Origin of the sequence: Micromonospora sp. NPDC049662 (assembly GCF_040675055.1) — a bacterium.
GTDB lineage: Bacteria > Actinomycetota > Actinomycetes > Mycobacteriales > Micromonosporaceae > Micromonospora.
In genome coordinates this window covers 1-55,556 of sequence record NZ_JBFAOC010000003.1, presented here as the reverse complement: position 1 = coordinate 55,556, position 55,556 = coordinate 1, and the positions used below count along the sequence as shown (strand labels likewise).

At 72.3% G+C, this 55,556-nt stretch carries 55 protein-coding genes and 1 pseudogene (1 of these 56 running past the window's edge); 19 read left to right on the top strand and 37 right to left on the bottom strand.

Features of this window, described 5'->3' with window-relative positions:
- Window positions 1–287 carry the 3' portion of a CGNR zinc finger domain-containing protein gene (locus AB0J36_RS03395; protein ID WP_357392369.1) on the top strand. Its footprint begins 259 nt before the window's first position, so 287 of the gene's 546 nt are visible here — the last part of the coding sequence; its start codon lies off the left edge, out of view; the stop codon is at window positions 285–287.
- On the opposite strand, the gene AB0J36_RS03390 is transcribed toward AB0J36_RS03395, so the two are convergent.
- From AB0J36_RS03390 to AB0J36_RS03380, 3 genes are all read right to left on the bottom strand, one after another.
- Window positions 254–841, bottom strand: a complete 588-nt coding sequence (locus AB0J36_RS03390; RefSeq protein WP_357392311.1) for a GNAT family N-acetyltransferase — start codon at window positions 839–841, stop codon at window positions 254–256. The two genes, AB0J36_RS03395 and AB0J36_RS03390, sit on opposite strands and share 34 nt — an antisense overlap.
- A gap of 179 nt (window positions 842–1,020) precedes the next feature.
- Complete coding sequence (locus AB0J36_RS03385) at window positions 1,021–1,203, bottom strand: DUF397 domain-containing protein (protein ID WP_278142938.1); 183 nt, start codon at window positions 1,201–1,203, stop codon at window positions 1,021–1,023.
- Window positions 1,194–2,006, bottom strand: a complete 813-nt coding sequence (locus AB0J36_RS03380; protein ID WP_357172531.1) for a helix-turn-helix transcriptional regulator — start codon at window positions 2,004–2,006, stop codon at window positions 1,194–1,196. Before AB0J36_RS03380 ends, AB0J36_RS03385 begins: the two co-directional genes overlap by 10 nt.
- A gap of 346 nt (window positions 2,007–2,352) precedes the next feature.
- Here AB0J36_RS03380 and AB0J36_RS03375 point away from each other — a divergent pair, with 346 nt between their 5' ends.
- Window positions 2,353–2,640: a hypothetical protein gene (locus AB0J36_RS03375; RefSeq protein WP_357392310.1), complete on the top strand. Its 288-nt coding sequence runs from the start codon at window positions 2,353–2,355 to the stop codon at window positions 2,638–2,640.
- Window positions 2,641–2,677: 37 nt separating this feature from the next.
- Here AB0J36_RS03375 and AB0J36_RS03370 read toward each other — a convergent pair whose 3' ends face one another.
- Complete coding sequence (locus tag AB0J36_RS03370; RefSeq protein ID WP_234583379.1) at window positions 2,678–3,100, bottom strand: MarR family transcriptional regulator; 423 nt, start codon at window positions 3,098–3,100, stop codon at window positions 2,678–2,680.
- A gap of 176 nt (window positions 3,101–3,276) precedes the next feature.
- On the opposite strand from AB0J36_RS03370, the gene eno reads away from it, so the two are divergent.
- On the top strand, window positions 3,277–4,584 hold the full coding sequence (eno, locus tag AB0J36_RS03365; protein ID WP_357128744.1) for a phosphopyruvate hydratase: 1,308 nt from the start codon (window positions 3,277–3,279) through the stop codon (window positions 4,582–4,584).
- 46 nt (window positions 4,585–4,630) lie between these two features.
- Here the strand turns inward: eno and AB0J36_RS03360 are convergent, their stop codons facing one another.
- The 5 genes from AB0J36_RS03360 to AB0J36_RS03340 all read right to left on the bottom strand — a co-directional run bounded on the left by AB0J36_RS03360 (window position 4,631) and on the right by AB0J36_RS03340 (window position 13,263).
- Window positions 4,631–6,040, bottom strand: coding sequence for a class II fumarate hydratase (locus AB0J36_RS03360; RefSeq protein ID WP_363660078.1), 1,410 nt, complete (start codon window positions 6,038–6,040; stop codon window positions 4,631–4,633).
- 297 nt (window positions 6,041–6,337) lie between these two features.
- Window positions 6,338–9,316, bottom strand: coding sequence for a BTAD domain-containing putative transcriptional regulator (locus AB0J36_RS03355; RefSeq protein WP_357128738.1), 2,979 nt, complete (start codon window positions 9,314–9,316; stop codon window positions 6,338–6,340).
- Window positions 9,317–9,425: 109 nt separating this feature from the next.
- Window positions 9,426–11,093, bottom strand: a complete 1,668-nt coding sequence (locus AB0J36_RS03350; protein WP_357128735.1) for a fumarate hydratase — start codon at window positions 11,091–11,093, stop codon at window positions 9,426–9,428.
- A gap of 114 nt (window positions 11,094–11,207) precedes the next feature.
- The gene (locus tag AB0J36_RS03345; protein ID WP_357129239.1) at window positions 11,208–12,620 is read right to left on the bottom strand and encodes a PQQ-binding-like beta-propeller repeat protein; all 1,413 of its coding nucleotides are present in this window, start codon (window positions 12,618–12,620) and stop codon (window positions 11,208–11,210) included.
- A 136-nt stretch (window positions 12,621–12,756) separates the two neighbouring features.
- Complete coding sequence (locus tag AB0J36_RS03340) at window positions 12,757–13,263, bottom strand: Lrp/AsnC family transcriptional regulator (RefSeq protein WP_357172540.1); 507 nt, start codon at window positions 13,261–13,263, stop codon at window positions 12,757–12,759.
- Between the two features lie 130 nt (window positions 13,264–13,393).
- Between AB0J36_RS03340 and hppD the strand changes: the two genes are divergently transcribed.
- The 6 genes from hppD (at window position 13,394) to AB0J36_RS03310 (ending at window position 19,284) form a co-directional block, all read left to right on the top strand.
- Window positions 13,394–14,599: a 4-hydroxyphenylpyruvate dioxygenase gene (gene hppD, locus AB0J36_RS03335; RefSeq protein WP_357172543.1), complete on the top strand. Its 1,206-nt coding sequence runs from the start codon at window positions 13,394–13,396 to the stop codon at window positions 14,597–14,599.
- A gap of 11 nt (window positions 14,600–14,610) precedes the next feature.
- Entirely contained in the window at window positions 14,611–15,336 is a 726-nt protein-coding gene (locus AB0J36_RS03330; protein ID WP_363660077.1) for an RDD family protein, read from the top strand.
- A 37-nt stretch (window positions 15,337–15,373) separates the two neighbouring features.
- Window positions 15,374–16,399: an RDD family protein gene (locus tag AB0J36_RS03325; RefSeq protein WP_357128726.1), complete on the top strand. Its 1,026-nt coding sequence runs from the start codon at window positions 15,374–15,376 to the stop codon at window positions 16,397–16,399.
- Window positions 16,396–17,499, top strand: coding sequence for a histidinol-phosphate transaminase (gene hisC, locus AB0J36_RS03320; RefSeq protein WP_357128723.1), 1,104 nt, complete (start codon window positions 16,396–16,398; stop codon window positions 17,497–17,499). Before AB0J36_RS03325 ends, hisC begins: the two co-directional genes overlap by 4 nt.
- 134 nt (window positions 17,500–17,633) lie before the next feature.
- Complete coding sequence (locus AB0J36_RS03315; RefSeq protein ID WP_357128720.1) at window positions 17,634–18,188, top strand: hypothetical protein; 555 nt, start codon at window positions 17,634–17,636, stop codon at window positions 18,186–18,188.
- 127 nt (window positions 18,189–18,315) lie between these two features.
- A complete protein-coding gene (locus AB0J36_RS03310) occupies window positions 18,316–19,284 on the top strand; it encodes a hypothetical protein (protein WP_357392306.1) in 969 nt (322 codons plus the stop codon).
- On the opposite strand, the gene AB0J36_RS03305 is transcribed toward AB0J36_RS03310, so the two are convergent.
- From AB0J36_RS03305 to AB0J36_RS03280, 6 genes are all read right to left on the bottom strand, one after another.
- Window positions 19,244–19,594 carry an LPXTG cell wall anchor domain-containing protein gene (locus AB0J36_RS03305; RefSeq protein WP_357128713.1) on the bottom strand — a complete coding sequence of 117 codons (351 nt, stop codon included), beginning with the start codon at window positions 19,592–19,594 and terminating at the stop codon, window positions 19,244–19,246. The genes AB0J36_RS03310 and AB0J36_RS03305 overlap by 41 nt on opposite strands.
- 89 nt (window positions 19,595–19,683) lie before the next feature.
- Window positions 19,684–20,940 (bottom strand): PQQ-binding-like beta-propeller repeat protein, encoded by a 1,257-nt coding sequence (locus AB0J36_RS03300; RefSeq protein ID WP_357392305.1) that lies wholly within the window; start codon window positions 20,938–20,940, stop codon window positions 19,684–19,686.
- Window positions 20,941–21,024: 84 nt separating this feature from the next.
- On the bottom strand, window positions 21,025–21,507 hold the full coding sequence (locus AB0J36_RS03295) for an SRPBCC family protein (protein WP_357392304.1): 483 nt from the start codon (window positions 21,505–21,507) through the stop codon (window positions 21,025–21,027).
- A gap of 111 nt (window positions 21,508–21,618) precedes the next feature.
- Complete coding sequence (locus AB0J36_RS03290; protein ID WP_357392303.1) at window positions 21,619–21,828, bottom strand: DUF397 domain-containing protein; 210 nt, start codon at window positions 21,826–21,828, stop codon at window positions 21,619–21,621.
- A 155-nt stretch (window positions 21,829–21,983) separates the two neighbouring features.
- Entirely contained in the window at window positions 21,984–23,180 is a 1,197-nt protein-coding gene (gene fahA / locus AB0J36_RS03285) for a fumarylacetoacetase (protein WP_357392302.1), read from the bottom strand.
- On the bottom strand, window positions 23,177–24,046 hold the full coding sequence (locus AB0J36_RS03280) for a hypothetical protein (protein WP_357392301.1): 870 nt from the start codon (window positions 24,044–24,046) through the stop codon (window positions 23,177–23,179). The genes fahA and AB0J36_RS03280 overlap by 4 nt, the downstream gene beginning before the upstream one ends.
- A gap of 94 nt (window positions 24,047–24,140) precedes the next feature.
- On the opposite strand from AB0J36_RS03280, the gene AB0J36_RS03275 reads away from it, so the two are divergent.
- A complete protein-coding gene (locus AB0J36_RS03275; RefSeq protein ID WP_357172550.1) occupies window positions 24,141–25,307 on the top strand; it encodes a homogentisate 1,2-dioxygenase domain-containing protein in 1,167 nt (388 codons plus the stop codon).
- On the opposite strand, the gene AB0J36_RS03270 is transcribed toward AB0J36_RS03275, so the two are convergent.
- Genes AB0J36_RS03270 through AB0J36_RS03255 form a run of 4 tightly spaced genes read right to left on the bottom strand, consistent with a single transcriptional unit; the run spans window position 25,304 to window position 28,118 of the window.
- On the bottom strand, window positions 25,304–26,332 hold the full coding sequence (locus tag AB0J36_RS03270; RefSeq protein ID WP_357392300.1) for a tetratricopeptide repeat protein: 1,029 nt from the start codon (window positions 26,330–26,332) through the stop codon (window positions 25,304–25,306). The two genes, AB0J36_RS03275 and AB0J36_RS03270, sit on opposite strands and share 4 nt — an antisense overlap.
- Window positions 26,333–26,342: 10 nt before the next feature.
- On the bottom strand, window positions 26,343–26,828 hold the full coding sequence (gene ispF, locus AB0J36_RS03265; RefSeq protein ID WP_357129236.1) for a 2-C-methyl-D-erythritol 2,4-cyclodiphosphate synthase: 486 nt from the start codon (window positions 26,826–26,828) through the stop codon (window positions 26,343–26,345).
- 52 nt (window positions 26,829–26,880) lie between these two features.
- Window positions 26,881–27,576 (bottom strand): 2-C-methyl-D-erythritol 4-phosphate cytidylyltransferase, encoded by a 696-nt coding sequence (ispD, locus tag AB0J36_RS03260; RefSeq protein WP_357128691.1) that lies wholly within the window; start codon window positions 27,574–27,576, stop codon window positions 26,881–26,883.
- 56 nt (window positions 27,577–27,632) lie between these two features.
- A complete protein-coding gene (locus tag AB0J36_RS03255) occupies window positions 27,633–28,118 on the bottom strand; it encodes a CarD family transcriptional regulator (protein ID WP_007073334.1) in 486 nt (161 codons plus the stop codon).
- A gap of 329 nt (window positions 28,119–28,447) precedes the next feature.
- Between AB0J36_RS03255 and AB0J36_RS03250 the strand changes: the two genes are divergently transcribed.
- Complete coding sequence (locus AB0J36_RS03250) at window positions 28,448–29,125, top strand: hypothetical protein (RefSeq protein ID WP_357128688.1); 678 nt, start codon at window positions 28,448–28,450, stop codon at window positions 29,123–29,125.
- A 5-nt stretch (window positions 29,126–29,130) separates the two neighbouring features.
- Here AB0J36_RS03250 and AB0J36_RS03245 read toward each other — a convergent pair whose 3' ends face one another.
- The 4 genes from AB0J36_RS03245 to AB0J36_RS03230 form a co-directional block, all read right to left on the bottom strand.
- Window positions 29,131–29,772, bottom strand: a complete 642-nt coding sequence (locus AB0J36_RS03245) for a hypothetical protein (protein WP_357392299.1) — start codon at window positions 29,770–29,772, stop codon at window positions 29,131–29,133.
- A 31-nt stretch (window positions 29,773–29,803) separates the two neighbouring features.
- Window positions 29,804–30,862, bottom strand: a complete 1,059-nt coding sequence (locus AB0J36_RS03240; RefSeq protein WP_357128682.1) for a type III polyketide synthase — start codon at window positions 30,860–30,862, stop codon at window positions 29,804–29,806.
- An 85-nt stretch (window positions 30,863–30,947) separates the two neighbouring features.
- Window positions 30,948–32,114 (bottom strand): acyl-CoA dehydrogenase family protein, encoded by a 1,167-nt coding sequence (locus tag AB0J36_RS03235; RefSeq protein ID WP_357128679.1) that lies wholly within the window; start codon window positions 32,112–32,114, stop codon window positions 30,948–30,950.
- Between the two features lie 41 nt (window positions 32,115–32,155).
- A complete protein-coding gene (locus tag AB0J36_RS03230; protein WP_357128676.1) occupies window positions 32,156–32,917 on the bottom strand; it encodes a methyltransferase domain-containing protein in 762 nt (253 codons plus the stop codon).
- 46 nt (window positions 32,918–32,963) lie between these two features.
- Between AB0J36_RS03230 and AB0J36_RS03225 the strand changes: the two genes are divergently transcribed.
- The 4 genes from AB0J36_RS03225 to disA all read left to right on the top strand — a co-directional run bounded on the left by AB0J36_RS03225 (window position 32,964) and on the right by disA (window position 37,592).
- Window positions 32,964–33,803 (top strand): UbiA family prenyltransferase, encoded by an 840-nt coding sequence (locus AB0J36_RS03225; RefSeq protein ID WP_357128673.1) that lies wholly within the window; start codon window positions 32,964–32,966, stop codon window positions 33,801–33,803.
- Window positions 33,804–33,941: 138 nt separating this feature from the next.
- A complete protein-coding gene (locus tag AB0J36_RS03220) occupies window positions 33,942–34,736 on the top strand; it encodes a hypothetical protein (RefSeq protein WP_357128670.1) in 795 nt (264 codons plus the stop codon).
- 85 nt (window positions 34,737–34,821) lie between these two features.
- Window positions 34,822–36,279, top strand: a complete 1,458-nt coding sequence (gene radA / locus AB0J36_RS03215) for a DNA repair protein RadA (protein ID WP_357128667.1) — start codon at window positions 34,822–34,824, stop codon at window positions 36,277–36,279.
- 131 nt (window positions 36,280–36,410) lie between these two features.
- On the top strand, window positions 36,411–37,592 hold the full coding sequence (gene disA, locus AB0J36_RS03210; RefSeq protein ID WP_355051000.1) for a DNA integrity scanning diadenylate cyclase DisA: 1,182 nt from the start codon (window positions 36,411–36,413) through the stop codon (window positions 37,590–37,592).
- Between the two features lie 33 nt (window positions 37,593–37,625).
- On the opposite strand, the gene AB0J36_RS03205 is transcribed toward disA, so the two are convergent.
- The 3 genes from AB0J36_RS03205 to AB0J36_RS03195 form a co-directional block, all read right to left on the bottom strand.
- Window positions 37,626–38,372, bottom strand: a complete 747-nt coding sequence (locus AB0J36_RS03205; protein ID WP_363660076.1) for a hypothetical protein — start codon at window positions 38,370–38,372, stop codon at window positions 37,626–37,628.
- Window positions 38,373–38,490: 118 nt separating this feature from the next.
- The gene (locus AB0J36_RS03200; RefSeq protein WP_357392368.1) at window positions 38,491–39,000 is read right to left on the bottom strand and encodes a peptide deformylase; all 510 of its coding nucleotides are present in this window, start codon (window positions 38,998–39,000) and stop codon (window positions 38,491–38,493) included.
- A 59-nt stretch (window positions 39,001–39,059) separates the two neighbouring features.
- On the bottom strand, window positions 39,060–39,572 hold the full coding sequence (locus AB0J36_RS03195) for an ACT domain-containing protein (protein ID WP_357128657.1): 513 nt from the start codon (window positions 39,570–39,572) through the stop codon (window positions 39,060–39,062).
- Window positions 39,573–39,668: 96 nt separating this feature from the next.
- On the opposite strand from AB0J36_RS03195, the gene AB0J36_RS03190 reads away from it, so the two are divergent.
- A complete protein-coding gene (locus AB0J36_RS03190; RefSeq protein WP_363660075.1) occupies window positions 39,669–40,580 on the top strand; it encodes an A/G-specific adenine glycosylase in 912 nt (303 codons plus the stop codon).
- A 162-nt stretch (window positions 40,581–40,742) separates the two neighbouring features.
- Here AB0J36_RS03190 and AB0J36_RS03185 read toward each other — a convergent pair whose 3' ends face one another.
- The 3 genes from AB0J36_RS03185 to lysS form a co-directional block, all read right to left on the bottom strand.
- A complete protein-coding gene (locus AB0J36_RS03185; protein WP_357128651.1) occupies window positions 40,743–43,292 on the bottom strand; it encodes an ATP-dependent Clp protease ATP-binding subunit in 2,550 nt (849 codons plus the stop codon).
- A 502-nt stretch (window positions 43,293–43,794) separates the two neighbouring features.
- Window positions 43,795–44,139 (bottom strand): Lsr2 family protein, encoded by a 345-nt coding sequence (locus AB0J36_RS03180; protein WP_355051005.1) that lies wholly within the window; start codon window positions 44,137–44,139, stop codon window positions 43,795–43,797.
- Window positions 44,140–44,251: 112 nt separating this feature from the next.
- Window positions 44,252–45,760, bottom strand: a complete 1,509-nt coding sequence (gene lysS, locus AB0J36_RS03175) for a lysine--tRNA ligase (protein WP_357128648.1) — start codon at window positions 45,758–45,760, stop codon at window positions 44,252–44,254.
- Between the two features lie 87 nt (window positions 45,761–45,847).
- Here lysS and AB0J36_RS03170 point away from each other — a divergent pair, with 87 nt between their 5' ends.
- Complete coding sequence (locus AB0J36_RS03170; protein ID WP_357128645.1) at window positions 45,848–46,588, top strand: class I SAM-dependent methyltransferase; 741 nt, start codon at window positions 45,848–45,850, stop codon at window positions 46,586–46,588.
- A 4-nt stretch (window positions 46,589–46,592) separates the two neighbouring features.
- Here the strand turns inward: AB0J36_RS03170 and AB0J36_RS03165 are convergent, their stop codons facing one another.
- The 8 genes from AB0J36_RS03165 to AB0J36_RS03130 all read right to left on the bottom strand — a co-directional run bounded on the left by AB0J36_RS03165 (window position 46,593) and on the right by AB0J36_RS03130 (window position 54,068).
- Window positions 46,593–47,351, bottom strand: a complete 759-nt coding sequence (locus tag AB0J36_RS03165; protein ID WP_357128642.1) for a type III pantothenate kinase — start codon at window positions 47,349–47,351, stop codon at window positions 46,593–46,595.
- A gap of 17 nt (window positions 47,352–47,368) precedes the next feature.
- Window positions 47,369–48,265, bottom strand: a complete 897-nt coding sequence (gene nadC / locus AB0J36_RS03160; RefSeq protein ID WP_357128639.1) for a carboxylating nicotinate-nucleotide diphosphorylase — start codon at window positions 48,263–48,265, stop codon at window positions 47,369–47,371.
- Window positions 48,262–49,956 carry an L-aspartate oxidase gene (locus tag AB0J36_RS03155; RefSeq protein WP_357128636.1) on the bottom strand — a complete coding sequence of 565 codons (1,695 nt, stop codon included), beginning with the start codon at window positions 49,954–49,956 and terminating at the stop codon, window positions 48,262–48,264. The genes nadC and AB0J36_RS03155 overlap by 4 nt, the downstream gene beginning before the upstream one ends.
- Before the next feature lie 94 nt (window positions 49,957–50,050).
- Window positions 50,051–50,947: a septum formation family protein gene (locus tag AB0J36_RS03150; protein WP_357128633.1), complete on the bottom strand. Its 897-nt coding sequence runs from the start codon at window positions 50,945–50,947 to the stop codon at window positions 50,051–50,053.
- A 96-nt stretch (window positions 50,948–51,043) separates the two neighbouring features.
- A complete protein-coding gene (gene panD / locus AB0J36_RS03145) occupies window positions 51,044–51,472 on the bottom strand; it encodes an aspartate 1-decarboxylase (protein ID WP_357172582.1) in 429 nt (142 codons plus the stop codon).
- 44 nt (window positions 51,473–51,516) lie between these two features.
- Window positions 51,517–52,365 carry a pantoate--beta-alanine ligase gene (panC, locus tag AB0J36_RS03140; RefSeq protein ID WP_357172585.1) on the bottom strand — a complete coding sequence of 283 codons (849 nt, stop codon included), beginning with the start codon at window positions 52,363–52,365 and terminating at the stop codon, window positions 51,517–51,519.
- The gene (locus AB0J36_RS03135; protein ID WP_357128625.1) at window positions 52,362–53,336 is read right to left on the bottom strand and encodes a Rossmann-like and DUF2520 domain-containing protein; all 975 of its coding nucleotides are present in this window, start codon (window positions 53,334–53,336) and stop codon (window positions 52,362–52,364) included. Before AB0J36_RS03135 ends, panC begins: the two co-directional genes overlap by 4 nt.
- 129 nt (window positions 53,337–53,465) lie before the next feature.
- Window positions 53,466–54,068, bottom strand: a complete 603-nt coding sequence (locus tag AB0J36_RS03130) for a TetR family transcriptional regulator (RefSeq protein WP_363660074.1) — start codon at window positions 54,066–54,068, stop codon at window positions 53,466–53,468.
- Between the two features lie 119 nt (window positions 54,069–54,187).
- Here AB0J36_RS03130 and AB0J36_RS03125 point away from each other — a divergent pair, with 119 nt between their 5' ends.
- On the top strand, window positions 54,188–55,099 hold the full coding sequence (locus AB0J36_RS03125) for an SDR family oxidoreductase (protein WP_363660073.1): 912 nt from the start codon (window positions 54,188–54,190) through the stop codon (window positions 55,097–55,099).
- Between the two features lie 94 nt (window positions 55,100–55,193).
- Window positions 55,194–55,556, top strand: a pseudogene (locus AB0J36_RS03120) (hypothetical protein); the annotation flags it as partial.

The following is a 55,556-nucleotide window of genomic DNA, read 5'->3' as shown; positions in this document are numbered from 1 at the left end:
GGGCGTTGCCGCAGCTCATCGAGCACGACGACGAGCCGTACCACCTGCACGCCGTGCCCCGCGACGCGCCGCTGGCCACCCGCATGGCGGTGGAGGCGGCCATGGCGATCGCCGACCTGGTCCGGTCGAGCGAGCTGAGCCGGCTGCGCATCTGCGAGCACCCGGACTGCGACAACGTCGTCGTCGACCTGTCCCGCAACCGGTCGCGGCGGTTCTGCGAGGCCGGCTGCGGCAACCGCGCCGCCGTGGCCGCCTACCGGGCCCGCAAGGCGGCCGGCCGGTCCTGAGCGACGTCGGCGGCCAGCAGCTCGTACTCCACCTCACCCTGCTCGGTCCCCGGGATCGGGTCGTCGAAGTCCAGGTGGAACGTCCGCACGTAACGCAGCCCCGCCTTCTCCATCACCCGGCGGGACCGCTCGTTCACCGCCATCGTCTGCGCCCACACCCGGCGTACGCCCACGACGTCGAGCGCGTACTGGACCAGCGCCCGGGACCCCTCCGTCGCCAGGCCACGCCCCCACGCCGCGCGGCGCAGCCGGTAGCCCAACTCGGCCTCCGTGCCGTCCGCCGACGGGTCGAGCGCGAACCACCCCAGGAACTCACCGGACGCCCGGTCGAGCGCCGCCCAACGCCCCAGGCCGGGATGCCGCTCGTACTGGGCGATCAGCCTCGGCAACTCCTCGTCCCGGATCGTCTCCATCGGGGTCGCGACGCCGCCGGTGAGGAACCGCATCACCTCGGGATCGCCGTCAAGCTCGACGAACGCGTCCACGTCGGCCATCGTCAACCGGCGCATCCGCAGCCGCTCGGTCGACACGCTCTCGCCATCGCCGTCCCACATGCCCGCATCATCCCGCCACTCGCGGACACCGTCGAGCCGATTACCCGCAGCCCGACGCCGGCCGCCGCAAGATCCACGCAACTTCGGGGATACTGCTGCCTCACGCCGCGCGGAAGCAGCAGTATCCCTGAAGTTGCGCAGGAAACCCCGCGACCACCGTCGCGGACCGGGCGGTCGGGTCAGCGCGGGGGCGCGACCACGAAGAGCCGCCAGGAGTACGCGTCGACCACCAACACGGGTCCGTCCGGGTCCTTACTGTCCCGCACCCCGACCACGCCCCCCAGATCCGTAGCCACCTCGACGCAGTTGCCGTCCTGGTTGCTGCGGCTGCTCTTGCGCCATCGGGCGCCAGTCAACTCCACGATTCGGCCACCTCGCTCACCAACTCGATGGAAGCCTGCGGCGGCAGGGCTTCGCCCAACGTAGCCTCCCAGACCCGTTGGAGCCGCGCCAGATCATGCTCTTGGTCCAACTCCTGGCCACGAACCTGACTGTCCAGATAGGCCAATTTCGTGCCATCTGGCAGGGCGGCAAGCGCGAACGGCCCGCCGAGTCCCGGGTACTCCTCGGCGGATCGCGGCACGACATGCAGCCGAACCCGAGGGTGCCCGGTGGCGATGCTGGCCAGGTGCAGCGCCTGATCGCGCATCACCTTCCGCTCGCCGACCCGTCGCCGCAGCACCGCTTCGTCCAACACGGCCACAATCTGCGGGGTTCGTTCGCTATGCAGCACGTCCTGGCGGTCCATCCGCTCAGTGACGCGCCGGTCGACCTCGTCGGAGTCGAGCAGGTTGCCCGCCTCGAAGACCGCTCGGGCATAGGCCTCGGTCTGGAAGAGCCCCGGCACGTAGCGCGGCTCGTACCAGCGGACCGTGCGCGCCTGCTCCAGGATTGCCTGCCAGCCGCGTAGCCAGGGCTGGGTCCGGTCCAGGCTGACCAACTCGGTGGACATGCGGCTGAAGAGGCCGCCGGTGTCCAGGGCGCGGTCGAGGAGTTCCAGGTACTTCGCGGTGGGCGGCTGCTGGCCCAACTCGACCGCGCTGACCATCGACGGCGAGTAGTTGACCGCCTTGGCCAACTCGTCCTGGCTCCAGCCTCGGCGAGCCCGCGCCCGGCGCAGCTCCGCGACCAGGAACGCCGCCGCCGTCATCTGCCCATCGGCCATGCCCGACCACTCTCCAACCCGCCGGCGATCAATTCCAGCCGGCCAACAGAGCCGGCACCGCCCGGAAACAGGGCAGCCACGACAGGTCGGCCGAACCCTTCCGACCGTAGTCGTCCGATCACCAGACTGTGAAGTGCGACGCCGCTCCCCGTCCCCCGGGCCAGCGACATCGCCCGGGACCGCCCGAACCCCCGTGCCGGGCGGTCCCACCCCGCAAGATCGTGCTCGATCGTGGAAACAGTGGCCTCCGCACGTGCCGAGGCCACTACATCCAGGATCGAGCACGATCTTGATCGGGTGCGGGGGTGATGTCGCCAGCGATTCAGCTCGAAAGGACTCCCACACCATGACCCGGACCGTCTCGGACGACCGCGCGGCCGTACCCCGTCGACCGCACCTGCCGTTGCGGCCGTTGTGGCTCTGCCGGGTCTGCGCCGCGCCGTGGCCGTGCGCGCTGGCCCGACTCACCCTCCGCCAGGAGTACGCGCACGACCGGATCGCGCTGAGCATCTACCTGTGCACGGTCCTGCACGACGCGGCGGCCGACCTGTACCGGCTCAACCCGCACGACGGCCCGGCTCCGGCGGCGCTCTACGTCCGGTTCCTCGGCTGGGCGGCACTGCCCGAACCCTGACGTTCGTCGACGGCGGCCCTGCCGTCGACGGGAGCGTCTAACGCATGGCGAGCCGTTCCAGCAGGGCGGCGCTGCGTGCCAGCAGTGCCCGCTCCTCATCCGTGAGTTCCGCCTCGATGGCCTGGGCGAGCCAACCGGCTCTGCGGCTGCGCTCCGCCTCCAGGGCGGCCCGACCCGCGTCCGACAGCTCGACGAGCGACTTGCGGCCGTCCGTGGGGTGCGCCCGTCGCGTGATCAGCTTCTGTTCCATGAGCAGCCCCACCGCCCGCGCCATCGACTGGGGGCGTACGCGCTGGTCGGCGGCGAGGTCGCTGGTGGTCATGGCACCGTCGCGGTCCAACGCGCCCAGCACGGCGATCTGACCCAGCGGAATGCGGTCCTCGTGCTTGACGCGCCGGGTGAGCTTGCCCATCGCGGTACGCAGTTCGGCGGCGATGGCGGCGGCTTCCGAGGTGGGCACAGGGCACTTTACCCCGCTCGTCAGCGCTGTTGGGCAGCTGACCTGCACAGCAATACTGTTCAGCGGGGCTGTTCAGCATAACTGGTCAGCATTGCTGTAGGGTTTGCCGCTGTCGGGCCCAGCGCCAGCGTTGTCGCAGCTGGGGCCACGGCAGGCGACAACGAAAGGGACCTCCCATGTCCGCACCGGCAGCCGGAACCGTCACCACCACCATCGAGACCGTCACCGCCCGCCGCATCATCGACAGCCGGGGCAACCCCACGGTCGAGGTCGACGTCACGCTGGCGGACGGCTCGTTCGGCCGGGCCGCCGTCCCCTCCGGCGCCTCCACCGGGGCCCGGGAGGCCGTGGAGCTGCGCGACGGAGACCCGACGCGCTGGCACGGCAAGGGCGTCGACCGCGCGGTGGCCAACGTCAACGGGGAGATCGCGGCGGCCGTGCGCGGCAGCGACGCGGCAGACCAGGCGGGTCTGGACGCCGCACTGATCGCCCTCGACGGCACCGCCACGAAGTCCCGGCTCGGCGCCAACGCGATTCTCGGCGTCTCCCTCGCCGTCGCCAAGGCCGCCGCGGCGGCCCACCGCCAGCCCCTCTACCGCTACCTGGGCGGCGCCGACGCCCACCTCCTGCCGCTGCCGATGATGAACATCGTCAACGGCGGCGCCCACGCCGACAACCCACTCGATTTCCAGGAGTTCATGATCGTGCCCGTGGGCGCGGACACCTTCGCCGAAGCCGTCCGCATGGGCAGCGAGGTCTTCCACACCCTGCGCCGCGATCTGCTGGCCGCCGGGCACTCCACGGGCGTGGGCGACGAGGGTGGCTTCGCGCCCGAGCTGCGTACCGCCGAGGAAGCGCTCGACTTCGTGCTGACTGCCGTCGAGGGCGCGGGCTACCGCCCCGGCACGGACATCGGCCTCGTCATGGACCCGGCGTCATCCGAGTTCTTCCGCGACGGCGTGTACGACTACACGGGCGAGGGAGTACGCCGCACGCCCGCCGAGCACGCCGACTACCTCGCCAGGCTCATCGACGCCTACCCGGTCGTCTCCATCGAGGACCCGATGGCCGAGAACGACCTGGACGGCTGGCGCGAGCTGACCGCCCGTGTCGGTGACCGCTGCCAGCTCACCGGTGACGACGTGTTCTGCACCAATGAGACGCTGCTGAGCGAGGGCATCCGCACCGGCGTCGGCAACTCGGTCCTGGTCAAGGTCAACCAGATCGGCACCCTGACCGAGGCGCTGGCCACGGTGGCCACGGCCCAGCGGGCGGGCTGGACCGTCGTCATGTCGCACCGCTCCGGCGAGACGGAGGACACCACCATCGCGGATCTGGCGGTCGCCACCGGCTGCGGTCAGCTCAAGACCGGGTCGCTCTCCCGCTCCGACCGGACGGCGAAGTACAACCAGCTGATCCGGATCGAAGAGGAGCTGGGCGACTCGGCGCGCTTCGCGGGCCGCGCCGCACTGCTCCGGGCGTGAGCGATCGCGCCGCGCTTCGCCGGGCGTGAGCAGAGGGCGGCGCTGGTCAGGGGTGGGTCATCCGGAGCAGGTCGAGCACCTCGTCGAGCTGGGTCTCGGTGAGCTTGCCCGAGTCGACGTGGCCTCGGGCGATCACGACCTCCCGGATGGACGCCTGCTTGGCCAGCGCCTCCTTGGCGATCGAGGCGGCCTCGTCGTACCCGAGGTAGCGGTTCAGCGGCGTGACGATCGACGGCGAGCCCTCGGCGTACGCCAGACAGACCTCGGCGTCCGCGACCAGGCCGGCCACCAGACGGTCGGCGAACAGCCGACTCGCGGCGGCCAGCAGCCGGATCGACTCCAGCAGGTTGCGGCCCATCACCGGGAGCATGACGTTCAGCTCGAAGTCGCCCTGCGAGCCGGCGAACCCGACTGTCGCGTCGTTGCCGATGACCTGGGCGCAGACCTGCCGCATCGCCTCGGCGACCACCGGGTTGACCTTGCCCGGCATGATCGACGAGCCGGGCTGAAGGTCGGGGATGCGCAGCTCCCGCAGGCCGGCCCGGGGGCCGGAGCCCATCCAGCGGATGTCGTTCGCGACCTTGTAGAGGCCCACCGCGATGGTGCGGAGCTGCCCGGAGGTCTCCACCAGGGCGTCCCGGGCGCCCTGCGCCTCGAAGTGGTTACGGGCCTCCGACAGTGGCAGCCCGGTCGACTCGCGCAGCTTGCCGATCACGGCGGCGGCGAAGCCGAGCGGCGTGTTGATCCCGGTGCCCACGGCGGTACCGCCCAACGGCAGTTCGGCCAGCCGGGGCAGCGAGCCCTGCAACCGCTCGATGCCGTAGCGGACCTGGGCGGCGTAACCGCCGAACTCCTGCCCGAGGGTGACCGGCGTGGCGTCCATCAGGTGCGTACGCCCCGCCTTCACCACCGTCTCGAACTCGGCCGCCTTGCCCTCCAACGCCTCGGCGAGGTGGGTCAGCGACGGCAGCAGGTCCTCCGCGATGAACTGGGTGGCCGCCAGGTGGATCGACGACGGGAACACGTCGTTGCTGGACTGGGACGCGTTGACGTGGTCGTTCGGGTGCACCGGTGAGCCCAGCTCCCGGCTCGCCAGGGTCGCGATCACCTCGTTGGCGTTCATGTTGGACGACGTTCCGGAGCCGGTCTGGAAGACGTCGACCGGGAACTGGTCGTCGTACCCACCGTCGGCCACGTGCGCGGCGGCGGCGGCGATCGCGGCGGCCACGTTGGCGTCGATCACGCCCAGCTCGCCGTTGACCTCGGCCGCCGCGCCCTTGATCTGGGCCAGGGCCTTGATCTGGGCGGGTTCGATGCCCCGGCCGGAGATCGGAAAGTTCCGCGCCGCGCGCTGGGTCTGCGCCCGCCACAGCGCCTCGGCGGGCACCTCCACCTCGCCCATCGAGTCGCGTTCGATCCGGTAACCGGTCGCCTCTGGAGTCGTCACGCGTACCATCCTGCCGCGCCCGTGGCCGAACCGCAGATGATCCGTCAGCCCAACTCGGCGACCGGCACCAGCCGACCGGCACGCAGCAGCAGCATCGGGAGCACGACGCGGTCCGGTGATAGTGATCTGAGAGCGGATCGAGTGTGGTGCACCGCAGACTTGTTCCAGGTTGGCGGTGACGACATCCGACGGGGGCGGTGCGACCGTCCCACCCCCCAGCGGGCGGGCGTACCGATGTCGGTGGAGGTGCTACCGACGGGCGAGGCGCCAGGCGGAAGCCTGGCGCCTCGTCGCGTCACCCACCGATCAGTGTGGGTCGATGGCGAGCAGTCGCTCCACCTCGTGCCGGTCCGGCACGTCGATCTGCTGGTACAGGGACAGCGCCCGGGTCAGGTGTGCGCGGGCCGCCGCCGGATCGGTCGTCAGCAGGCACCGGCCGATGCCCTCCAGCGCCCGGCCCTGCTCGTAGCGGGCGCCCAACCCGGTCGCGTCGGCGAGCACCCGGCGGTACAGATCGAGGGCACTGGTCACGTCCCCCTGAGCCAGGATGGCCCGGGCCAACAGGTTGCGCGAGCCGCACTGGGCGACGCGGTCACCCACCTCGGTCATCGCGACGAGCGCCGAACGGTGCAGGTCGGCGGCCCGCTCCGGACGGCCGGCCTCGCGCTCCATCATCCCGATCTCGTTCAACACCTCACCCTCACCGAACCGGGCACCCACCTGCCGCTTCAGGCGCAGCGCCGCCCGCAGCAGCCGGCCGGCCGGCCCCACGTCGCCCATCCGGTGCCGGGCCATCCCGAGGTGCCCGACGGCGTTGGCGATGCGGCGCGGCTCGCCGATCTCACGGGCGACGATCAGGTGCTTGCGGGCCGTGAACACCGCCTCGTCGAGCCGACCCCACAGCAGCAGGCTCATCGACAGGTTGTTGAGTTCGTTCGCCAGCGCGTCGTTGTCGGGCATCCGCGTCGCCATCGCCCGGGAAGCCTCGTAGGCATCCCGGGCCCGCTGGAACTCGAAGTTGGCGGCGTACGAGGTGCCCAGATTGACGAGGGTGTTGCGGACTTCGCGACGCAGACCGAGCCGGCGGAAGATGTCGAGCGACATCTCCATCACCCGGATCGACTCGGGAAAGTCACCCAGCCGGTAGTGGGCCGAGGCGAGATAGTTGAGCAGCGTCGCCTCCGCCCGCTCGTCCCCCAACTCCTCCGCGGCGCGCAGTCCGACGGAGTGCGTCTCGATCAGCTCGTCGAGACGGCCGCTCTCGAACTGGGCGTACCAGCACGCCCTGGTCAACTGCCAGCAGTAGTGCGGGAACCCCTCCGTCTCGGCCAGGCGGACCAGGGCCGGCCACAGGGACACGTTCTCGTCGACCCAGGCTCCGCCCTGCTCGGCGACGATCGCGGCCAGGTCGGCGCGGAGCGGCTCGGCCACCACGAGCTGCGGACGAGAGGCGGAGAGTTCCCGCTTGCGGGCGATCGCGAGGGCGACCTGCAGATGGTGATCGAGGAGTCGCTCGACGCCATCCCGGCGCTCCACCGCCCGGTCCGGATCGGCCATCAAGGTCCGGGCGTACTCGCGGACGAGGTCGTGCAACCGGTACCGACCCGGCTGCACCTCCTCCACCAGGTGCGCGTCGACCAGCTCGTCCAGCAGATCCTGCGCGCCGGGAAGGGACAACTCGGCGAGGACGGCGGCGACCGAGGTGTCGAACCGTACCCCCGGGTGCAGGCCCAGCAGCCGAAACGCACGCTGCGCCGACGGCGACACCTGGGCGTACGACAGAGCGAAGGCCCGGCCCACGGACCGTTCGCCCGCCTCGAGCTCGGCCAGCGGGTCGGGTCGACTCGACAGCCGCTCCGCGAGGTCGGCGATGCGCCAGCGGGGCCGATGCGCCAGGCGAGCGCCGGCCAGCCGGATCGCCAGTGGCAGGTGACCGCAGCGCCGCACCATCTCGGCTGCCGCCTCCGGCTCGGCGGCAACCCGGTCGGAGCCGACCACATGCCCGAGCAGTTCGACCGCCTCGTCCCGGTCGAGCACCGGCAACGACAGGGGCCGTCCCTCGTCCACGCCGACCAGCCGGCGACGGCTGGTGACCAGGACCAGGCAGTGCGAGCCGTTGGGCAGCAGCGGTGTCACCTGGCCAGCGGTGGCGGCGTTGTCCAGCACCAGCAGGGCCCGCCGACCGGCCAGCTCGGTGCGCCACAGCGCCAACCGGTCGTCCTGGCTCGTCGGCACCCGGTCGGCGGGAACACCGAGCTGCCGTAGCAGGGTTGCCACCGCCGCCGACGGCGTCAACGGGGTGCGCTCGCTGTGCCCGTGCAGGTCGATGTAGAGCTGAGCGTCCGGATAGCTCTCCGCGAGGACAGTCGCGACGTGCACCGCCAGCGTGGTCTTGCCGCTGCCCGCCATGCCGTCGATGAGCTGGATCCGCGCACCGGCCTCCACATCCTTCAGCAGACGCGCCAGCGTCTGCTGCCGGCCGGTGAAGTCGCCGATCGCCCGGGGCAGCGAGCGCACCGGCGCCACCGACCGGACCTCCCGGCCGGCCAGCGCGAGGTCACCGGCCAGCACCCGCTGGTGCAACTCCTGCAGAGCGACACCCGGTTCGAGGCCCAACTCGTCGGCGTAGAACCGACGGCCCTCCCGGTAGACCGCCAGCGCGTCGGCCTGCCGACCCACCGACGAGAGCGCGAGCATCAGTTGCCCCCGCAGCCGATCCCGCGACGGATACACCTCGACGCTCTCGGTCAACTCCTCAATCAGCTCGGCGGCCCCCCCGAGGCGCAGCTCGACGTCGACGCACTCCTCCAGCACCGTGAGGCGCTGCTCGTCCAGCGTCTGCGCCCGGCGACGGACACTACGGCTGGCGATGCCGGCCAGCGCCGGGCCCCGCCACAGCGCCAGCGCCGCCCGGTAGTGCGTACGGGCGTCGACCAGACGACCGGCCGCGCCCGCCGCCCGAGCCACCTCCACCCCCCGGGTGAACAGGTTCGCGTCCAGGTCGGCGGGCTCGATACGCACGCCGTAACCGGCGGGATCGGTGACGATGGTCCCCGGGGTGAATCCCAGCTCGGTGAGGCGACGCCGCAGCCGCGACACACACGTCTGCAACTGGGCACGGGCGGTAGCTGGAGGATTTTCCTCCCAGACCGCGTCGACCAGCTCGTCGACCGGCACCAGCCGGCCCGCACGCAGCAGCAGCATCGCGAGCACGACCCGGTCCCGACCTGCCGTGACGGTGGACCCACCACCGACACGCAGAGACCCCAGGATCCCGAACCGCATCTACTCCCCCGCGTCGATCACACAACCAACCAGCAGAGTAGTCCGACGATCACAGCTCGACGCAGGCCGACCGCCGACGTGAGAGGCGCCTCCTCGCGGGACGGAGCGGTCAGCGGCGGCCGATGGTGAGCACCGGCTTGGTGACCTCGGCGAAGAAGTCGTTGCCCTTGTCGTCGACCACGATGAAGGCGGGGAAGTCCTCCACCTCGATCTTCCAGACGGCCTCCATGCCCAGCTCGGGGTATTCGAGCACCTCGACGTGCTTGATGCAGTCCTGGGCGAGGCGGGCCGCCGGACCGCCGATCGAGCCGAGGTAGAAGCCGCCGTACTGCTGGCAGGCGCGGGTCACCTGACCCGACCGGTTGCCCTTGGCCAGCATCACCTGCGAGCCGCCGGCGGCCTGGAACTTCTCCACGTACGCGTCCATCCGGCCGGCCGTGGTCGGGCCGAACGAGCCCGACGCGTACCCCTCGGGCGTCTTCGCCGGGCCGGCGTAGTAGACGGCGTGGTCGCGCAGGTACTGCGGCATCGGTTCACCGGCGTCCAGCCGCTCGGCGATCTTGGCGTGGGCGATGTCCCGGGCCACGACGAGCGGGCCGGACAACGACAGGCGGGTCTTCACCGGGTACTTGGACAGCTCGGCGCGGATCTCGTCCATCGGCCGGTTGAGGTCGACCCGGACGACCATCTCGGCGTCGAGCGCATCGTCGGTGACCTCGGGCAGGAACCGCGCCGGGTCGGTTTCGAGGCGCTCCAGCCACACGCCCGACGGGGTGATCTTGGCGACCGCCTGTCGGTCCGCCGAGCAGGAGACCGCGATCGCCACCGGGCACGACGCGCCGTGCCGGGGCAGCCGCACCACCCGTACGTCGTGGCAGAAGTAGCGCCCACCGAACTGCGCGCCGATGCCGAAGTTGCGGGTCAGCTCCAGCACCTGGGCCTCCAGCTCCAGGTCGCGGAAGCCGTGGGCGCTCATCGAGCCCTGCGTCGGCAGGGCATCCAGGTACTTCGCGGAGGCGTACTTCGCGGTCTTCAACGCGTACTCGGCGGAGGTGCCGCCGATGACGATGGCCAGGTGGTACGGCGGGCAGGCGGCGGTGCCGATCAGCCGCAGCTTCTCCTCCAGGAACTGCATCATCCGCGTCGGATTGAGCAGCGCCTTCGTCTCCTGGTAGAGGTACGACTTGTTGGCCGAGCCGCCGCCCTTGGCCATGAAGAGGAACTTGTACGCGTCCGGGTGCCCGTCCGGGTCCTCGGCGTACAGCTCCACCTGGGCCGGCAGGTTGCTGCCGGTGTTCCGCTCGTCCCACATGGTCAGCGGGGCGAGCTGGGAGTAGCGCAGGTTGAGCCTCGTGTACGCCTGGTAGACGCCCCGGGAGATGGCCTCGGCGTCCGCGCCATCGGTCAGCACGTGCCGGCCACGCTTGCCCATCACGATCGCCGTGCCGGTGTCCTGGCACATCGGCAGCACCCCGCCGGCGGCGATGTTGGCGTTGCGCAGCAGGTCCAGCGCGACGAACCGGTCGTTCGACGACGCGGCCGGGTCGTCGATGATCGCCCGGAGCTGCGCCAGGTGCCCGGGGCGCAGGAAGTGCGCGATGTCGTGCATCGCCTCGGCGGTCAGCGCGGTCAGCGCGGCCGGCTCCACGGTGAGGAAACGACGACCCCCCGGGCCGTGCACGACGTCCACGCCCTCGTCGGTGACCAGGCGATATTCCGTCTGGTCGGGGCCGGTCGGCAGCAGGGGGGCGTACGAGAATGCGGCGGCACTGCTCATGAGCGGCAAGCCTAGGGCAGACCGGTCGATCATTCCCACCCGCCGGGCTGGGTCTGGGACGCCGCTCTCATCCGCCGAGGTCGGCAGCGCTCAGCGCCCCGAAATCCCACCCGCTCAGCCGTCCTTGCCGCCGTCCGGTTCGGTGCACAACTCACCCTTGGGACCGCAGTCGCCGTTGCCGTCACCCGACCCCGGGCGGGTGCCGCCCGGGCCGGGGTTGCCGCCGTCGCCGGGCTGCGGGACGGGGGCGCCGGGCGTGGCGCCGAAACGGACGTACCCGATCTCCCGACCCTCGCCGATGATCATGCCCTGCGAGCCGACGGCGAGTGCGTTCGCCGAGGTACGCAGGACGGCCAGCTCCCGCCCGGTGCGCGGGTCGAGGGCGACCAGCCGCGACGGCTTCTCGTCCGCGAGCACCGCCGCGTACGGGGTGAGCGCCGCGCCCGCCTTGGCGCTGGCCGGCCTGGTCCACCGCACCTTGTCGGCGCCGAGTTCCCGGGACACCACCGAGCGCTTGTCGGCGGAGCGGAACACCGCGTAGCGGTCGTCGACGGCGACGAGCTTGGTGCTGGCCTCGCCGACCCAGAGCAGCCGTCCGTCGTACCCGTCGATGACCGCCTCGCGGCCGTCCGGGCCGACGCCGATCAGCACGTTCCGCGCGCCCTGCGGGTCCTCGCGCTGGACGCAGCCGGCGGTGTCGGCGGTGCGCAGGTTGACCCCGGCCCGCTGCCACGCCTCCTGCCCGGTCGCCGGGTCCCGCGCGGAGATGGCGAAGTAGCAGGTGCCGTCCTGGGAGCGGGCGGCGATCCGCAGCATCCGGCCGCCCACCACCGACAGCCGCTCGTCCCGGCCGGGCTCGACGTTCTGCAGCACGCGACCGGTGGCGGTGTCGACGACGTGCACCCGGCCGTCGACCGGGAAGCCGAGCAGCGGAGGTGCCGCCTCGGCCCCGGCCACTCCGTCGTCGATGCGGGTGGCGGCGAGCCGGCGTGTGCCGCGCAGGCCGGGGTTGTCGGCGAGCAGGCCGCTGTGCACCCCGGGCAGGAAGGCCGTCCACAGTGGCTTGGTACCGCGCGGGTCCCACGCGCTCAGCGTGCAGTCGGTGGCGTCCGTGCAGCGGGCGTCCAGCAGCAGGTTCCGGTACGTCCAGACGGCCACCGCGTCGTCGTCGCGCCGTCGGACCGCCCCGGTGGTCGGGTCGAGCAGTTCGTACCCCTTGACCAGGAGCTTGCCCACGGCGACGACCGGATCGCGGTCGCCACCCGCGACCGCCGACCAGTCCGCTTTGCGTTCCCAGAGCTGGGCGCCGGTGGCCAGGCTGCGGGCCTCCACCCGGGTACGCTGCTCGACCACGACGGTGTCGCCGGCGATGGTCACGCTGCGCGGGGTGCCGCCGACCCGCTGCTGCCAGACCACGTCCGGCTCGGAGATGGGCTCGCTGCGGTCCACCCAGTCCCAGATACCGGGGAACGGGTTCCAGACGCCGGTGGCGGCGAGGGCGACGACCACGGCGAGGCCGGCCAGCAGCCCGACGCGCACGCTCCCCTTCGCCACCCGCACACCGTAGCCACGATCACGGATCTTCCGTACGCCCGCGCCGCCGTGTCGCCGCGCTTTCTGCGGCGGAAGGTGTTAACGGGGTGCCCTTCCTCTACCGCAAGCGTTAGGAAGGTGCCCTTCCTTCAGCTCGGACGGCGCTGCGGATCAACGGCAGCGTGCGGTAGGGGATCTGCTCCGCCAACGCGATGATCGTCGACGCGCGGGTGATGCCGGCGAACGAGACGATCTGGTCGATCACTCGTTGCAGGTCCGTGTTGGAGCGGGCCACGATCCGGCAGAGCAGGTCGCTGGAGCCGGTGATGGTGTGCGCCTCCAACACCTCGGGGATCGCCGCCAGGTGGGCGGTGACCGGGTCGTGGCCCTGCCGTTGGCTGATCTCCAACGTGACGAAGCTGGTCACGCCGAAGCCGATCGCGGCCGGCGAGATCTCCGGACCGAAGCCCCGGATGACACCCCGGTCGACGAGCTTGTCCAGCCGGGCCTGCACGGTGCCCCGGGCCACGCCGAGCCGCCGCGAGCACTCCAGCACCCCGATCCGCGGCTCCTCGGCGAGCAGTTCGACCAACCGGACATCGAGCGCGTCGAGCTGTACAGCCTGCCCACCATTCATGGGTTCAGACCATACCGAATGCGCAACCTGACCAGCCTTTACGTTGACAGTTGCCCACTCGATGCCCGTCCCGCGATCCTTCGGTCAAGAACCGGCCCACGAGGCCGGCCGGTACGCGAGGGAGGCCACCATGACCCAGGCGATCGACCGACCCCAGTCGACCGAGGACGTCGACATCGACCGGCTCGTCGGCGCCGTCGACCACGACATCAGCCACGACCCGTTCCCCGTCCGTGGGCTCGACCACGTGCACTTCCTGGTCGGCAACGCCAAGCAGGCCGCGCACTACTACTCCACCGCGTTCGGGATGACCTGCGTGGCGTACCGGGGCCCGGAGCAGGGTTACCGCGACCACGCCCAGTACGTGCTGACCAGCGGCTCGGCCCGGTTCGTGCTGACCGGCGCGGTGCGCCCGGACGCCGACGGCGCGGAGCACGTGGCGAAGCACAGCGACGGCATCAGCGACATCGCGCTCGAGGTGCCGAACGTCGACGCCGCGTACGCGCACGCCATCGGTCAGGGCGCCACCGGCGTCGTCGAGCCGCACGACGTGACCGACGAGAACGGCACCGTCCGGATGGCCTCCATCGCCGCGTACGGCGACACCCGGCACACGCTCGTCGACCGGTCCCGCTACCGCGGCCCGTTCCTGCCCGGCTTCGTGGCCCGCGGCCCGATCGTCGACCGGCAGCCCATGATCGACGCCGGCATCCAGCCGAAGCGGTTCTTCCAGGCCGTCGACCACGTGGTCGGCAACGTGGAGCTGGGCCGCATGGACGAGTGGGTGGAGTTCTACAAGCGGGTGATGGGCTTCTCCAACATGGCGGAGTTCGTCGGCGACGACATCGCCACCGACTACTCGGCGCTGATGAGCAAGGTCGTCGCGAACGGCACCCGCAAGGTGAAGTTCCCGCTCAACGAGCCGGCCATCGCCCGCAAGAAGTCGCAGATCGACGAGTACCTGGAGTTCTACCAGGGCCCGGGTGCCCAGCACATCGCCGTCGCCACCAACGACATCGTGGCCAGCGTCGACGCCATGCGCGCCGCCGGCGTGGAGTTCCTGGACACCCCCGACTCGTACTACGACGACCCGGAGCTGCGGGAGCGGATCGGCAACGTGCGGGTGCCGATCGAGCAGCTCAAGGAGCGCAAGATCCTGGTTGACCGGGACGAGGACGGCTACCTGCTCCAGATCTTCACCAAGCCGGTGCAGGACCGCCCGACCGTCTTCTTCGAGCTGATCGAGCGGCACGGCTCGCTGGGCTTCGGCAAGGGCAACTTCAAGGCGCTCTTCCAGGCCATCGAGCGGGAGCAGGAAGCGCGCGGGAACCTGTAACACTGTCGAACGTGACGCAGCCTCCGTCGTACCCGACGCCGCCGGCCGGTGGGCCTCCGCCCGCCGCTGGCGGCGTCGCGCCATCGCCCGGCCCACACCCCCAGGGGTACGGCGTGCCGCCGCACCAGCCCCCACCCGGGTACGGCGTGCCGCCGCAGTACGCCCCACCCGGGTACGGCGTGCCGCACTGGCCGGTCGCCCAGCCCGCGCTCAGCCCGGCCGGCCAGCCGCTGGCCAGCTTCGGTGACCGGCTGCTGGCCTGGCTCATCGACGGGGCACTGGCGAGTGTCGTGTCGATGGTGCTGTTCCTGCCGGTCTTCCTGGTCCTCTGGTGGCAGATGTTCAGCGAGATGACCCGGACCAACCCGGACGGCACTCTCGTGGAGCCCGACCCGGCCACCGTCTTCACCGACTTCTTCCTGCCGCTCCTGCTGGCGGAGCTCGGCGTCTTCGTCGTGCTGCTCGGGCTCTACTGGCTCTACCACGTGGAGTACCTCAAGCGTGGCGGCCAGACGCTCGGCAAGAAGATCATGAAGCTGCGCGTGGTGCCGCTCGATCCGAACCGCACGCTGGACCGGCGGATGGCCGGCCGCCGGTGGCTCGTGCAGTACCTGGCCTGCTCGCTGGTCCCCGGCCTGAGCTACGTCGACGGCTTCTGGCAGCTCTGGGACAAGCCCTGGCAGCAGTGCCTCCACGACAAGTTCGCCGCGACGGTCGTCGTTAAGGTTGCCTCGTGAGCGAGCGAACCAGCAGGTACGGCAGCGGAGCGTCGGCGTGAGTGTGGAGCCCGGCTGGTACGTCGACCCCGCCGACCGCGAGACCCGTCGTTACTGGGACGGCGAGGGTTGGCTCGGCGCGGCCATCCCTGTCGACGCGACCCCGCCCGACGGACCGCCCCCACCCGAGCCGCCGCCCGTACCGGTCACCCCGGCCGGCTCTCCCTCGGCGGAGACCCCGCCGGGCTGGCCGCCGCAATCCGGCCAGCCAGCCCACCCGGGGCCCGGCCCGCAGTCCGTCCCGCCTCCGGGTTGGGGTCCGCAGGGCACCCCGCCTCCCGGCTGGGGTCCGCAGGGCGGTCCGCCTCCGGGCTGGGGCCCGCAGAACGGTCCCGCCGGTTGGAGCCCGCAGAGCACCCCGCCCGGTTGGAGCCCGCAGAGCGTGCCGCCCGGCTGGGGTCCCGGCTGGCCCGGCCGTCCACCGGAGCCGCGCCCGCACGGGCTCAGGTTGGCCGGTTACGGCCGGCGGCTGGTCGCCCGTTTGATCGACTTCGCTGTCGTCTTCGCGCTGAACGTGCTCGTCAACGGCTGGTTCGTCTGGCGGTGGCTGGAAGAGCTGACGCCGTACTGGCGGGAGGCGTTCCGGCGTGGGATGGAGGGCAACACCTCCCGCGAGGGACTGCCGCCGATCAGCGAACAGGCCGGGCTCCTCCAGGTGGCGATCGTGGTGATCGCCACCGCGCTGTGGCTGGCGTACGAGGTGCCCGCCATGGCCGGCAACGGGCAGACCATCGGCAAGCGGGTGATGCGTATCCGCGCCGTCCCCATCGAGGCCGACCAGCCGTTGGGCTTCGGCCGGGCGCTGCGCCGATGGACGACGCTGGGCATGTCCACCCTGCTCTGGCCCTGCTTCGGGATCGGTCTGCTGGTCCAGCTCATCGACTCCGTGTCGCCGCTCGTCGACCACCCGCTGCGCCGCGCGCTGCACGACCGGGGCGCGCTGACGGTGGTCGTCGAGGTCCCCGCCACCACCGGTCCCCCCGCCTCCGACGATCACCCTCAGCCCTCGGGAGACACCCCATGACCGACTCCGGACGTCACCAGCCGGCGGTGCGACTGACCCGCGCCGACCTGGACGCGCTGCCCAGCTACGTCCCCGGGCGCAGCCCCGCCGACCTGGCCCGCGAACTGGGTCTGCCGGAGGCCATCAAGCTCGCCAGCAACGAGGTGCCGTACGGGCCGCTGCCGGGCGTGGTCGAGGCGGTCACCGAGGCGGTCAGCGGCTCGCACCGGTACCCGGACATGGGCGTGGTCGCGCTGCGCGACGCGTTGGCCCAGCGGTACGGCGTGGACGCCGACCGGATCGCCACGGGCTGCGGGTCGGTGGCGCTCGCCGAGCACCTGGTGCGGGCCACCTGCCTGCCGGGTGACGAGGTGCTGTACGCGTGGCGGTCGTTCGAGGCGTACCCGATCATCGCGGCGACCAGCGGCGCGACCAGCGTGCGGGTCGCCAACGACGCCGGGCACGGGCACGACCTGGCGGCCATGGCGGCGGCCGTGACCGACCGGACCCGGATGATCCTGGTCTGCAACCCGAACAACCCGACCGGCACGGCCGTCCGCCGGGCCGAGCTGGACCGGTTCCTCGACTCGGTGCCGGACGACGTGCTGGTGGTCATCGACGAGGCGTACCGGGAGTTCGTCACGGACCCCGAGGTGCCGGACGGCCTGGACTACCTCGGTCGGCCGAACGTGGCGGTGCTGCGCACCCTGTCCAAGGCGTGGGGCCTCGCCGGGCTGCGGATCGGCTGGCTGGTCGCGCAGCCAGCGGTGGCGGCGGCGGTCCGCAAGGTGGTGACGCCGTTCTCCACGAGCACTGCGGCCCAGGCCGGCGCGCTCGCGGCGCTGGCGCAGGCCGACGAGATGGAGCGCCGGTGCGCGCTGGTCGTCGCCGAGCGGGACCGGGTCACCGAGGCGCTGCGCAAGTTCGTGCCCGACGTTCCGACCAGCCAGGCGAACTTCGTCTGGCTGCCGCTGGGCGACCGGGCCGTGGCGTTCGGCAAGGCGTGCGAGTCGCGCGGGGTGATCGTGCGGCCGTTCGCCGGGGACGGCGTCCGGGTCACCATCGGCACCCCGACCGAGAACGACGCGTTCCTGGCCGCCGCGGAGGCGGCGCTGACCTGAGCGAACGCGGTATGACCAACCGGTGACATAAGAGCTGTTTGTCTGGTTTTGCACGGTATTTGCCCTATCTTCCGAAGTAGCCGGCGCGGCGCGGACCCGTGCCGGCTCACTTCGAGAAAACGGGGTAACGAACAGTGCGTACTGCCAAGATCTGCCTCGCCGGAGCAGCCGCGGTGGCGGCGGTCGGCTTCCTCGCGGCACCCGCCGCCGCGGCACCCACCGACACCACGACCACCACCTTCGAGGTGCTCGCCGGCACCCTCGACATCGACGCGCCGGCCACCGCCGACCTGGGCACCGGCGCACCCGGTGGCACCATCACCGGCCAGCTCGGCACGGTGACCGTCACCGACTCCCGGGGCTCCGCCGACGCCTCCTGGGTCGCCTCGGTGACGGCGACGGTCTTCCAGACCGGCGGCGGCTCGCCGCCCGAGACGGTCCTGCCGTCCGAGATCGACTACTGGTCCGGTCCGGCGACCGCGACCACCGGCGACGGCACCTTCACGCCGGGCCAGGCCACGGCCGGCGACGCGGCGCCACTGGACAGCACCACCCCGCTCACCGCGTTCACCCACTCCGGCGGCACCGGCGGCAACACCGCGGCCTGGAACCCCACCCTGGTGGTCAACGTCCCGCTGGACAGCATCGCGGGCGTCTACACCGGCACGGTGACACATTCGGTGGCGTGACCGCCGGGGGCGGTCGACCATCGCGGTCGCGCTCGCCCTGTTCTGCCTCGCCGGTCCGGGTCTGTCGACCCGGGCCGGCGCGGCCGAGCCGGACGCGGGGTCGGACGAGGGCAGCATCGGGATCCGGTTGCTGGAGGCCCCGACCGACCGCCGCGACGACCCGCGGGCACTGCGCTACATCGTCGACCACCTACCGCCGGGCACCACCATCAACCGGCAACTGCTGATCGTGAACCGGACCGGCGAGCCGCGCCGCGTCGACGTGTACCCCGCGGCAGCGACCCTGGAGGGTTCGGCCTTCACATTCGGGGAGGGCAGGGCGGCCAGCGAGCTGACGTCCTGGACCACGGTCGACCGCGACACCGTGGAGTTGGAGCCGTGGGGCGAGGCACGGGTCCGGGCGACCGTCACCGTGCCGACGGCCGCCCCCCGGGGCGAGCGGTACGGCGTCATCTGGGCGTCCACCACCTCAAAGCCCCGGGCGAGCGGCCAAGTCACCCAGATCCACCGGGTCGGTGTTCGGATGTACCTCGACATCGGCCCGGGTGGCGAACCGGCCTCGGACTTCACGATCGGCGACGTGCGCCCGGCCCGCGGTCCTGAGGGCGTGCCCACGGTGACGGTCCAGGTCACCAACACCGGCGGCCGGGCCATCGACCTGACCGGCACGGTCAGCCTGAGCGACGGGCCGGCCGGCAGTCGAGCCGGGCCGTTCCCGGTCGGGAAGGGCGTCACGCTGCCCCCGGGCGGCTCGGGACTGGTCGTCGCCCAGTTCCCCACCGAGCTGCCCAACGGCCGCTGGAAGGCCGAGGTGAACCTGGAGAGCGGGCTGGTGAAGCGGAGCCTGACCGCGCAGATCGAGTTCCCCGACCCCGCTGCGGCCGGCCGCAAGGGCAGCGTCGTGTCCCGCCTGCGCTCTCCCTGGGCGGTGGGAGTTGTCGTCGCGGCGCTGCTGCTGACGACCGGTCTCGCCGTGCTCGTGCGCCGCCGCTCCCGCCGGACCCCTGCCGCCGCGCACCGCGAACACGTTCCGGCCGACCGGCAGGCGGGCCACGTCAGCTCGGTCGGCGGCGACGGGCGGCCAGCCAACCGATGACCACCAGCGTCATCCCCACGGCGACGAGGAGCAGAATCGACCCGTTCGGGCCGGTGACCGGCAGGTTCCCACCGTGGCTGGGCGTCGGGGTGGGCTGCCGGGTCGGCGGGGGCGTGGTCGGGGTGATGGTCGGCGATGCCGGCACCACCTCGAAGGTGACACCGGTGTCGTCCGACGGCGCCACCCGCACCGCGGCAACCGCGCCTGCCGGCGGCCCGCCCGGCAGGAGCGCCGATGGCACCGTGCTCACGAGTCCGGTGGCAGCGGCGAGCACACCACCGACCAACCACCTGGTTGCCCTGCTGGCCATGTCGACCCCTCCCACCCCGAAACCTGAACCGTGAGAAAAGTACCTTTTCCGGACAGATGTGGTGAAAGATTCGGAACCCGGTGCCCCGATCAGGTGGCGGCCAGGATCACCGCCTCCGAGGTCAGGTAGTAGCGCTGGTCGTCGCCGTCCGGATCGACCGGCTCGCGCAGCCGCTCCATCGCGACGTAGCCGGCCTCGGCCCAGACCGCCCCGGGCGTCCAGCCCGTGCCGTCCGAGCCGACGTTGAGCGTGCTGCGGGACAGCAGACGCCCGGTCGCCGGGTCGAGCGTCACCAGGTCGTTCCCCTCGGTCAGCAGATGCACCCGGCCGGGCTGGGCGGCGAGCACCCGCGCCGGGCCCAGGCCCGCAGAACGCCACAGCTCGGCACCCGTACGCGCCGACCGACCCACCGCTACCCCGTCGACGACACCGACAGCCTGTTCGCCGACCACGACGACGCCGGCCGGGTCCAACGCGGGCGCGGCCACCGGCTCGCCACCGCCCAACGCCCAACCCCGGCCACCGGCGTCACCCGGACCCGCCGTGCGTAGGGCCAGACACCCCGACCGGCCGGTACGACATCCGAGCGGGGTGACCACCAGGTGATCCGGGTCGCCCGGGGGTCGCCAGCGCTCGCCCACCAGGCCCGTCGCGGCGTCCCGGAACTCGATCGTGGCCGGGCCGGAGCAGGTGTCCAGTCCGATCAACTGCCCGGTCGCCGTGGTGCCGACGTCGCTGCGGCAGTCGCCGGGCAGGTCGGTCCGCCACAGCTCCCGACCGCTGGACACCTCCACCCCGCTCGCCCGCCCGTTCCCGGTGACCGTCAGCACGGTCCGGCCGTCCGGGAGGTCGGTGAAAAGGAGCCCGCTGGGGTTCCAGACGATGGCGGCACCGGTGCGCCGGACCACCGCCGTGCTCGCAACGGGCACCGGCCCGTCGGCCCGCCAGCGGACCCGCCCGGTGGACGCGTCGAGCGCGACCAGCCGGCCGTCCGACCAGCGGCTGACCACGATGGTGCCGCTCGCCACCACCCCGGTCAGCTCCGCCGGCCACCGCCGGTACGACCAGTAGGGGGTGGTGCGGTGCCGCCAGTCGACCGGCCGGTCGGCGTAGACCTGGCGGTGGGCGGCGTACACCCGCAGCCGCCCGTCCACGATCAACGGGGCGACCGGGAGACGGCCGATCACACCGGCCGCGGGTTGGGGCGTCGCCGGATAGTCCGCTCGGGCGGGCGTACTCACCTCGGCCGGCGCGAGCACCCGGTGGACGACGACCGCGACGGCCGCCACGGCGAGTAGCACCGCCACCGCCAGCACGAGCCGTCGCCGGCCCCTCGGGAACCCCATGCCGCACCTCCGCCCGGCACCCTACCCAGCGCACTGGGTCGGAGCCCGGTCAGGTTGTACGGGTCAAGCTCCGGGCACGTGCGCTCAGGCCGCTTCGAGCGAGCCGGCGGCGCGAGCAGCGACGGCCAGGTCGGCGAGGTCACGCCGGAGCGCCACCTCGACCGCACGGGCGGCGAGGCCACCGAGCAGCAGGGCCACCACCCGCCCGTACGGATCGGTCGGCACCGCCTCCTGGGTGACGGTGACCGCGGTGCGCGGGCCGCGACGTCGCCGGGCCGGACGCAGACGCCAGGTGATCCGGTAGTCCGCACCGGCGCCGGAGGAGCAGAGCACCAGCCGCTGGGGTGCGAGCGCCTCCACCACCAGGAACTCCTCGGTGAGGGTGCCGCCGCCCGGCTGGGCGCGCTCGGCACGCCAGGCGGTGCCCGGCCCGAACGGGCCCGGGGTCAGCACCTCGACCGGGCCGGCCCCGGTCAGTCGGGCGGCCCGGTCGGACAGGTCGGTCAGCAGGCACCAGACATCGACGGCGTCCGCCTCGATGAAACCGGTAACCGCGACCGTCGACATGCCACCCTCCCGTGCCACCGACGGTACGCGCGGTGCGGGCCGGACGAGGCCCCCGGACGGAATTTCCACCACCCGGAGGCCACGTTGTCCGTTCCGCCGGTGCGACACCGCTCAGCGTTCGAAGCGACCGGACCTGATCGCCCCGACGAACGCTGTCCATCCCGGCGGGCTGACGGCCAGTGTGGGGCCGCTCTGGTCCTTGGAGTCGCGGACCGCGACCAGGCCGATCACGTCGACCAGGTTGTCCGCCACCTCCACGCAGAGTCCCTGGTCGTTGGACCGGCTGCTGGTGCGCCAGAGCGCTCCGTTGAGATCGTGCATCGTTGTTACCTCCGTGTGCGTCGGGACGCCCCACCACTGGACAGGGGGTGGCGGGGCGACTGATCCGCGTGATCAACGGGGTAACCGGGGTGTGGTTATCGCACAGACGGTGCGACCATGAGTCTCGTCGATGAGACGGCCCGGCGGCGGGTGCCTCAGCGGGCCGGCTGGACCGTTCCGGTGACCTCGCCCAGGGCGATGGTGGTGCCGTCCAACCCGGGCGCGGTGGCGGTGATGGTGACGGTGTCGCCGTCGGCGAGGAAGGTACGGCTCTCGGCGCCGACCTTGGCCGGCTCGGCCCCGCCCCAGGTCAGTTCCAGGAACGAGCCGACCTGGGAGCGCTCGGGGCCGGAGACGGTGCCCGAGGCGTACAGGTCGCCGGTGCGCAGGGACGCGCCGTTGACGGTCAGGTGCGCCAACTGCTGGGCCGGCGTCCAGTACATGCCGGCGAACGGCGGTTCGCTGACCCGTTCGCCGTTCCACTCGACCGACAGCCGCAGGTCGAGCCCCAGGTGCGGGACGTCGCGCAGGTAGTCGACGACCGGCGGGTCCTGATCCGGAGCCGGCACGAAGGCGTCGGCCAACGCTTCCAACGGCGTCACCCAGGCCGAGACCGAGGTGGCGAAGGACTTGCCGAGGAACGGGCCGAGCGGCTGATACTCCCAGGCCTGGATATCGCGGGCCGACCAGTCGTTGACCAGCACCACCCCGAAGACGTGATCGGCGAAGTCCGCCACCGGGACCCGGTCGCCCAACGCGCTGGGCACACCCACCACGAAGCCGACCTCGGCCTCGATGTCGAGGCGTACCGACGGGCCGGTCACCGGACCCTCGGCGGACGCCCGCTGCCCGGTGGGCCGGACCACCGGCGTGCCGGAGACCACGACGGTCCCGGCGCGGCCGTGGTAGCCGATCGGCAGGTGCTTCCAGTTGGGCAGCAGCGGCGGCTGACCCGGGCGGAAGATCTGCCCGACGTTCGACGCGTGGTGCTCCGAGGAGTAGAAGTCGACGTAGTCGGCCACCTCGAAGGGGAGCAGCATCTCCACGTCGGCCAGGGGCACCAGCAGCGGCTCGACCGCCGGGCGGTGCGCCGGGTCGGTGAGCAGCCCCACGATCCGCTGGCGGACCGCCGTCCACTGCGGACGCCCGAGCGCCATGAAGTCGTTGAGGGTGGGCCGGCCCAGCGCGCCGGCGGCCAGCACCAGCCCGGCGGCCTCCGCCCCGGCCAGGTCGAACACCCACGAGGAGATGCGTACGCCGATCCGCGGCCCGTCCCCGCCGGAGGAGAACACCCCGTACGGCAGGTTCGTCACGCCGTACGGCGAACCGTCAACGCCGCTCACCCAGGTCATGCGTCGTAGCCCCCGTTCACCAGCCCCAGCCGGATCAGATCGGTAAGTGGTTCCAGGATGCTGCACGAGCCGAAGCCGACCCAGAGCGGGCGCGGCGCGTCCAGCCGTCCGTTGACGCGTTCGAGCAGCGGACGTGGATCGAGGGCGGCCAGCAGCTCGGCGATCACGCGCACGCTCTCCCCGTCGGCGGCGGCGAGCGTCGCGGCCAGCACGTTGGCGTAGCCGTGGTGGGTGAACCCGGTCTCCGGGTCGAGGTGCCGCACCGCCTGGTGCAGTCCGGCGGTGAGCTTGAACGGCAGCGCGCGGTCGCGGCAGGCGCAGAGCACCGCCGCCAGTTCGGCCGGGGTGGGGAACAGTTCGGCGGCGAGGCCGCCGGTGCGGAACTTGGCGGCGATCGGCACGCCGTCGGCGCGGGCGGTGGCGAGGGCGTCCAGGGCGCCCATCAGGCCGAAGGTCAGCGGCAGCTCGGCGTAGACGGCCTCGACGCCCGGCAGGGTCTCGGTCAGCCGCAGCAGTTCGGCGACGCCGGGTAGCGGGTCCTCGCCCCGCTTGGCGACGGCCACCTCCACCTGGCGGGCCGTGACGCCGTCGGGTGGCAGGAACGAGAGCGCGAAGGGCAGGCGGGCGATCCCGGTGTCACCGATCAGCCCGATCACCGGGCCCTCACGCTGGTCGACGAGACCGCTCAGGTCGCCGGTCACGACGGTCGAGGCGGGAACGAGCAGCGGGCCGACCAGATCCGCGTACCAGGCGGCGCGGTGCTGGCGGTGCGCCTTCAGAGCGTCGGGCAGCGTGGCGCTGCCCGGAGGGAAGACGGCGGCGTCGTCCACCAGGCCGTAGAGGAGCGCGGGCACCTGCGTTGACACGGAACAAGAATCTACGGGACGCTACAAGGAACGGACAACAGCGTCCGATTATCGGACGCCTTCGGCCGGTGAACGGGATATATCGGGAGGCGAGATGCCGTACTACCGCAGCGTCGGCGAGGTGCCGCGCAAGCGCCACACCCAGTTCCGCCAGCCCGACGGCAGCCTCTACGCCGAAGAGCTGATGGGGCAGGAGGGCTTCTCCTCCGACTCGTCCCTGCTCTACCACCGGCACGCGCCCACCGCGATCCTGGCCGCCGACGTGTTCACCCCGCCCGCGTTCACCCGGACGGCGAACCTGCCGCTCAAGCCCCGCCACCTGCGCACCCACAAGCTCGACGCCGGCGATGCCGACCCGATCCTCGGCCGGCAGTACCTGCTCGCCAACGACGACGTCCGCATCGGGTACGTCCTCGCCGACCGGCCCTCCCCGCTGTTCCGCGACGCCACCGGCGACCACTGCCTGTACGTCGAGGCCGGCACGATGCGGGTCGAGTCGCCGTTCGGGGCCCTGGACGCGGTCGCCGGCGACTACGTCGTCATCCCCACCTCGACCATCCACCGGCTGGTCCCCACCGGTGACGTGCCCGTCCGGCTGCTCGCCGTCGAGGCGTCCGGGCACATCGGTCCGCCCAAGCGCTACCTCTCCGTACGCGGGCAGTTCCTGGAGCACTCGCCGTACTGCGAACGAGACGTCCGCGGCCCCGACATGCCCCTACTCGTGGACGGCGAGGAGGTCGAGGTTCTGGTCCGGCACCGTCGCGGCTGGACCCGCCACGTCTACGCCAACCACCCGTTCGACGTGGTCGGCTGGGACGGGCACCTCTACCCGTGGGCGTTCTCCATCCACGACTTCGAGCCGATCACCGGCCGCATCCACCAGCCCCCGCCGGTGCACCAGACCTTCCAGGGCCCGAACTTCGTCATCTGCTCCTTCGTGCCCCGCAAGGTCGACTACCACCCGCAGTCGATCCCGGTGCCGTACAACCACCACAACGTCGACTCCGACGAGATGCTCTTCTACACCGGCGGCAACTACGAGGCCCGGCGCGGCTCCGGCATCGAGCAGGGCTCGATCTCGCTGCACCCCTCCGGGTTCACCCACGGGCCCCAGCCGGGCGCCGCCGAACGCTCCATCGGCGCGGACTACTTCGACGAGCTGGCCGTCATGGTCGACACCTTCCGCCCCCTCGACCTCTGCGACGCGGCACGCGCCTGCGAAGACGAGGGATACGCCTGGACGTGGGCGCGCCGCCCCTAGCGGACGGTTGTTCTGGTGAAGGCGGCGAACTCGGCTATCACCGTGGCGACGATGGCGAGCACCAGCGGCCACGGCGAGCCGACCATGGCGTACACGAGTAGCAGCAGCGGCGCGGCCGCCACCGCGTAGATCGCCAGGGCCATCGTCCGGTCGGCGTGCAGCATGGCCGGCAGGACGGTCCGGGTGAACCCCGGAAGCCGGGCCGCGAGCTGCCACACCACGACACCGCCGGTCAGGGCGGCGAGCACCGCCAGGACCCGGGAGAACCCGTCGTTCGCCGACGCCGCGAACGCGACCACCACCGCGGCGACCAGTGACCAGCCCGCGCCGTAGAACACCAGGCGGTGCAGGCCGTACGCGAGGGTCCGTGGGGAGTCGATCCGGCTCGGGCCGAACGTCACCATCTCGGCCATCTGCTCCAGCGCCGCAGACCAGCGGCGCTGCTCCAGACGCAGGACGCCGACGTCGTGCCCGACCTCGGCGAGGCGGGGATCGAGCCGCAGCGCCTCCCGGTAGGCCCGCTCGGCCAGGTCGAACAGCTCCAGCCGGGCCGCGACCAGGCTGAGCACCAGGTGCGCCGGCGGCTCCTGGGGGGCCAGCTCGACCCCACGCCAGGCCGCGTTCAGCGCCGGCTGGCCGTTGCGCGCGTCGGCCAGGATCGCCGCGGCGCTGCGCTGGGCGTACGCGTCGGCCGGCCCGAGCGCCAGCAGCCGGTCGGCGGTGGCGGCCGCGTCGGCGTACCGCCCCAGATCGGCCAGCGCCATCGCCCGCACGACGAGCGTCGGCGGGGCGTCCGGTGCGGCGGCAACGGCCGAGTCGGCGGCGGCGAGCGCGTCGGCCGGCCGGTCGGCGGCGAGATGCACCCGGGCCAGCATGGTGAGGGCGTCCGGGTCGGCGGGCTTCAGCGCGAGCCCCTCGGTCAACTCGCCGGCCGCCTCGTCGTGCCGGCCCAACTCGGCGAGGAGCTGGGCGCGTTCGAGGTAGCCGTCGGCGGCGAACCGGTCGGGGGCGGGATCGGTGGACATCGCGGCGAGCCTAGGCGGCCGGGGCGTCGTACACCAGCGCGACGGCGACGCCCGCCAGACCTTCCTCACGGCCGGCGAAGCCGAGCCCGTCGGTGGTCGCGGCGGAGACGGTCACGGGTGCGCCGACGGCCTCGGAGAGCACCCGCTGAGCCTCATCCCGCCGACGGCCGATCTTGGGCCGGTTGCCGATGACCTGCACGGACACGTTGCCGATCGCCAGGCCGGCGGACCGCACCCGGCGGGCCGTCTCGGCCAGCAGCGCCACGCCGGACGCCCCCGCCCACTCGGGCTGGTCCACCCCGAAGGCCGAGCCGAGATCACCGAGCCCGGCGGCGGAGAGCAGCGCGTTGCAGGCGGCGTGGGCGGCGACGTCCGCGTCCGAGTGCCCGGCGAGACCGTCCTGGTCGGGCCAGAGCAGGCCGGCAACCCAGCAGGGTCGGCCGGGCTCGAACGCGTGCACATCGGTGCCGATGGCCACCCGAGGAACGATCATGATCCGAGACTACGCGTAGAACGAAGGTGCGGTCCCGCCGTGCGGTCGCGAGGCGTCAGTCGCTGGCGGCGAGCAGGTGCTCCGCCAGTGCCAGGTCGAACGGACGGGTGATCTTCAGCGCGTACTCCGAGCCGGGCACGCAGGCCACCGCCACACCCTGCTTCTCGACCAGGCCGGCGTCGTCGGTGAGCGGATCACCCGCGGCGGCGTGCGCGGCGGCCAGCACGGACCGGCGGAAGCCCTGCGGGGTCTGCACGGCGCGCAGGGCGGACCGGTCGACGGTGCCCAGCACCACCTCGTCGGGGCCGACCTCCTTGATGGTGTCGACGACCGGCAGGACCGGGATCACCGCCGGCTGGCCGCCCCGGACCGCGGCGGCGACCGATTCGACCAGCTCGGGTGGGGTCAACGCGCGGGCGGCGTCGTGCACCAGGACGATTGTCGGGCCGGCCGGCACGGCCGCGAGCGCGGCGGCGACGGAGGCCTGTCGTTCGGCGCCACCGGCCACCACGGTCACCGGCGCCACCGAGGCCAGCAACTCACGGACACCCGCCACCTCGGCCGCCGGTGCGGCCACCACGATCGTGTGGACCGACGGTGCGGCGGCGAGCCGGCGCACGGCGTGCACCAGCAGCGGTTCTCCGGCGAGCAGGCGCAACGCCTTGGGTCGACCGGGACCGAGGCGTACGCCGGCACCGGCCGCAGGCACGAGGACCGCGACGTCACCGCGCGGGTTGAGCTGCGCGGTCACGTCGCGGTCCTCGGTGGTTTCTTCGCTACGAAGTGGGTACGACGATGCTGTGCGGACTAGGCCTCGGTGAGGACCTTGTCGAGCAGCGTCTCCGCCTCGTCCTTGGTGCTCTTCTCAGCCAGCGCGACCTCGCCGACGAGAATGTCGCGGGCCTTGGCCAGCATCCGCTTCTCGCCTGCGGAGAGGCCCCGCTCCCGCTCCCGACGCCACAGGTCACGCACGACCTCGGCGACCTTCAGCGGGTTGCCGGAGGCCAGCTTTTCCAGGTTGGCCTTGTAACGCCGCGACCAGTTGGTCGGCTCCTCGGTGTGCGGAGCCCGGAGAACGTCGAAGACCTTACCGAGGCCCTCTTCGCCGACCACCTCGCGAACGCCCACGATCTCGGCGTTCTCAGCCGGCACCCGGACCGTCAGGTCACCCTGCGCGACCCTCAGGACGAGATATTGCTTGGGCTCGCCCTTGATGACCCGAGTCTCGATTGCCTCGATGAGTGCGGCCCCGTGGTGGGGGTAAACAACGGTCTCGCCGACACTGAAAACCATAGGTTCGAAACCCCTTTCGCTGTGTCTAGGGTAACACGCTCAGGCAACGATGTCTCACCGATGTCCTGACCGTTGGCGCAGCTCAGGGGCCCTGTGAGAGGTCTTTCTTCAGCTTGACAGGCGGTCAAACCGATGGTTCAAACACGCTCCGTGACGATCGGATGACTTCCCGATACGAGTGAACAGAACGTCGAGATCAAGGGCTATGCGCTCCTCCCATGGTATCCCGGCGTGCGGGACCGCGCCCAGATGTAGCGGGACGTGCCCCCGGTGCGGGACCCTGGAGTCCGAGCCACACTCCGCTCTCGAGACGCTTCCTGGGGGGTCCGATGGGCAAGCCGGACGCAGAGGGCCACGGGCCATCCGACGGCCTGCCCGACCTACCACCCGAGTGGGGCCGCATCGTCGTCCCCGACGACGCCTCCGCCCTCGCCAGCGAGGCCGCCCAGGTACGTCGTGAGCTGCGCCGGGCCACCGGCCGGTACGCCGGACGCCGGGCACTCGCCCTGCCGCTGCTCGTCCTGGTGGTGGCGGTGCTCACCACTCTGACCGGCCTGCTCGCCGTGACCTGGCCCCGCGCCGGCCGGAGCACCGACCGGCCCACTCCGGCGCCCTCCCCACCACCCGTTTCGCTCACCGGTCAGGCGCTGCCCGCGCTGGACCTGGTCGACGCCGGGCAGGCGCCCGTTCCGCTCCGCGGCCTGTTACCCGCCATGATCATCCTCGTGGACGACTGTGGCTGCCCCGACGTCGTCACCGAGGCCGTGGCGGCGGCGCCCACCGGCGTCACGGTGGTCACCGTGACCGAGGGCCGGGCTGTCGCCACCGCACCACCCGTCGACGGCGTCCGCGCGCTGGCCGACCCCGCCGGCGGTCTGCGCTCGTTCCTGGGCCCCGGTGCCGCCAACGCGCTGCTGGTCGGCCGCACCGGCGTGGTGACCCGGGTGCTGCCCGGCGTCGGGCCCGTCGACGCGTACCAGGACGACCTGACCGCCCTGGCCCGCTGAACGGCCTACGACGGGGGCAGCGCGACGAGCTGCGCCTCGACGTCGATGGGCTGGTCGCCGACGGCCGACAGCGACACCCGGAACGGCCCGCCGCCGGGCAGCAGCCGGGCGGACGCGAGCGTGCCGTCGCAGTCGATGCGCGGCGGGCCGGCGATCTCGGCCCCGGTGCTCGTCACCGCCAGCGTGCCCGGTCGGGTGCACCGGTACTGGAGCAGGAAGCGGGAACCGTCGTCGGACGCCTGCCGGGTCCGCTCCTCGCCGGGCGCCAACTCCCGCTGCTCCCGCCAGATCGTGCTGCGGAACGAGGGCAGGTCACTCCCGGGGACGAGAATCCCCACATCGCCGTCGACGTCGGCGATCGCGCCCGCCTCCGCGTCGATCGCGATTCGCGAGTTGCCGCCCACCCGGACGGCCTCGCCGGTCTCCGGGTCGATCCGAACCGTCACGCCCCGTTCCCCGGGTTCGATGCGGGTCAGGATGCGCTCCAGTTCGGTGCTGACGCTGGGCGCGACCACCGGTGAGCTCACCGGCCCGGCCACCGGGGCGGGCGCGGCGGCATGCCACCACCAGCCGCCCACCGCGAGCGCGGCCAGGGCCGCACCGACCAGCACCGCCGACCGCAACCGGTCGTCCGCCCCCGCATCCATGGAACGAGCGTACCGGTCGGGTCGCTGGCGTTCACTCCTGTCGATCGAGCAGGACGGCGTACAGGGTGAGGCCCGGACCGAACGCCAGCATGACCACCTGCCGAGGCGGCGGCGTGGACCGACCCAACCGGTCCAGGATCAGCAGCACCGTCGGCGAGGAGCAGTTGCCGTGCTCGTCCAGCGTCGCCCGGGACGCCGCCAACGCCTCCGGCGGCAGGGCCAACTCCCGCTCGACCACGTTGAGGATCCGCGGCCCGCCCGGGTGCACGGCCCAACCGTCCACGTCGGAGATGGTGCCGCCGTGCCGGGCCAGCAGGTCGTCGACCAGGCCGCGCACGTGCCGGGAGAGGACCTGCGGCACCTTCGACGACAGCCCCATCCGAAAGCCCGCGTCCGTGACGTCCCAGGTCATGTGGTCGGCCGTCGAGGTGTCGGTGACCGAGGCGACCTCGCGCAACGCGTACCCCCGGCCGCCGGGCACCACCACGGCGGCGACGGCGGCGTCCGAGAAGAGCGCGTGCGAGATGATCTGCTGGGTGTCGACCCGGGCCGTGGACGGCTGAATGTGCAGGCTGGTCAGCTCCGCGCAGAGCAGCAACGCCGGCCGGCCCCGGGCGGTGACGAAGTCACTCGCCGCGCCCAACCCCGGAAGCGCCGCGTAGCAGCCCATGTGGCCGACGAACATGCGCTGGGTGTCCGCCGCCATGCCCAGGTCACGGGCGAGCAGGATGTCCAGCCCCGGGGTGGCGTACCCGGTGCAGGAGCAGACGATGAACATCCCGACGTCGCCGGCGTCCAGACCGGCGGCGGTCAACGCGCGCCCCACCGCCTCCTTGCCCAGCGGCAGCGCCTCCACCTGGTAGCGACGCATCCGGCGCTCGGTCGGCCAGTCCGAGACGTCCTCGAGCAACGGGTTGACCGCGGCCTGCCGTCGGGTCACCCCCGAGTTCGCGAAGATCCGTTCGGCCAACGCCCGGGTGCTGCCGGAGAAGTGCCGGGAGAAGAAGCCCTCCCACAGCTCGTCCTGCGAAGCGGACGGCGGCTGCGCTGTCCCGAGCCCCGCGATCACTGGTACGGACACGATCCCCACCTCTCGTCAAACGCTGTCCTCCCCCTGGCCGTCCCTCCGGCCACCTCGGCCGGCCGCACCCTCGTACGTTTCCCGCGACACCCGCTCACCAACGCGGTGCCGATCCGTCGCGGTCCGGGTCCCCGCCCAGCGCGGCGATGCCCAGCCAGTCGGCGCAGACGTCCGACGTGGCCGGGTGCAGTGAGCCGCAACGGGCATCCCGGTAGAGCCGCTCCAACGGGTGGCCACGTCGGGTCGCCGACGTGCCGGCCGCCTCCAGCATCGACGCCGCCACCTCGGCGGCCGTCGTCCCGGCCAGCAGCTTCGCCCGCCACACCCAGCGGTTGGTCTCCGCGTCACCCGGCGCGTCGTCCACCCGGCGGGCCGCCTCGGCCACCGCCAGCTCGGCGGCAGCCGTCGCCGCGTCCGCCCGGCCCAGCCGCGAGCGCACCGCCGGCAGACCGGCCAGGTTGCGGGCGTTGAGGTGCTCGGCCGCCGCGTCGATGGCGGCCCGCGCCACCCCCACGTAGACGGCCGCGTAGCTGGCCACCAGCCAGTGCGGCATGAGCTGGGCGATCACGAGGGCCAACCCCTCCACCCCACCGAGCAGCCGGTCGCCCGGCACGGTGACGTCCAGATGCAGGTCGTGCGACGAGGTGGCCCGCATGCCGAGGGCGTCCCAGGTCGGCTCGACGCTCAAACCGTCGCCGGCCGGCACCAGGAACTGCGACACCGTCGACTGGTCGGTGGCGCTGCGCGCGGCCACCAGGTAGCCGTCGGCGTGCCCGGCCCCGGAACAGAAGGTCTTGCTGCCCTTGAGGTGCCAACCGCCGTCGGTCGGCTCGTAGACCGTGCTCAACTGCGAGAGGCGCGCGCCGGTGCCCCGCTCGCTCATCGCGACGCCGTACCAGGCGCCCTGGGCAGCGGCGGTGAGCAGCCGGTCCCGGGCGGCCAGCGCCTCGTCCGACACGCCCAGAGCCTCGGCCAACTCCTCGGTGACCGCGCCCAGCGCGCCGGTCACCGACGCGTGCATGTTGAACACCAGCGCCGTCGCGCCGTTGCCCCGGGCCAGCTCGGTGGCGACCGCGGTGTAATCCGCGAAGCTCGCGCCCAGGCCACCGAGAGCGCGCGGCACCATCAACCCGAAGAGGCCGGCCTCCCGCAGGTCACGGAAGTCCTCGGCCGGGAAGGAGCCGTCCCGGTCGTGCTCCGCCGCCCGCGCGGCGAACCGCGGCGTCAATCGGCGGGCCGCCTCAAGCGCGTGCACCGTCATATCGCTCCCTCCTCGGCGTCCCATACCCCGCCACGAGCCGACTATCCTCTGCGGACCCCCTGGCCCTGGTAGAGCACGGCGGTGGACCGGGTCGGCACGATGCGCGGGGCACGACCGGTCAACGGCACACCCGGCGTCCGTGCCGCGCGGGCCCGCCGCACCAGCCAGGCGAGCAGCCCCCCGACCTGCGGTCGGATCCCACGTAGGCGCAGCTCGACGCCGTGCCGGGCGCACTCGGCCACCAGCGCCCGCGCGTCCACGAACAACCGTGGATCGTGGATGCCACGCGGCACCGTCGGCAGCCGCTCGGCGATCCGCACCGCGACCAGCCGGGCCAGCGCCGTGTCGTTGAGCGTGTCCAGCACGAGCAGGCCGCCCGGGCGCAGCAGGCGGCACGCCTCGGCCACCGCCCGCGGCCAGTCCGGCACGTGTTCCAGCAGCTCGCCGGCGGAGACCACGTCGGCGCACCCGTCGGGCAGCGGCACCGCCGTGGCGTCACCCTGCACCACCCGTACGCCGTGCCCGGCGGCCTGGACCAGCGCCGAACGGGTCAGGTCCACCCCGACGTGCCGGTAGCCCTTGCCGGCCAGGTGCGGCGCGAGCAGACCGGCGCCGCAGCCCAGATCGACCAGGACCGCGCCCGGACTCCTCGTCGGCGGTACGAGCGCCGCGCGGGCCTCGGCCAGCCAGTGCAGCATCGCGAACGCGCCATCCGGCCGCCACCACTCACCGGCCAGGTCGTCGTACTGGCGCGGATCGTTGCGCGGCAGCACCCGCTGGGCGGTCGACGCCACGTCTCGCATGGCTCCGAGCGTGGCACGACTGCTCGGTAACGACCAGACTTCCCTTATGTCGTCGAGGGTGTTAGGGCTGGTCAGGGCGAGCCATCCGGAACCGGCCGCCGCGGTGACCACAGTGTCCGGTCTGCTGGCCTGGGGAGTGGGCCACCGGCCCTGGGGAATCGCCTCCGTGGTGCTCGCCGTACTCGCCAGCCAACTCGCGGTTGGCTGGACCAACGACGCGTTGGACGCCGAGCGGGATGCCACGGTGGGGCGTACCGACAAGCCGGTCGCCGCCGGCGCGGTGGGCCGGCGTGTCACGGCCTGGGCCGCCGCGGTGGCCGCGGTGGCCTGCCCGCTGCTGGCGCTGACCACGAACCCCCGGGCGGCGCTCTGGCTCACGGTCGCCCTGGTCTCCGCGCTGCTCTACGACTGGCCGCTCAAGGCCACCGTCTTCTCGGTCCTGCCGTACGCCGTCTCCTTCGGCGCGCTGCCCGGCTTCGTGGTGCTGGCGCTGCCCGGCGAACCGACCCCACCGCTCTGGCTGCTGACGGCGGCGGCCTGCCTCGGCGCCGGCGCGCACTTCGCCAACGTGCTGCCCGACCTCGCCGACGACGCCCGCACGGGTGTACGCGGCCTGCCGCACCGCCTCGGCGCGGCGGGCAGTCGGGCGGCCGCGGCCGGACTGCTCCTCGCCGCGACCGCCGTCCTGGTCCTGGGACCACCCGGACCGCCGTCGGTCCTCGGGCTCGCGGCGGTCGGCACGGCCGCCGTCGTGCCGCCACTGAGTTGGTACGCCGGGCGCTCGGCGGCCCGCGCGGGCCGGCGGCCGGTGGCTGCCTTCCGGGCGGTGATGCTGGTGGCCCTCATCGACGTCGCGCTGCTGGTGGCGAGCGGTCGGGTGGTGTGACGGCACCCGGCGGGGTGGCATTGCCGGGTCCCCGTGCGGGCCTCGATCAGCTCCAACTACCCTGGAGCGCGGTCTGCGCGGGTATGGCCACCTCCCCCGGCGTGCGCCCGGGTGGGGATCGTAACGAGGAGGACCGACGTGACGCGCTCGATCAACCGATCCCGGCGGGCGGCCCTGCTGCTGTCCGGAGTCGCGGCGGCCACCAGCCTGCTCGCGTCCGGATGCGGCGCTGGCCAGATCGCCGAGACGGCTTTGAAGGAGCCGTCCGTCCAGGGCGTCAACCTCACGACCCCCAACGGCGCCTACTCGGTGCGTGGCCTGCTGGTCACCTACCCCGGCACCGAGGGTTACCGGGCCGGCCAGGACGCCCCGCTCAACGCGGTGATCTACAACGACTCGAAGAGCACCGTGACGGTCACCGTCACCACGCAGAGCGCCCGCGAGGTGCTGATCTCGGGTGGCTCGGCCAGCCCGACGCCGTCCGCCTCGGAGTCGGCCTCGGCCACCCCGTCGGCCTCGGCCACCCCGTCGGGCTCGGCCAGCCCGTCGACCACCGAGTCCGGCTCGGCCAGCCCGTCGGCGACCCCGTCCGAGACCGGCTCGTCGTCGGCGACCCCGTCCGCACCTGAGTCGGCGCGGGCGTCGGGTTCGGCCAGCGCTGCCGCGCCGGGCCAGCCCGCCCGCATCGAACTGGCCCCGCTGAGCTACCTCCAGCTCAACTCGGAGTCCACCTCGCAGCTGCGGCTGGTCGGTCTGACCGAGGCGCTGCGCTCCGGCCAGAACGTCGTCGTGACCTTCGACTTCGGCAACGGCAACACGGTCACCGGCCCCGCGCCGATCGCGGTGCCGCTCACCCCGGCGGCCCCCGCCTCGCCGATCATCGAGCGCGAGGGCGGCTACGAGGGCAACGAGGGTGGCACCACCCACGAGTGAGCCCGATCCTCAACTACGGAACACCCCGGCGTGGGAACCACCACGCCGGGGTGTTTTCGTCGTACGAGGCGGCTAGCGTCCTGATGTGACCACCTCCCGATCGACCTCCGGCCGTGGCGGCGCGGCAGGTGCGCCCCGCGCCCGGTCCGCCACCCGCGAACCGCGCCCGGCGTACGAGTGCGACGCCTGCGGGCACCAGCCGCCCAAGTGGGTGGGTCGCTGCCCGGAGTGCGGCGAGTGGGGCTCGGTGGTCGAGTCGACGGTGACCGGGCCGACCGTCTCCGGTCGGGTGGTCAGTTCGCGGATGCCGGCCGAGCCGGCCCGGCCGATCGCCACCATCAGCGCGGCTCCGGCCCGCGCCCGGCCGACCGGGGTGAGCGAGCTGGACCGGGTGCTCGGTGGCGGCCTGGTCCCCGGGGCGGTCGTGCTGCTCGCCGGCGAGCCCGGCGTGGGCAAGTCGACCCTCCTGCTCGACGTGGCGCAGCAGTGGGCGGTGGGCGCCGGCAGCCCGTCCCTGGTGGTCAGCGGGGAAGAATCGGTCAGTCAGGTCCGGCTGCGCGCCGAGCGGATGGGCACCCTGCACGAGCAGCTCTACCTGGCGGCCGAGAGCGACCTGGCGTCGGTGCTCGGGCACCTCGACGCGGTCAAGCCGGGCCTGCTGGTGCTCGACTCGGTGCAGACCATCTCGACCACCGGCACCGAGGGTGTGCCGGGCGGCGTGACCCAGGTCCGGGCGGTCACCGCCGCACTGGTCTCGGTCGCCAAGGAGCGGGGCATCGCGACCGTGCTGGTCGGGCACGTCACCAAGGACGGTCAGGTGGCCGGGCCGCGTGTGCTGGAGCACCTGGTCGACGTGGTGCTGCACTTCGAGGGCGACAAACACTCCTCGCTACGGCTCGTGCGCGGCGTCAAGAACCGGTTCGGGGCGGCCGACGAGGTGGGCTGCTTCGAGATGCACGAGGGCGGCATCAGCAGCCTGGCCGACCCGTCCGGGCTGTTCCTCACCCGCTACTCCGAACCGGTGCCCGGCACCTGCGTGACCGTGGCGATGGAGGGGCGGCGGGCACTGGTCACGGAGGTACAGGCCCTGATCGGCGCGACGGTGGCCGGCTCTCCCCGCCGTACCGTCTCGGGCCTCGACTCGGCCCGCCTGGCCATGGTGCTCGCGGTCCTGCAACGGCGTACGGAGCGGTTGACCCTGCACGACCGGGAGGTGTTCGCGGCCACCGTCGGCGGCATCCGGGTGGTGGAGCCGGCAGCCGACCTGGCCGTCGCGTTGGCGGTCGCCTCCGGCGGGCTCAACCTGGCGATCGCGCCGCATCTCGTCGCGATCGGCGAGGTGGGGTTGACCGGCGAGGTGCGCCGGGTCGGTGCGGTGCCGCGCCGGCTGGCGGAGGCCGCCCGCCTGGGGTTCAAGGTGGCGCTGGTTCCGCCGGGTTGTGGCCCGGCGAGCACCGGTGCGGGGCCGGATCAGATGCGGGTGACCGAGGTCACTGACGTGCGCTCAGCCCTGCACCATGCGGCCCGCGCGTCCGCCGAGTGACTCAGCGTGCCGACGCCAACGGCGATAACGGACAGCATCGCCGCAAGTGGAAACGGTTCGAAGGGCGGCATCGTGACACATCACAGTAACCACGACAGCACCCACCGCACGGCAGTCCGTAGACTGTGCCCGTGCCGATCGACCGCGATACCACCAAGCCTGCCGGAGCGCCGCCCCAGGCCCGCACCGGCACCGTGGGCTCGCCGGCCCGCCCGATCAGCGTGAGCGTGACCGCCGCTGCCGGGGGTGCCGGCGATCCGCTGCGGGCGAATCTCGCCCTGATGGCACCAGGCACCGCGCTGCGCGACGGGTTGGAGCGCATCCTGCGGGGTCGCACCGGCGCGCTCATCGTGCTCGGCTACGACAAGGTCGTCGAGGGCCTCTGCACCGGCGGCTTCCCGCTGGACGTCGAGTTCTCCGCGACCCGGGTCCGCGAGCTGTGCAAGATGGACGGCGCCGTGGTGCTGTCCAGTGACGGCACCCGCATCGTCCGGGCGGCCGTGCACCTGATGCCCGACCCGTCCATCCCGACGGAGGAATCGGGCACCCGGCACCGCACCGCCGAACGGGTCGCCCGGCAGACCGGCTACCCGGTGATCTCGGTCAGCCAGTCGATGCGGATCATCAGCCTCTACGTCAACGGTCAGCGGCACGTCCTCGACGACTCGGCCGCGATCCTCTCCCGGGCCAACCAGGCGCTGGCCACCCTCGAGCGCTACAAGCTGCGGCTGGACGAGGTCTCCGGCACGCTCTCCGCGCTCGAGATCGAAGACCTGGTCACGGTGCGGGACGCGGTGGCGGTGGTGCAGCGGCTGGAGATGGTCCGCCGGATCGCCGACGAGATCGCCGGTTACGTCGTCGAGCTGGGCACCGACGGTCGACTGCTCGCTCTCCAGCTCGACGAGCTGATGGCCGGTGTCGACGCCGACCGCACGCTTGTCATCCGGGACTACCTGCCCGTCGGCCGTAAGTCCCGCACCCTGGACGAGGCGCTGGTGGAGCTGGATCTGCTGGGCGCCACCGAGCTGATCGACCTGGTGTCGGTCGCCAAGGCGATCGGCTACCCGGCCGCATCCGACGCGCTGGATGCCGCCGTCAGCCCGCGGGGCTTCCGGCTGCTGGCCAAGGTTCCGCGCCTGCCGGTGGCCGTGGTCGACCGTCTGGTGCTGCACTTCGGCAGCCTGCAGCGGTTGCTGGGCGCGACCGTGGAGGACCTGCAGGCCGTCGAGGGTGTGGGCGACGCCCGCGCCCGGGGCGTCCGCGAGGGCCTGTCCCGGCTCGCCGAGGCATCCATCCTTGAGCGGTACGTCTGATCCGCCGCCGATCCGGCTGGCCGGAGTGCCGACTCAGCCGGTGATCGTGATCTTCGCGGGCTCGCTGTACTTGGTGCCGACCCGGGCGAACACCTGGTACGTCCCCGCCGGCGCGAACGGCCCCGCGGCCAGACCCGCGCCGTCGCACCGGCTGGTGTCCCGTCCGTTCCAGCCCACCTGGTAGGAGCGCTCGAACCCGGGCGTGAACGACTGCACATCCGAGCCCTGGACCTTGCCGCAGGTGTCGGACGACCACACCTTCTCGGCGCCCGCCTTGATGAAGATCTCCTGGAGGTCGGCGCCGACGTTACGGCTGCACGTACGCTGCGAGGTGTTCTTGATCTTCAGTTGGAGGTCGACCACCGCGCCGCGCTGTGCCGAACTGGGCCGCGCCGCCGACGTCACGCTGATCTCCGCGTCGGTGCAGGTGCCGTCGTCGACCGACCCGGCGGCCGAGTCCGGCGGTGGGTCATTGGTGGTGACTCCGCGGCCGGGGTCCGTGGCGTTCGTGGCATCCGGACCGGCGGATTGCTCCGTGGCACTCGGCGCCGCCGACCCGGACGCCGACGGAGCCTCCGACTGCGGGGTCAGCACCGGCCCCACCGCCCCCGGGCTTGACGTCGGAGTCGGCGTCGAGCCGGCCCGTGGGTGACCGCCGGAGCGACCCGAGCCGGTGCAGGAGTAGAGCACGACAATCAGGAAAAGCAGCACCGCTCCGAATACGACGGCGCGACGCCGCCAGTACACGGCGGGTGGCAGGGGGCCGACCGTCAGACGCATGATGCCCCCCACCGTAGTCGCGCCGCACCCACCGGCGGGTCACGACGCGCCGGAGCGTCAGCGGGGCAGCGCGAAGAACATCCACTGAGGACGGACGGGCCGGCGTCCGGCCGCCCGGTCAGAGATAGACCTTGCGCTGGTAGACGGCGTGCGCGCCGGCCACCCGGTCCAGAAAGAGCAGCCCTTCACAGTGGTCGATCTCGTGCTGCAACGCCCGCGCCTCGAAGCCGTCCGTCACCAGTCGGACCGCCGCCCCCGTGCCCGGCAGGTCACCCTCCACGACGAGCCGACTCGCCCGCTTCACGTCCCCGGTCAGGTCCGGCACGGACATGCAGCCCTCCCGACCCGGCTTCCATCGGGTCGCCTCGACCACCCGGGCATTACACAGCACGAAGGTGCCGTGCACGGTGACCGCCTTCGGGTGGCCCGTCACGTCGACGGCGAAGACCCGGGCGCCCACGCCGACCTGCGGCGCCGCCAGACCCACGCAGCCCGGCGAGACCCGCATCGTGGCCACCAGGTCGGCGGCCAACCGGATGATCTCCTCGGCGGTGGGATCGACGTCGCCTCCGGCCCGGCTCAGCACCGGATGCGGGGCCGACACGACGGCCCGCACCTCACCCGCCATCGCCAGCGACTCCGGCGTCCAATCCCCCAGACCGGCGTACGCCTCGCCCCGCCCGTCGCTCACAGCAGATCCGGGTCTGCCGGCCGGAGGGTGACCTCGACCCCCACCTCGGCGGCCGTCCGGTGCAGCCGTTCGGTAAGCGCCTCGACGACCCCCGCCGGCAGCTCGACCTCGGCCAACACCACGTAGAGCGAACCGGCCAGCCGGGTGCTCAGGTCGGTGACGTTGCCACCGGCGTCCACCAGCACCCGGGTCATCGCCGCCACGATGCCCATCCGGTCCGACCCGTGCACCGCCAGCACGTACGGCTCGCCGGCCGGCGCCACCTCACCGTCCGGCGTCACCGCGCGTACGGTCGCCAGAAGTTGCCCCTCGGTCGCCAGCGGCGCCAACGCCGCCTCCACTTCGGCGGCGGCCGGGCCGGTGCAGATGAGGGTCATCGCGAAATGCCCCCGCAGGCGGGTCATCGTGCTGTCGGTGAGGTTCGCCCCCAGCCGGGCCAGCACCTCGGCGACGTCGGCCACGATGCCCGGCCGGTCCCGGCCGATGACGGTGATCGCGAGCTCGTTCATCCGCGCATTCTGCCCGATCCGTCCACCAGCACGGCGACACCCTGCCCGAGCCGCCCAACCAGCGGGACCGGACCGCGTGACATCATCGACGACGCCATGACTCAACCCGATTTCGCCGCACTGGTCAGCCGATGGTTCCAGCAGCACGCCCGTGACCTGCCGTGGCGGGAACCCGAGGTGACCCCGTGGGCCATCCTGGTCAGCGAGGTCATGCTCCAGCAGACGCCGGTGGTCCGGGTGGTGCCGGCCTGGCACGCCTGGCTGGCCCGCTGGCCCGACCCGGCGGCGCTGGCGGCGGACACCCCGGCCGAGGCGATCCGCATGTGGGGGCGGCTCGGCTATCCGCGCCGCGCCGTCCGACTGCGGGAATGTGCGGTGGCCATCGTGGACCGACACGGCGGCCAGGTGCCCGACCGACTGGAACAGCTACTGGCGCTGCCCGGCGTGGGCACGTACACGGCACGCGCGGTGGCCGCATTCGCGTTCGGGCAGCGACACCCGGTCGTCGACACCAACGTCCGACGGGTGGTCTGTCGAGCCGTGGCCGGTGAGCCGGACGCCGGCCCGGTCACCCGCCCGGCCGACCTGGTCGCCACCGAGGAGCTGCTGCCCCCGGAGCCCGCCGCCGCCGCGCTGGCCAGCGCCGCCTTCATGGAGCTGGGCGCGGTGCTCTGCACCGCCCGCGCGCCGCGCTGCACGGCCTGCCCGGTCGAGTCGGTCTGCGCCTGGCGGGCCTCCGGGCAGGCACCACCGACCGGCCCCACCCGCCGTCCCCAGCGGTACGCGGGCACCGACCGACAGGTACGCGGACTGCTGCTCGGGGTGCTCCGGGAGACCACCGGGCCGGTCCCGCACCAGCGCCTCGACCAGGTGTGGACCGACGACGTGCAGCGCGCCCGCGCACTGGCCGGCCTGGTGCAGGACGGACTCGTGGAGCCCGTCGGGGCCGACTCGTTCCGGCTCGCCGGCGACGGCCCGTCGACCCCCGCCGCCAACCTGATCACCTGACCCGCCGGGCCCTACGCTCGGACGCCAGATCACCCTCGATCCAGCGCGCCCGGCCGGCCCGACGCGGGTGTGGGAACGCCGCCGACGGAGTGGGGCAGCGCGCAGAAAAGGGCGGGGCCCCGGTGGCTTACGCCGCCGGAGCCCCGCCCCCTGTGCTGCTGGTTATGCCACCTCGTCCGTCGCCGCTGCCGCGGTGCCGGCGGCGGTGCCACCGAGGTCGGCCGGAACGGCGTCCGGAACCTCGACCGGCTTCTCCGCACCCCGGAAGACGAGCTTGGACTTGTCGATGTCGTTCGGGTCGCCCTCGCAGTCCACCACCACGATCTGACCGGGGGTCAGCTCGTTGAACAGAATCCGCTCGGAGAGGTTGTCCTCGATGTCGCGCTGGATCGTGCGACGAAGCGGACGGGCACCGAGCACCGGGTCGAAGCCCTTCGCCGCCAGGTACTTCTTGGCGTTGTCGGTCAGCTCCAGACCCATGTCCTTGTTGCGCAGCTGGCCCTCGATCCGCTGGATCATGATGTCCACGATCGAGAGGATCTCGCTCTGGCGCAGCTGGTGGAAGACGATGGTGTCGTCGATCCGGTTGAGGAACTCAGGCCGGAAGTGCTGCTTGAGCTCGTCGTTGACCTTCTGCTTCATCCGGTCGTAGTTCGACTCGGAGTCCTCCGAGGCCTGGAAGCCCAGCGACACCGCCTTGGCGACGTCGCGGGTGCCCAGGTTGGTGGTCAGGATGATGACCGTGTTCTTGAAGTCCACGATCCGGCCCTGACCGTCGGTGAGCCGACCGTCTTCGAGGATCTGCAGGAGCGTGTTGAACACGTCCGGGTGGGCCTTCTCGATCTCGTCGAACAGGACCACCGAGAACGGACGACGACGCACCTTCTCGGTCAGCTGCCCGCCCTCGTCGTAACCGACGTAGCCGGGAGGGGCACCCACGAGGCGGGACACCGTGTACCGGTCGTGGAACTCGGACATGTCCAGCTGGATGAGGGCGTCCTCGCTGCCGAAGAGGAACTCGGCGAGCGCCTTGGACAGCTCGGTCTTACCGACACCGGACGGGCCGGCGAAGATGAACGAGCCGGACGGGCGCTTCGGGTCCTTCAGGCCGGCCCGGGTACGCCGGATCGCCTTCGAGACCGCCTTGACCGCGTCCTCCTGGCCGATGACGCGCTTGTGCAGCTCGTCCTCCATGCGCAGCAGGCGCGAGGTCTCCTCCTCGGTCAGCTTGTAGACCGGGATACCGGTCCAGTTGCCGAGTACCTCGGCGATCTGCTCGTCGTCGACCTCGCTGACGACGTCCAGGTCACCGGCCTTCCACTCCTTCTCCCGCTGCGCCTTCTGACCGAGGAGCTGCTTCTCCTTGTCGCGCAGCTGGGCGGCGCGCTCGAAGTCCTGCGCGTCGATCGCGGACTCCTTGTCGCGACGCACCTGGGCGATGCGCTCGTCGAAGTCACGCAGGTCTGGCGGCGCGGTCATCCGACGGATCCGCATCCGGGCGCCGGCCTCGTCGATCAGGTCGATCGCCTTGTCCGGCAGGAAGCGGTCCGAGATGTACCTGTCGGCCAGGGTCGCGGCGGCCACGAGAGCGGCGTCCGTGATCGAGACCCGGTGGTGCGCCTCGTAACGGTCCCGCAGGCCCTTGAGGATCTCGATGGTGTGCGCCAGCGACGGCTCACCCACCTGGATCGGCTGGAACCGGCGCTCGAGAGCGGCGTCCTTCTCCAGGTGCTTGCGGTATTCGTCGAGCGTGGTGGCGCCGATGGTCTGCAGCTCACCACGGGCCAGCATCGGCTTGAGGATGCTGGCGGCGTCGATCGCGCCCTCGGCGGCACCCGCGCCCACGAGGGTGTGGATCTCGTCGATGAACAGGATGATGTCGCCCCGCGTGCGAATCTCCTTGAGCACCTTCTTGAGGCGCTCCTCGAAGTCACCGCGGTAGCGGGAACCCGCGACCAGCGCACCCAGGTCGAGCGTGTAGAGCTGCTTGTCCTTCAGAGTCTCGGGCACCTCGCCCTTGATGATCTTCTGGGAAAGCCCCTCCACCACGGCGGTCTTACCGACGCCGGGCTCACCGATCAGGACCGGGTTGTTCTTGGTACGGCGGGAGAGCACCTGCATGACCCGCTCGATTTCCTTCTCGCGCCCGATGACCGGGTCGAGCTTGCCCTCGCGGGCGGCCTGGGTCAGGTTGCGGCCGAACTGGTCCAGCACCAGGCTGGTCGACGGCGCGGCCTCACCCGGCGCGGCACCCGCCGCGGCGGGCTCCTTGCCCTGGTAGCCGGAGAGGAGCTGGATCACCTGCTGGCGGACCCGGTTGAGGTCGGCGCCGAGCTTGACCAGCACCTGGGCGGCGACGCCCTCGCCCTCACGGATCAGCCCGAGCAGGATGTGCTCGGTGCCGATGTAGTTGTGGCCGAGCTGCAGCGCCTCGCGCAGCGACAGCTCCAGCACCTTCTTGGCCCGCGGCGTGAACGGGATGTGCCCGCTCGGCGCCTGCTGGCCCTGGCCGATGATCTCCTCGACCTGCTGACGGACGCCCTCCAGGGAGATGCCGAGGCTCTCCAGGGCCTTTGCCGCGACGCCTTCACCTTCGTGGATCAGGCCCAGCAGGATGTGTTCCGTACCGATGTAGTTGTGGTTGAGCATCCGGGCCTCTTCTTGGGCCAGGACGACAACCCGTCGCGCTCGGTCGGTGAACCGCTCGAACATGCCCTCGTGCTCCTCACATGCCGTGCGCCTTGATGGTCAAGATCTTGGCGGGGCCGGTGCACGAACGTCCGGGACGGGCGTCCGTGCCTCCTTACTCTATCGTCGCTGACCGACTCGGCTGAGGTCGTGTCTCTCCGGTCCGGGTCAGTTCCACGTCGTTTTGCACAACCGTCCGCGCTCAGGAGGTGTTCCGGTACCCCTGTCGCTACGCGTAGAGCGAAATCCGGTGGGCCACGGAGAAGCCCTCCGCCGCCTCCGGAGCGGCCCAGAGAGGCCCGGAGAGGCCCAGCGGGGCGTCTCGGCGGTCATCCACAGGTTGTGGAAAACTTCTCCACCGCCTGTGGACAACGTCGCCCGGTCCGCCCGACATTCCCGCCCGCGACCCGACCACCGCACGCGGCCCCGACGGGGTGGAAAGACGGCGACGCCGGCCCGGAGGAAGCTCCGGCCCGGCGTCGGTGTCGCCCCGCGGTGGCCGCCGCCACCGCTGCGCTGAACGAGATCAGCGCTTGGCGTGGAACTCGTCGACGATCTCCTGCGGAATACGACCGCGGTCCGAGATGTCCTTGCCGGCCTTCTTGGCCCAGTCCCGGATCGCCTTGTTCTGCTCCCGGTCGGCGGTGGCGCCACCGCGACCGCGGGCGGCCCGCCCACCGATCACCACGCCACCCCGACCAACCTTGGTGCCGGCACCCACGTACGGCGCGAATACGTCGCGCAATTTCGCGGCGTTGGCGCCGGACAGGTCGATCTCGTACTGAACGCCGTCGAGCGCGAACTTGACGGTCTCGTCCGCGTCCCCGCCGTCCAGGTCATCGACCAGCTTGTGAATGATCTGCTTGGCCACGTCCCACATTCCTTTCGAGCAGGGCGCTCCTGCTAATGAGAGCACAATAACCCCCGTGCTGCTCGCCCCGTCAATAGGATGCCGTTACGACTCGCTGGGAGTCGGCGGACGACTACTCCGGGCGGACCAACGGGAAGAGGATCGTTTCCCGAATTCCGAGGCCGGTCAGGGCCATCAACAGGCGGTCGATTCCCATTCCCATACCCCCGGCGGGCGGCATTCCGTACTCCATGGCCCGGAGAAAGTCCTCGTCGAGACGCATCGCCTCGTCGTCGCCCCGGGCCGCGAGCTGCGCCTGGGCGACCAGCCGTTCCCGCTGCACCACGGGGTCGACCAGCTCGGAGTACCCGGTGCCCAGCTCGAAACCGAGGACGTAGAGGTCCCACTTCTCGGCCAACCCCGGCTCGCTGCGGTGCGCCCGGGTGAGCGGGCTGGTCTCCTCCGGGTAGTCGCGTACGAAGGTGGGCGCCTGCAGGCCGGGGACGACCAGTTCCTCGAACAACTCCTCGGCCAGCTTGCCTGGGCCCCACTTCGGGTCCACGGCCAATCCCACCTTGTCCGCGTACTCGACCAGCCGAGCGTGTTCGGTACGGACCGTGACCTCCTCGCCGAGCGCCTCGGAAAGGACCCCGAACAGCGACACCGATCGCCACTCGCCGCCCAGGTCGAACTCCCGCCCGTCGGCGTGGGTCACCACCGTCGAGCCGCTCACCGCGATCGCCGCCTGTTGCACGAGATTGCGGGTCAACTCGCCGATCGTGTCGTAGTCCCCGTACGCCTGGTAGGTCTCCAGCATCGCGAACTCCGGCGAGTGCGAAGAGTCGACACCCTCATTACGGAAGTTGCGGTTGATCTCGAAGACGCGATCCACGCCACCGACGACGGCGCGCTTCAAAAACAGTTCCGGCGCGATTCGCAGATACAGATCGGTGCTCAACGCATTGCTGTGGGTCACGAACGGTCGGGCCGCCGCACCACCATGCAGGAGTTGCAGCATCGGAGTTTCCACCTCGATGAAACCCTGACCGTGCAGTGAATCGCGCAGGCTGCGTACCGCCGCCGCGCGGGTACGGACCATCTGCCGGGCCTGCGGGCGGACGATCAGGTCCACGTAGCGCTGCCGGACCCGCGCCTCCTCGGAGAGCGGCTTGTGCGCCACCGGCAACGGCCGCAGCGCCTTGGCGGTCATCTCCCAGCGCTGCGCCAGCACCGACAGCTCGCCCCGGCGGCTGGTGATCACCTCGCCGGTCACGCCGACGTGGTCACCCAGGTCGACGAGGCGCTTCCAGGCCTCCAGCCGCTCCGCGCCGACCCGGTCGAGGGAGAGCATCGCCTGCAACTCCGTGCCGTCGCCGTCCCGCAGGGTCGCGAAGCAGAGCTTCCCCGTGTTGCGTACGAAGATCACCCGGCCGGTGACCGAGACCTCGTCGCCGGTGGCGGTGTCGGTGGGCAGCTCGGCGTAGCGGGTACGGATCTCGGCCAGCGTGGTGGTCCGCGGGAAACCGACCGGGTAGGGCTCGACGCCCTCGGCGAGCATCCGGTCCCGCTTCTCCCGGCGGACCTTCATCTGCTCGGGAAGGTCGTCGGCGGGGTCCACTGGCACGGCGTTCTGCTCGCTCACGGCACGCTTCCTCGTCACGGGAGATACAGGGGGTCAGGCCCGAGCGTACTCAAGCGCTCCGGGGGCCGTTACCGGATACTGCCCGTCATGGTCGATCCCACTCACGCCCTCTCCTTCGGTGCCGCGGCGAGCGATTACGACCGGTTCCGACCCACCTATCCCGCCGCGGCGCTCCGGTGGGCCCTCGACGGCCTGGGCGAGGGCGGGCAGGTTGTCGACCTGGGGGCCGGCACCGGCATCCTGACGCGCGCCGTGCAGGCTCTGGGCTTCCACGTCGTACCCGTGGAGCCTGATCCGGGGATGCGGACGCAACTCGCGGTCTCCACGCCGGGCACGACGGCGCTGGCGGGCAGCGCGGAGGCCGTGCCGCTGCCCGACGGCGTGGCGGACGCGGTGCTGGTGGGGACGGCGTACCACTGGTTCGACCGGGAGCCCGCGCACGCCGAGATCGCCCGGGTGCTGCGCCCCGGCGGCCTCTTCGCCCCCATCTGGAACATCCGGGACGACAGCGTCGAATGGGTGGCGGAGCTGGGCAGGATCGCCCACCTCGACGACAAGTCGGCCGAGCTGGTCCAGCACAACACCGACTTCGGAAACGGGTTCACGGCCGTCGAGGCGCGCGAGTTCGGGCACCGCACGGTCCTCACCCCGGACGAGGTGCTGGGCATGATCCGCACCCGTTCGTACTGGCTCACCGCCTCGGCCGACGATCAGCGGCGGGTCGCGCGCGAGCTGGCCGACCTGCTGGACAGCCACCCCGCCCTGGCCGGCCGGGAAACCGTCGAGCTGCCGTACCGGACGTTGGTGCTGCGCGCCCGACGCCGCTGACCGGTCAGAGGTTGCGCTCGTAGACCATCCGCAGGCCGATCAGCGTGATCATCGGCTCGTGGTGGGTGAGGCTGCGACATTCGTTCATCACCAGGGAGGCGAGGCCGCCGGTGGCGATCACCGCCCGCACCTCGCCCAACTCCTCGGTCATCCGCTCGACGATCCGGTCCACCTGCCCGGCGAAGCCGAAGTACAGGCCGGACTGGAGGCACTCCACGGTGTTCTTGCCGATCACCGAGCGGGGCTTGGTGGCCTCGACCTTGCGGAGCTGGGCAGCACGGGCGGCCAGCGCGTCGAAGGAGATCTCGATGCCCGGGGCGAACGCCCCGCCCAGAAACTCGCCCCGGCCGCTGATCACGTCGAAGTTGGTGGTGGTGCCGAAGTCCACAACGATCGACGGCCCGCCGTAGAGGGTGAACGCCGCAAGCGTGTTCACCACCCGGTCGGCGCCCACCTCCTTCGGGTTGTCGATCGCCAACTGCACCCCGGTCCGCACGCCCGGCTCGACGATCACGCTCGGCAGGTCGGCGTAGTAGCGGCCCAGCATGGTCCGCAGCGAGCGCAGCGCCGCCGGCACCGTGGAGCAGGCGGCCACGCCGGTGATCTCGACGTTGTCCCCGGCGAGCAGGCCCCGGAACATCAGGCCCAGCTCGTCCGCCGTCGAGCGGGCATCGGTCTTGATCCGCCAGGAGTGCACCAGCTTGTCGCCGTCGAAGGTCGCCAGCACGGTGTTGGTGTTTCCGATGTCGATGCAGAGCAGCACTGTCGCAGCCTAGACAACTACTCGGTGCGCAGGTCCATCGCGATGTCCAGGATCGGCGACGAGTGGGTCAACGCGCCCACCGAGAGGAAGTCGACACCGGTGGCCGCGTAGCGGGCCGCCACCTCCAGGGTCAGCCCGCCGGTGGCCTCCAGCTCCGCCCGGTCGCCCACCGCGGCCACCGCCTCGGCCAGCAACTCCGGAGTCATGTTGTCGCAGAGCAGGAAGTCGGCCCCCGCCTCCACCGCCTCCACGGCCTCGGCGACGGTGGTCACCTCGACCTGCACCGGCACCTCCGGGAACGACTCCCGGACCCGCCGGTACGCCGCCGTGATGCCGCCGGCCGCCAGCTTGTGGTTGTCCTTGATCATGGCCACGTCGTAGAGGCCCATCCGCTTGTTGGTGCCGCCGCCGGCCCGCACCGCGTACTTCTCCAGCGCCCGTAGGCCCGGCGTCGTCTTGCGGGTGTCCAGCACCATCGCCTTCGTGCCGGCCAGCGCGTCCGCCCAGGCCCGGGTGTGGGTGGCCACCCCGGACATCCGGCAGAGCAGGTTCAGCGCCGTCCGCTCGGCCGTCAGCAGCAACCGGGTCGGGCCGGCCACCGTCGCCAGCACGTCGCCGCGGGCCACCCGCTCGCCGTCGCGGGCCGACATCGACACCTCGACGGTACGACCGAAGCCCGTCACCTCGCCCACCAGCTCGAACACGGCGGCGGCCACCGCCAGCCCGGCCACCACACCGTCGGCGCGGGCCACCAGGTCGGCGGTGTCGGTCTGCTCGGCCGGGATGGTCGCCACGCTGGTCACGTCCAGGAAATCGGGCCCCAGATCCTCGACCAGTGCGGTCTCGACCACCCGACGTACCTGGTCCGGGTCCAGTCCGGCCGTCCGCAACGCCACCCGAGTCGACTCGATCATGAATTTTCCTCCCACTGCTGCGTCACCGCGCCCTGCGCCCCGACCGACCCGACGAGGTGGCCCCGCCACCGCTCGTCGGCCGTCGGGAAGTCCTCCCGCCAGTGGCACCCTCGCGTCTCGGCGCGCGCGTACGCCGCCGTGACGAGCGTCGACGCCACCGTGAGCAGGTTCGTCGCCTCCCAGTCGGCGGTCCGGGGTCGACCCCGCGCCGCGCCCAGCTCCGTGAGCGTCGCAGCCGTCCCGGCCAGTGTCGCGGCCGAGCGCAGCACCCCGGCGCCACGCGTCATCGCCCGCTGCAGGGTCGGCGTCGCCTCGGCCGGCACCACCCAGCCCGCACCCCCGCGCCACGCGCCGACGTCCGCCGGCTGGGCCTGCTCGGGCAGGCCGGCCGCGATGTCGTCGGCGATCCGCCGGGAGAACACCAGCCCCTCCAGCAGCGAGTTGCTGGCCAACCGGTTCGCGCCGTGCACGCCCGTGCAGGCGACCTCGCCGCAGGCGTACAGACCGGGGATCGACGTGCGGCCCCGCAGGTCGGTGCGGACCCCGCCGGAGGCGTAGTGGGCGGCCGGAGCGACCGGAATGAGGTCGGCGGCCGGGTCCACGCCGATCGCCAGGCAGGACGCCACGATGGTCGGGAAGCGCGCGGCCAGGAAGTCGCCGCCCAGGTGCCGGGCGTCGAGGAAGACGTGGTCCGCGCCGCTGGCCAGCAGCACCCGGTGGATGCCCTTGGCCACCACGTCCCGGGGGGCCAGCTCGGCCAGCTCGTGCTGGCCCACCATGAACCGCTTGCCGTCGCCGTCCACCAGGTACGCGCCCTCGCCGCGCAGCGCCTCGCTGACGAGCGGCTGCTGCGCGTGCCCGGCGCCGGGCACCCCGCCGCCGGAGGGGGTGATCAGCGCGGTCGGATGGAACTGCACGAACTCGACGTCGGTCACCGCCGCGCCGGCCCGCAGCGCCAGCGCCACCCCGTCGCCCGTGGAGACCGCCGGGTTGGTGGTGGCCGCGAAGACCTGCCCCATCCCGCCGGTGGCCAGCACCACCGCCCGGGCCAGCAACGCGCCCACGCCGTCCTCGCTGCCCTCACCGAGCACGTGCAGGGTGATCCCGCAGGCCGGGCCGAGGCCGTCCGGGCCGTCACCGGGCGCGCGCAGCAGATCCAGCACGAGGGCGTGCTCGACCAGCCGGATCCACGGGTCGCGTTGCACCGCGGCGTGCAGGGCCCGCTGCACCTCCGCGCCCGTCGCGTCGCCGCCCGCGTGCACGATCCGGTCCGCCCGGTGCCCACCCTCGCGGGTCAACATCAGCGAGCCGTCCGGATGGCGGTCGAACTCGGCGCCGATCCGCATCAGCTCCCGCAGCCGGGTCGGCCCCTCCTCGACGAGGACCCGGACGGCCGCCGGGTCGCAGAGCCCCACACCGGCGATCTCGGTGTCCCGCGCGTGCGCCGCCGGCGTGTCCGCCGGGTCGAGCACCGCCGCGATGCCGCCCTGCGCCCACCGGGTCGAGCCGTCATCGATGTTGACCTTGGTGACGACGGTGACGTGCAGGCCCGCCTCCCGCAGGTGCAGCGCGGCGGTCAGCCCCGCCACCCCGGACCCGACCACGATCACGTCGGTGGTCTCCACCCAGCCGGGCTCGGGCGCGGCCAGCAGTCTGGGCAGGGCCGGCAGGTCGACGGTCGGAAGGTCCATCCCACCAGTCAACCCGAACGATCCTCGCCCGGGGCGGCGGGGGCTCAACGAGTGGTTTGGGCAACCCCGTCCGATCGGGACCGCGCCGAGCCGCTCACTTCGTCCGCACCGGCAGGCCGGCCGGACCCGCGCCCTTCAACGACGCGGTGACCGTACGGTCGCTCAACCACAGGTAACAGCGGACCCCCCGGTCACCGACACGCCAGCGCCCCGCGCCGGGCGGGCGCACCACGACCCCGCTGCGGAACCGCAGGTCGGAGTCGTCCGGCACACCCACGTAGCGGCCGAGCACGCTGCGACAGCCGTCGTAGAGGGGCGCCCAGTCGGCGTTCTTGGCCGGGTACGGCTTGTCCGGCGCGCGCCACACCCCGACGAACTCGGCGTCGTGCCGGCCGGCGCACTCCACCGGGACCAGCGTCTGCACACCGCGTCCCGCCCCGGCGCGGGTCTGCTGACAGCCCAACCGCAGCCCGCTGGCCCCCTTCAACGCGTTCCGCAGGCTGCCCGAGCGAACCACCACCGTGGCCGCCGTCTCGACCGTGGTCAACTCGGTGAGGTCGCACCGGTACCAGCGGGCGCCGGCCGTCCAACCCGGCCCGGAGGGCAGCGCCACCGACAGCCGCAGTCGCCCGGCCCGCCAGTCGTCGCCCACGTACGCAGAGGCCCGGGTGTCGCACTCGGCGAACGCGCCGCGCAACTCCACCGAGCCGGTGGCCGGCGCGGCGGGCCGTTCGGTGGGGAACGCCCCCACGTGCACGGTCTCCACCCGGTGCGGGCCGGCGCAGTCGATCGGCTGGTACGCGGCCAGCGTGACCACCTCGACGAAGTCGGCGGCCTGGCACACCCCGGCGGCCGGCGTGAAGGCCGTGGCGGGCGGCAACGCGGCCCAGTCGTCGGTCAGGTCGCCGTCGAGCCCACCGGAGGTGGCACAGCCCACCAGCAACACTGCCGTGACGGCAGTGGCGAACAGGGTCGTCATGGCACGGCGCATCGCGGCCTCCCCCAGCCACCTACCGGCTTCCGCCAGCGTGCCCAGGGTAACCGGAAATGACCTTCCGGTGACAGACCGGAATCTCCGCGCGCGAGATCAGACTCCGGACAGCGCGAGCGGGTTGGGTACCGGGTCACCGGCCGTGCCCGGCGCTGCCGTCGCCGGATCGGTGCCCAGCTCGACCACCCGGTTGTCGGCGTCCACGTGCACCACCCGCGGCCGGTACGACCGGGCCTCGGCGTCGTCCATCTGCGCGTACGAGATCAGGATGACCAGGTCACCGGGGTGTACGAGGTGCGCGGCAGCACCGTTGATGCCGATCACGCCGCTGCCCCGCGCACCCGGGATGACGTACGTCTCCAGTCGGGCGCCGTTAGTGATGTCCACGATCGCGACCTGCTCGCCGGGAAGCAGGTCGGCGGCGTCGAGCAGGTCCTCGTCCACCGTCACCGAACCGACGTAGTGCAGGTCGGCCTGGGTCACCGTGGCGCGGTGGATCTTCGACTTGAGCATGGTCCGCAGCATCGGACTGGCCTTTCGCAAAGGTGGTGGTGGGGGTACGGACGAGGTCAGGGACGAGGAGCGAGACGGATCGCCGCGTTGTCGATCAACCGGGTGGTGCCCACCCAGGCGGCGATCACCAGGCGGGCCGGCCCGGACACCGGCCCGGGCTCCAGCTCGGGATCGGTGAGCACCAGGTAGTCGAGCTGGGCCCCGGGCGTACCGGCGCCGAACGCGGCGTGCGCGGCGGTCAGCACCTCGCCCGCGTCCAGGCCGTCGTCGGCGGCCCGGGCCCCCGCCCGCAGCGCGGCGGACAGGCTCAGCGCCGCCGCGCGCTCGGGCTCGCTCAGGTAGCGGTTGCGGCTGGACAGCGCCAACCCGTCCGGCTCCCGGACCGTCGGTACGCCGATCACCTCGACCGGGACGTCCAGGTCCCGGGTCATCCGCCGGACCAGGGTGAGCTGCTGGTAGTCCTTCTCGCCGAAGAACGCCAGGTGGGGGCGCGTGAGCTGGAGCAGCTTCAGGACCACCGTGAGGACACCGTGGAAGAAGCCGGGACGGCTCGCGCCCTCCAACTCGGCGCCGAGCTGCCCCGGGTCCAGCCGTACCCGAGGCTGACCGTCCGGATACATGTCGGCCACCGACGGAGCGAAGACCAGGTCGGCGCCGGCCCGCCGGCACACCTCCAGGTCGGCGTCGAGGGTGCGCGGATAGCGGTCGAAGTCCTCGTTCGGCCCGAACTGCAACGGGTTCACGAAGATCGTCACCAGGACGTGGTCGGCCTGTTCCCGGGCCGCGCGCAGCAGCGTCTCGTGCCCCTCGTGCAGGGCACCCATGGTCATCACCACGCCGACGGTGCCCTTCAGGGCGCCCCGGGCCTCGTTCAGCTCGGCACGGGTATGCACCACCTGCGTCATGCCGCCACCTCCCGATCCGTCCCGGCGAGCACCCCGAGCAGCGACTGCGCGTCCACCGGTCGTAGCCGGCCGGCGGCGATCGCCCGGTCGGCCGTACGCCGGGCCAGCGCCAGGTAGGCGGGGACCGACTCCGGCGCGGTGGCGGTCAGCCGGGCCAGGTGCCGCTCGACCGTGCCCGCGTCGCCCCGGGAGACCGGACCGGTCAGCGCGTCGTCGCCGAGGCGTAGCGCGTTCTCCAGAGCGGCCCGCAGCAGCGGAGCGAGCACCTTCTCCGGACGGGCCACCCCGGCGTCACGCAGCCGGTCGGTCGCCTCGTTCACCAGGGTCACCAGGTGGTTCGCACCGTGCGCGAGCGCGGCGTGGTACAGCGGGCGGTCCGCCTCGGCCACCCACTCGGGGACACCGCCCAGGTCGGTGACGAGCCGGGCGGCCAGCGGGCGCAGGTCGGCCGGGGCCGTGACCCCGTACGAGATTCCGTCGAGGCGGGCCAGGTCGTCCGGCGTACCGGTGAAGGTCATGGCGGGGTGCAGGGCCAGCGGCCGGACGCCGAGCGCGGCGGCCGGCGCCAGCACGGCCAGACCGTGCGCGCCGGAGGTGTGCGCGACCACCTGACCCGGGCGCAGGGCGCCACGCTGGGCGAGATCGGCGACCACCTCGGCCAGCGCGTCGTCCGGCACGGCGATCAGCAGCAGGTCGGCGGCGACGCGGGCGACGGAGGTGACCGGGCGGCGGGGCACGTCGGGCAGCAGCAGCGCGAGGCGGGCGCGACTGGCCCCGGATTCACCGGCGACGGCGGCCACGTGATGCCCGGCGGCGGCGAGCGCCGCGCCCAGCACGGCCCCGACGCGGCCCGCGCCGACGACACCGACGGTGAGTGGGCGGGAGGTGGCGCGGGCGCCGGTGTCGGCGCGATCCCACGACCCGGCAGGCCCGTGGGGGGCGGCCGGACGCGGGCGCAACGGTGCGCTCATGACGACGATCCAGTCCTCGAGAAGGGGTACCGGTCGATCGCAAGTATGCGCCCGGCTCGCCGAACCGGGACAAGCATGTGTGAAAACCTTCACCACCCCGGCACGGCGGGCAGATCGTGGGCAGTTCCGTTAGCGGCTAACGGAACTGCCCACGATCTGTTGAACCGAGCCCGAGGGTGACGTGATCGCACGCAGTTCGGCGGCCACCTCGGCGATCAGGTCGCTGAGCGAGGCGTCGCTGCCGGGCGCGATCCAGCGGGCGTACGCGACCCGGAAGACCGTGGCACCCGACACGGTGGCCAGGGTGGCCGTGGTCTCGGCGAAGCCCTTGGCGCGGAGGGCGGCGGTGACCGCGGCAACCAGCGAATCCGTCTTGCGCAGTTCGCGCTCCCGGAGCTCCGGACTGCTCTCGATGATGGCCTGTCGGGCCCGGACGAGTTCCAGGCGGTCGGCGAAGACCTCCTCGGCCACCCGACCGAAGGCCGCCACCACCGCGTCGAAGGGGCCGGCGTCCAGCTCTGCCACCGCCTTGACCAGCACCTCTTCCAGGTGCCGGCTGCCGCTGAACAGGGCTTCGCGTTTGTCGCCGAAGAGTCGGTAGAAGGTGCGCTTGTCGAGACCGGCCCGCTCGGCGATGTCGGCGACGGTGGTCTGGTCGAAGCCGCGCTCCCGGAACAGCTCGAAGGCGGCCGCCTCCAGGCGGCCACGGGCGTCGGGTTGCCAGCGAGCCATGCCCCGATGGTATCCGATGTCACATTGCGACATTGCTGCGCTTGGCGATGTCGCACGATGACATCAGGCGCGGTACGGTGATGTCGCAATGTGACATCGGCACTCACGAAGGACCCACCATGCGCGTATTCGTCACCGGCGCCTCCGGCCACCTCGGCTCGGCGGTCGTACCGGAACTGCTCTCCGCCGGGCACCACGTCGTCGGCCTGGCCCGCTCGGACACCTCCGCCGCCGCCATCGAGAAGCTCGGCGGCGAGGCCCGCCGGGGCGACCTGTCCGACCTCGACGTGCTCCGCGACGAGGCGGCCGCCTCCGACGGAGTGATCCACCTGGCGTTCCGCCACGACCTCATGCTCAACGGCGACCTCGCCGGCGCGGCCTCGGTCGACCTGGACGCCCTCACCGCACTCGCCGACAGCCTGGCCGACTCCGGCAAGCCCCTGGTCGGCACGAGTGGCACCGCCATGCTGGTGATGGGCGGCATCGTCGGTCGCCCCGGCACCGAGCGGGACACCTTCCCGGGCGGCGGCTACCGGATCGACGCGGAGAACTTCGTGGTCGGCCTCGCCTCCCGTGGAGTGCGCTCCTGCGTCGTCCGCCTCGCGCCCACGGTGCACAGCTCACTCGACCGGTACGGCTTCATCGCCGCCATCACCGCGAGCGCCCGGCAGCACGGGTACGCCGCGTACGTCGGCGACGGGGCCAACCGGTGGCCGGCCGTGCACACGCTGGACGCGGCCGTGTTGTACCGACTCGCCCTGGAGAAGGCGCCGGCCGGCGCACGCCTGCACGGCACCGCCGATGAAGGAGTCTCCTTCCGGCAGCTCGCCGAGACGATCGGCCGCAACCTCGACATCCCGGTCCGGAGCATCGACGCCGACGAGGCGGGCGAGTACTTCGGCTTCCTGGAGCGATTCGCGCAGATGGACAACCCGACCTCGTCCACCGTCACCCGCGACCTGCTGGGCTGGACCCCGACCCACCCCGGGCTGATCGCCGACCTCGACGAGGGGCACTACTTCCGGGCGTGAACCCGCACGGCCGCGCGACGGGGATCGCAAGCCGGCACCGGACCGGTGGCCGTAGGGTCGGCACGGTGACGCCCTCCGCACTCCGCACTCGCTGATGCCGATCCCGTGGCGGGACGCGATGAGCCAGGCCCTCTACGGGCCGGACGGCTTCTTCGTGGCCGGCACCGGACCGGCCGACCACTTCCGGACCAGCGTGCACGCCTCCCCCGCCTTCGCCACCGCGCTGCTGCGCCTCCTCGCGCAGGTCGACTCCGCCCTCGGCCATCCACCACGGCTGGACGTGGTCGACGTCGGGGCTGGGCGCGGGGAGCTGCTGCTAGCCCTGCGCCGCCTTGTCGCGTCCGAAGACGCCACCGGGGCTTCCGGGGAGCCCGCCCACTCCGCCGGGGGCGCGGTCGGGGTTTCCGGGGAGCCCGCCCACTCCGGGCGGTCAGGCTTGATCCCTGCGTGGGCGGGC

Excerpts from the sequence above, each read along its gene's own strand:
- AB0J36_RS03290 (WP_357392303.1), bottom strand. The coding sequence starts at position 21,828 with ATGCACGATCTCAACGGAGCGCTCTGGCGCACCAGCAGCCGGTCCAAC.
- AB0J36_RS03275 (WP_357172550.1), top strand. The coding sequence starts at position 24,141 with ATGCCGTACTACCGCAGCGTCGGCGAGGTGCCGCGCAAGCGCCACACC.
- AB0J36_RS03340 (WP_357172540.1), bottom strand. The coding sequence starts at position 13,263 with ATGAATGGTGGGCAGGCTGTACAGCTCGACGCGCTCGATGTCCGGTTG.
- panD (WP_357172582.1), bottom strand. The coding sequence starts at position 51,472 with ATGCTGCGGACCATGCTCAAGTCGAAGATCCACCGCGCCACGGTGACC.
- AB0J36_RS03235 (WP_357128679.1), bottom strand. The coding sequence starts at position 32,114 with ATGACGGTGCACGCGCTTGAGGCGGCCCGCCGATTGACGCCGCGGTTC.
- AB0J36_RS03305 (WP_357128713.1), bottom strand. The coding sequence starts at position 19,594 with ATGGCCAGCAGGGCAACCAGGTGGTTGGTCGGTGGTGTGCTCGCCGCT.
- AB0J36_RS03350 (WP_357128735.1), bottom strand. The coding sequence starts at position 11,093 with ATGAGCAGTGCCGCCGCATTCTCGTACGCCCCCCTGCTGCCGACCGGC.
- AB0J36_RS03190 (WP_363660075.1), top strand. The coding sequence starts at position 39,669 with ATGACTCAACCCGATTTCGCCGCACTGGTCAGCCGATGGTTCCAGCAG.
- AB0J36_RS03270 (WP_357392300.1), bottom strand. The coding sequence starts at position 26,332 with ATGTCCACCGATCCCGCCCCCGACCGGTTCGCCGCCGACGGCTACCTC.
- AB0J36_RS03155 (WP_357128636.1), bottom strand. The coding sequence starts at position 49,956 with ATGGACCTTCCGACCGTCGACCTGCCGGCCCTGCCCAGACTGCTGGCC.
- AB0J36_RS03200 (WP_357392368.1), bottom strand. The coding sequence starts at position 39,000 with ATGGCGGGTGAGGTGCGGGCCGTCGTGTCGGCCCCGCATCCGGTGCTG.
- hppD (WP_357172543.1), top strand. The coding sequence starts at position 13,394 with ATGACCCAGGCGATCGACCGACCCCAGTCGACCGAGGACGTCGACATC.
- AB0J36_RS03230 (WP_357128676.1), bottom strand. The coding sequence starts at position 32,917 with ATGCGAGACGTGGCGTCGACCGCCCAGCGGGTGCTGCCGCGCAACGAT.
- panC (WP_357172585.1), bottom strand. The coding sequence starts at position 52,365 with ATGACGCAGGTGGTGCATACCCGTGCCGAGCTGAACGAGGCCCGGGGC.
- AB0J36_RS03225 (WP_357128673.1), top strand. The coding sequence starts at position 32,964 with ATGTCGTCGAGGGTGTTAGGGCTGGTCAGGGCGAGCCATCCGGAACCG.
- fahA (WP_357392302.1), bottom strand. The coding sequence starts at position 23,180 with ATGACCTGGGTGAGCGGCGTTGACGGTTCGCCGTACGGCGTGACGAAC.
- AB0J36_RS03125 (WP_363660073.1), top strand. The coding sequence starts at position 54,188 with ATGCGCGTATTCGTCACCGGCGCCTCCGGCCACCTCGGCTCGGCGGTC.
- eno (WP_357128744.1), top strand. The coding sequence starts at position 3,277 with ATGTCCGCACCGGCAGCCGGAACCGTCACCACCACCATCGAGACCGTC.
- AB0J36_RS03360 (WP_363660078.1), bottom strand. The coding sequence starts at position 6,040 with ATGGTACGCGTGACGACTCCAGAGGCGACCGGTTACCGGATCGAACGC.
- AB0J36_RS03375 (WP_357392310.1), top strand. The coding sequence starts at position 2,353 with ATGACCCGGACCGTCTCGGACGACCGCGCGGCCGTACCCCGTCGACCG.
- AB0J36_RS03300 (WP_357392305.1), bottom strand. The coding sequence starts at position 20,940 with ATGGGGTTCCCGAGGGGCCGGCGACGGCTCGTGCTGGCGGTGGCGGTG.
- AB0J36_RS03135 (WP_357128625.1), bottom strand. The coding sequence starts at position 53,336 with ATGAGCGCACCGTTGCGCCCGCGTCCGGCCGCCCCCCACGGGCCTGCC.
- AB0J36_RS03185 (WP_357128651.1), bottom strand. The coding sequence starts at position 43,292 with ATGTTCGAGCGGTTCACCGACCGAGCGCGACGGGTTGTCGTCCTGGCC.
- AB0J36_RS03390 (WP_357392311.1), bottom strand. The coding sequence starts at position 841 with ATGTGGGACGGCGATGGCGAGAGCGTGTCGACCGAGCGGCTGCGGATG.
- AB0J36_RS03205 (WP_363660076.1), bottom strand. The coding sequence starts at position 38,372 with ATGCGTCTGACGGTCGGCCCCCTGCCACCCGCCGTGTACTGGCGGCGT.
- AB0J36_RS03130 (WP_363660074.1), bottom strand. The coding sequence starts at position 54,068 with ATGGCTCGCTGGCAACCCGACGCCCGTGGCCGCCTGGAGGCGGCCGCC.
- hisC (WP_357128723.1), top strand. The coding sequence starts at position 16,396 with ATGACCGACTCCGGACGTCACCAGCCGGCGGTGCGACTGACCCGCGCC.
- AB0J36_RS03355 (WP_357128738.1), bottom strand. The coding sequence starts at position 9,316 with ATGCGGTTCGGGATCCTGGGGTCTCTGCGTGTCGGTGGTGGGTCCACC.
- AB0J36_RS03170 (WP_357128645.1), top strand. The coding sequence starts at position 45,848 with ATGGTCGATCCCACTCACGCCCTCTCCTTCGGTGCCGCGGCGAGCGAT.
- AB0J36_RS03250 (WP_357128688.1), top strand. The coding sequence starts at position 28,448 with ATGGGCAAGCCGGACGCAGAGGGCCACGGGCCATCCGACGGCCTGCCC.
- AB0J36_RS03380 (WP_357172531.1), bottom strand. The coding sequence starts at position 2,006 with ATGGCCGATGGGCAGATGACGGCGGCGGCGTTCCTGGTCGCGGAGCTG.
- AB0J36_RS03245 (WP_357392299.1), bottom strand. The coding sequence starts at position 29,772 with ATGGATGCGGGGGCGGACGACCGGTTGCGGTCGGCGGTGCTGGTCGGT.
- AB0J36_RS03255 (WP_007073334.1), bottom strand. The coding sequence starts at position 28,118 with ATGGTTTTCAGTGTCGGCGAGACCGTTGTTTACCCCCACCACGGGGCC.
- AB0J36_RS03295 (WP_357392304.1), bottom strand. The coding sequence starts at position 21,507 with ATGTCGACGGTCGCGGTTACCGGTTTCATCGAGGCGGACGCCGTCGAT.
- nadC (WP_357128639.1), bottom strand. The coding sequence starts at position 48,265 with ATGATCGAGTCGACTCGGGTGGCGTTGCGGACGGCCGGACTGGACCCG.
- AB0J36_RS03150 (WP_357128633.1), bottom strand. The coding sequence starts at position 50,947 with ATGCGCCGTGCCATGACGACCCTGTTCGCCACTGCCGTCACGGCAGTG.
- AB0J36_RS03195 (WP_357128657.1), bottom strand. The coding sequence starts at position 39,572 with ATGAACGAGCTCGCGATCACCGTCATCGGCCGGGACCGGCCGGGCATC.